This window comes from Pseudomonas sp. 3296 (assembly GCF_031456615.1).
Classification (GTDB): domain Bacteria; phylum Pseudomonadota; class Gammaproteobacteria; order Pseudomonadales; family Pseudomonadaceae; genus Aquipseudomonas; species Aquipseudomonas mucoides.
In genome coordinates this window covers 288,358-346,028 of the sequence record NZ_JAVDUY010000005.1, presented here as the reverse complement: position 1 = coordinate 346,028, position 57,671 = coordinate 288,358, and the positions used below count along the sequence as shown (strand labels likewise).

The 57,671-nt window shown below is 59.6% G+C and carries 45 protein-coding genes and 1 pseudogene (2 of these 46 only partly in view); 14 read left to right on the top strand and 32 right to left on the bottom strand.

Features of this window, described 5'->3' with window-relative positions:
* On the top strand, positions 1 to 1,148 hold the 3' portion of the coding sequence (locus J2X66_RS15615; protein ID WP_310265843.1) for a glucosyltransferase domain-containing protein. The gene continues 358 nt to the left of window position 1, outside the view; the window shows 1,148 of its 1,506 coding nt (coding positions 359-1,506); its start codon lies beyond the left edge, outside the window; it ends in the stop codon at positions 1,146 to 1,148.
* Between the two features lie 64 nt (positions 1,149 to 1,212).
* On the opposite strand, the gene J2X66_RS15610 is transcribed toward J2X66_RS15615, so the two are convergent.
* Both J2X66_RS15610 and J2X66_RS15605 read right to left on the bottom strand, forming a co-directional pair.
* Entirely contained in the window at positions 1,213 to 2,832 is a 1,620-nt protein-coding gene (locus J2X66_RS15610) for an FMN-binding glutamate synthase family protein (RefSeq protein WP_310265841.1), read from the bottom strand.
* Positions 2,833 to 2,893: 61 nt separating this feature from the next.
* Complete coding sequence (locus J2X66_RS15605; RefSeq protein WP_027922800.1) at positions 2,894 to 3,694, bottom strand: LuxR C-terminal-related transcriptional regulator; 801 nt, start codon at positions 3,692 to 3,694, stop codon at positions 2,894 to 2,896.
* Between the two features lie 129 nt (positions 3,695 to 3,823).
* Between J2X66_RS15605 and J2X66_RS15600 the strand changes: the two genes are divergently transcribed.
* Positions 3,824 to 4,645 carry a carbon-nitrogen hydrolase family protein gene (locus tag J2X66_RS15600; protein WP_310265839.1) on the top strand — a complete coding sequence of 274 codons (822 nt, stop codon included), beginning with the start codon at positions 3,824 to 3,826 and terminating at the stop codon, positions 4,643 to 4,645.
* A gap of 116 nt (positions 4,646 to 4,761) precedes the next feature.
* On the top strand, positions 4,762 to 6,087 hold the full coding sequence (locus J2X66_RS15595) for an APC family permease (RefSeq protein ID WP_310265836.1): 1,326 nt from the start codon (positions 4,762 to 4,764) through the stop codon (positions 6,085 to 6,087).
* A 94-nt stretch (positions 6,088 to 6,181) separates the two neighbouring features.
* On the opposite strand, the gene J2X66_RS30225 is transcribed toward J2X66_RS15595, so the two are convergent.
* The 6 genes and pseudogenes from J2X66_RS30225 to J2X66_RS15570 form a co-directional block, all read right to left on the bottom strand.
* Positions 6,182 to 6,850: an ATP-binding protein gene (locus J2X66_RS30225; protein ID WP_405046784.1), complete on the bottom strand. Its 669-nt coding sequence runs from the start codon at positions 6,848 to 6,850 to the stop codon at positions 6,182 to 6,184.
* A gap of 57 nt (positions 6,851 to 6,907) precedes the next feature.
* Positions 6,908 to 6,994 (bottom strand): annotated as a pseudogene (locus J2X66_RS30220) (hypothetical protein); the annotation flags it as partial.
* A 590-nt stretch (positions 6,995 to 7,584) separates the two neighbouring features.
* A complete protein-coding gene (locus tag J2X66_RS15585) occupies positions 7,585 to 9,396 on the bottom strand; it encodes a DAHL domain-containing protein (protein ID WP_310265830.1) in 1,812 nt (603 codons plus the stop codon).
* Positions 9,393 to 10,352, bottom strand: a complete 960-nt coding sequence (locus J2X66_RS15580; protein WP_310265827.1) for a cytochrome c peroxidase — start codon at positions 10,350 to 10,352, stop codon at positions 9,393 to 9,395. The genes J2X66_RS15585 and J2X66_RS15580 overlap by 4 nt, the downstream gene beginning before the upstream one ends.
* Positions 10,353 to 10,399: 47 nt before the next feature.
* Positions 10,400 to 12,271 (bottom strand): EAL domain-containing protein, encoded by a 1,872-nt coding sequence (locus J2X66_RS15575; protein ID WP_310265825.1) that lies wholly within the window; start codon positions 12,269 to 12,271, stop codon positions 10,400 to 10,402.
* Complete coding sequence (locus tag J2X66_RS15570) at positions 12,268 to 14,574, bottom strand: EAL domain-containing protein (RefSeq protein WP_310265823.1); 2,307 nt, start codon at positions 14,572 to 14,574, stop codon at positions 12,268 to 12,270. The genes J2X66_RS15575 and J2X66_RS15570 overlap by 4 nt, the downstream gene beginning before the upstream one ends.
* A 256-nt stretch (positions 14,575 to 14,830) precedes the next feature.
* Here J2X66_RS15570 and J2X66_RS15565 point away from each other — a divergent pair, with 256 nt between their 5' ends.
* The 4 genes from J2X66_RS15565 to J2X66_RS15550 all read left to right on the top strand — a co-directional run bounded on the left by J2X66_RS15565 (position 14,831) and on the right by J2X66_RS15550 (position 17,920).
* Positions 14,831 to 16,189 carry an HD domain-containing phosphohydrolase gene (locus J2X66_RS15565; protein WP_310265821.1) on the top strand — a complete coding sequence of 453 codons (1,359 nt, stop codon included), beginning with the start codon at positions 14,831 to 14,833 and terminating at the stop codon, positions 16,187 to 16,189.
* A gap of 133 nt (positions 16,190 to 16,322) precedes the next feature.
* Positions 16,323 to 16,757, top strand: coding sequence for an NUDIX domain-containing protein (locus J2X66_RS15560; protein ID WP_310265819.1), 435 nt, complete (start codon positions 16,323 to 16,325; stop codon positions 16,755 to 16,757).
* 24 nt (positions 16,758 to 16,781) lie between these two features.
* Positions 16,782 to 17,420: a LysE family translocator gene (locus tag J2X66_RS15555; protein WP_310265817.1), complete on the top strand. Its 639-nt coding sequence runs from the start codon at positions 16,782 to 16,784 to the stop codon at positions 17,418 to 17,420.
* A gap of 2 nt (positions 17,421 to 17,422) precedes the next feature.
* Positions 17,423 to 17,920 carry a GNAT family N-acetyltransferase gene (locus tag J2X66_RS15550; RefSeq protein ID WP_310265815.1) on the top strand — a complete coding sequence of 166 codons (498 nt, stop codon included), beginning with the start codon at positions 17,423 to 17,425 and terminating at the stop codon, positions 17,918 to 17,920.
* A 32-nt stretch (positions 17,921 to 17,952) separates the two neighbouring features.
* Here J2X66_RS15550 and metR read toward each other — a convergent pair whose 3' ends face one another.
* Positions 17,953 to 18,870, bottom strand: a complete 918-nt coding sequence (gene metR, locus J2X66_RS15545; RefSeq protein WP_310265812.1) for a transcriptional regulator MetR — start codon at positions 18,868 to 18,870, stop codon at positions 17,953 to 17,955.
* A gap of 107 nt (positions 18,871 to 18,977) precedes the next feature.
* Between metR and metE the strand changes: the two genes are divergently transcribed.
* Positions 18,978 to 21,290, top strand: coding sequence for a 5-methyltetrahydropteroyltriglutamate--homocysteine S-methyltransferase (gene metE, locus J2X66_RS15540; protein ID WP_310265810.1), 2,313 nt, complete (start codon positions 18,978 to 18,980; stop codon positions 21,288 to 21,290).
* Between the two features lie 43 nt (positions 21,291 to 21,333).
* Here the strand turns inward: metE and J2X66_RS15535 are convergent, their stop codons facing one another.
* Positions 21,334 to 26,562: a dermonecrotic toxin domain-containing protein gene (locus tag J2X66_RS15535; protein WP_310265807.1), complete on the bottom strand. Its 5,229-nt coding sequence runs from the start codon at positions 26,560 to 26,562 to the stop codon at positions 21,334 to 21,336.
* Between the two features lie 186 nt (positions 26,563 to 26,748).
* A complete protein-coding gene (locus tag J2X66_RS15530; protein ID WP_310265804.1) occupies positions 26,749 to 30,093 on the bottom strand; it encodes a hypothetical protein in 3,345 nt (1,114 codons plus the stop codon).
* 259 nt (positions 30,094 to 30,352) lie between these two features.
* On the opposite strand from J2X66_RS15530, the gene J2X66_RS15525 reads away from it, so the two are divergent.
* Positions 30,353 to 31,372, top strand: a complete 1,020-nt coding sequence (locus J2X66_RS15525; RefSeq protein WP_310265802.1) for an alpha/beta hydrolase — start codon at positions 30,353 to 30,355, stop codon at positions 31,370 to 31,372.
* Between the two features lie 197 nt (positions 31,373 to 31,569).
* On the opposite strand, the gene J2X66_RS15520 is transcribed toward J2X66_RS15525, so the two are convergent.
* A complete protein-coding gene (locus J2X66_RS15520) occupies positions 31,570 to 31,929 on the bottom strand; it encodes a DUF6124 family protein (protein ID WP_310265800.1) in 360 nt (119 codons plus the stop codon).
* A gap of 448 nt (positions 31,930 to 32,377) precedes the next feature.
* On the opposite strand from J2X66_RS15520, the gene J2X66_RS15515 reads away from it, so the two are divergent.
* The 3 genes from J2X66_RS15515 to J2X66_RS15505 all read left to right on the top strand — a co-directional run bounded on the left by J2X66_RS15515 (position 32,378) and on the right by J2X66_RS15505 (position 34,758).
* Positions 32,378 to 33,043: a DsbA family oxidoreductase gene (locus J2X66_RS15515; protein WP_310265798.1), complete on the top strand. Its 666-nt coding sequence runs from the start codon at positions 32,378 to 32,380 to the stop codon at positions 33,041 to 33,043.
* A 114-nt stretch (positions 33,044 to 33,157) separates the two neighbouring features.
* A complete protein-coding gene (locus tag J2X66_RS15510) occupies positions 33,158 to 33,853 on the top strand; it encodes a hypothetical protein (RefSeq protein WP_310265796.1) in 696 nt (231 codons plus the stop codon).
* Positions 33,850 to 34,758: a hypothetical protein gene (locus J2X66_RS15505; protein WP_310265795.1), complete on the top strand. Its 909-nt coding sequence runs from the start codon at positions 33,850 to 33,852 to the stop codon at positions 34,756 to 34,758. The genes J2X66_RS15510 and J2X66_RS15505 overlap by 4 nt, the downstream gene beginning before the upstream one ends.
* Positions 34,759 to 34,793: 35 nt before the next feature.
* Here J2X66_RS15505 and J2X66_RS15500 read toward each other — a convergent pair whose 3' ends face one another.
* The 5 genes from J2X66_RS15500 to J2X66_RS15480 form a co-directional block, all read right to left on the bottom strand.
* A complete protein-coding gene (locus J2X66_RS15500) occupies positions 34,794 to 36,182 on the bottom strand; it encodes a sigma-54 dependent transcriptional regulator (RefSeq protein ID WP_310265792.1) in 1,389 nt (462 codons plus the stop codon).
* Positions 36,172 to 37,944 carry an ATP-binding protein gene (locus J2X66_RS15495; protein WP_310265790.1) on the bottom strand — a complete coding sequence of 591 codons (1,773 nt, stop codon included), beginning with the start codon at positions 37,942 to 37,944 and terminating at the stop codon, positions 36,172 to 36,174. Before J2X66_RS15495 ends, J2X66_RS15500 begins: the two co-directional genes overlap by 11 nt.
* Before the next feature lie 103 nt (positions 37,945 to 38,047).
* A complete protein-coding gene (locus J2X66_RS15490) occupies positions 38,048 to 38,926 on the bottom strand; it encodes an alpha/beta fold hydrolase (RefSeq protein WP_310265788.1) in 879 nt (292 codons plus the stop codon).
* Positions 38,923 to 40,317 (bottom strand): aminotransferase class III-fold pyridoxal phosphate-dependent enzyme, encoded by a 1,395-nt coding sequence (locus J2X66_RS15485; protein ID WP_310265786.1) that lies wholly within the window; start codon positions 40,315 to 40,317, stop codon positions 38,923 to 38,925. The genes J2X66_RS15490 and J2X66_RS15485 overlap by 4 nt, the downstream gene beginning before the upstream one ends.
* Complete coding sequence (locus J2X66_RS15480) at positions 40,310 to 41,008, bottom strand: MtnX-like HAD-IB family phosphatase (RefSeq protein WP_310265784.1); 699 nt, start codon at positions 41,006 to 41,008, stop codon at positions 40,310 to 40,312. The genes J2X66_RS15485 and J2X66_RS15480 overlap by 8 nt, the downstream gene beginning before the upstream one ends.
* A 219-nt stretch (positions 41,009 to 41,227) precedes the next feature.
* Here J2X66_RS15480 and J2X66_RS15475 point away from each other — a divergent pair, with 219 nt between their 5' ends.
* A complete protein-coding gene (locus tag J2X66_RS15475; protein ID WP_310265782.1) occupies positions 41,228 to 41,980 on the top strand; it encodes a MipA/OmpV family protein in 753 nt (250 codons plus the stop codon).
* Positions 41,981 to 42,021: 41 nt separating this feature from the next.
* On the opposite strand, the gene J2X66_RS15470 is transcribed toward J2X66_RS15475, so the two are convergent.
* From J2X66_RS15470 to J2X66_RS15420, 11 genes are all read right to left on the bottom strand, one after another.
* Complete coding sequence (locus tag J2X66_RS15470) at positions 42,022 to 42,423, bottom strand: transporter (protein ID WP_310265779.1); 402 nt, start codon at positions 42,421 to 42,423, stop codon at positions 42,022 to 42,024.
* The gene (locus J2X66_RS15465) at positions 42,416 to 42,790 is read right to left on the bottom strand and encodes a transporter (protein ID WP_310266208.1); all 375 of its coding nucleotides are present in this window, start codon (positions 42,788 to 42,790) and stop codon (positions 42,416 to 42,418) included. Before J2X66_RS15465 ends, J2X66_RS15470 begins: the two co-directional genes overlap by 8 nt.
* Positions 42,791 to 42,948: 158 nt before the next feature.
* Positions 42,949 to 43,278, bottom strand: a complete 330-nt coding sequence (locus tag J2X66_RS15460) for a GlpM family protein (protein ID WP_310266206.1) — start codon at positions 43,276 to 43,278, stop codon at positions 42,949 to 42,951.
* An 8-nt stretch (positions 43,279 to 43,286) separates the two neighbouring features.
* Complete coding sequence (locus J2X66_RS15455; RefSeq protein WP_310265778.1) at positions 43,287 to 44,615, bottom strand: sigma-54 dependent transcriptional regulator; 1,329 nt, start codon at positions 44,613 to 44,615, stop codon at positions 43,287 to 43,289.
* Positions 44,612 to 46,513 carry a sensor histidine kinase gene (locus J2X66_RS15450; protein WP_310265775.1) on the bottom strand — a complete coding sequence of 634 codons (1,902 nt, stop codon included), beginning with the start codon at positions 46,511 to 46,513 and terminating at the stop codon, positions 44,612 to 44,614. The genes J2X66_RS15455 and J2X66_RS15450 overlap by 4 nt, the downstream gene beginning before the upstream one ends.
* Before the next feature lie 137 nt (positions 46,514 to 46,650).
* Positions 46,651 to 47,385, bottom strand: coding sequence for an amino acid ABC transporter ATP-binding protein (locus tag J2X66_RS15445; RefSeq protein ID WP_310265772.1), 735 nt, complete (start codon positions 47,383 to 47,385; stop codon positions 46,651 to 46,653).
* Complete coding sequence (locus J2X66_RS15440) at positions 47,382 to 48,053, bottom strand: ABC transporter permease subunit (protein WP_310265769.1); 672 nt, start codon at positions 48,051 to 48,053, stop codon at positions 47,382 to 47,384. Before J2X66_RS15440 ends, J2X66_RS15445 begins: the two co-directional genes overlap by 4 nt.
* The gene (locus J2X66_RS15435; RefSeq protein ID WP_027922827.1) at positions 48,053 to 48,799 is read right to left on the bottom strand and encodes an amino acid ABC transporter permease; all 747 of its coding nucleotides are present in this window, start codon (positions 48,797 to 48,799) and stop codon (positions 48,053 to 48,055) included. Before J2X66_RS15435 ends, J2X66_RS15440 begins: the two co-directional genes overlap by 1 nt.
* A gap of 192 nt (positions 48,800 to 48,991) precedes the next feature.
* Positions 48,992 to 49,906 carry a glutamate/aspartate ABC transporter substrate-binding protein gene (locus J2X66_RS15430; protein WP_310265767.1) on the bottom strand — a complete coding sequence of 305 codons (915 nt, stop codon included), beginning with the start codon at positions 49,904 to 49,906 and terminating at the stop codon, positions 48,992 to 48,994.
* Between the two features lie 282 nt (positions 49,907 to 50,188).
* Complete coding sequence (locus J2X66_RS15425; protein ID WP_310265765.1) at positions 50,189 to 50,614, bottom strand: DUF4440 domain-containing protein; 426 nt, start codon at positions 50,612 to 50,614, stop codon at positions 50,189 to 50,191.
* A complete protein-coding gene (locus tag J2X66_RS15420) occupies positions 50,595 to 51,962 on the bottom strand; it encodes an MFS transporter (protein WP_310265762.1) in 1,368 nt (455 codons plus the stop codon). The genes J2X66_RS15425 and J2X66_RS15420 overlap by 20 nt, the downstream gene beginning before the upstream one ends.
* Positions 51,963 to 52,067: 105 nt before the next feature.
* On the opposite strand from J2X66_RS15420, the gene J2X66_RS15415 reads away from it, so the two are divergent.
* Entirely contained in the window at positions 52,068 to 52,955 is an 888-nt protein-coding gene (locus tag J2X66_RS15415) for a LysR family transcriptional regulator (RefSeq protein ID WP_310266205.1), read from the top strand.
* Between the two features lie 65 nt (positions 52,956 to 53,020).
* Here J2X66_RS15415 and glpD read toward each other — a convergent pair whose 3' ends face one another.
* The 4 genes from glpD to J2X66_RS15395 form a co-directional block, all read right to left on the bottom strand.
* Positions 53,021 to 54,559, bottom strand: a complete 1,539-nt coding sequence (gene glpD, locus J2X66_RS15410) for a glycerol-3-phosphate dehydrogenase (RefSeq protein ID WP_310265760.1) — start codon at positions 54,557 to 54,559, stop codon at positions 53,021 to 53,023.
* A gap of 266 nt (positions 54,560 to 54,825) precedes the next feature.
* The gene (locus tag J2X66_RS15405) at positions 54,826 to 55,581 is read right to left on the bottom strand and encodes a DeoR/GlpR family transcriptional regulator (RefSeq protein ID WP_007916700.1); all 756 of its coding nucleotides are present in this window, start codon (positions 55,579 to 55,581) and stop codon (positions 54,826 to 54,828) included.
* 94 nt (positions 55,582 to 55,675) lie between these two features.
* Positions 55,676 to 57,181, bottom strand: a complete 1,506-nt coding sequence (gene glpK, locus J2X66_RS15400) for a glycerol kinase GlpK (RefSeq protein ID WP_310265758.1) — start codon at positions 57,179 to 57,181, stop codon at positions 55,676 to 55,678.
* 74 nt (positions 57,182 to 57,255) lie between these two features.
* A protein-coding gene (locus J2X66_RS15395; protein WP_027922835.1) for an MIP/aquaporin family protein crosses the window boundary here: on the bottom strand, positions 57,256 to 57,671 show its 3' portion. Its footprint extends 436 nt past the window's final position; the window shows 416 of its 852 coding nt (coding positions 437-852); its start codon lies off the right edge, out of view; its stop codon occupies positions 57,256 to 57,258.

Genomic DNA, 57,671 nt, shown 5'->3' with positions numbered 1-57,671 from the left:
TCCTGCAAAACCTGTCGTACCAATACGACGGCCCGACCATGGCGCTGAGCGTGGTGGCGGTGATCTACGCGATCACCTTCCGCAGCCTCTCACGCGTCCAGCAACTCACGGTTCCGGCACTGCTGATCGCATTGGCCATCGGCCTTTATCAGGTCAGCATCAATGTGTTTCTCGGGCTCTGTTGCCTGGAGCTGCTGCGGGGCGCCAACGATCGATTATCGTGGCCCGCGTGGTGCCGATTGCTCGGCTGGAAAGTCGCGCAGTTGGTGCTGGCAGGCTTGATCTATTACGCCACGGCGTTTGCCTGCATGAGTCAAACCCGCACCTCGATGTTGAACGGTGCGGCCGCGCCGTTGCTGCAAGTTGAAATCAATGCCGGCCGGGTCCTGGAAAAAGTCGTGTTGCTGTTTCATGGCGGGTTCGCCTGGGTGTATGGCGCGCTGTTGTTGTGCGCCATCGCCGGTGGTGTGTGCGTGGGGCGGGGTGTGCTGGCGCGGTGGGATACGGGCCTGCACAAAGCGGTGATCGGTATCGCGTGTCTTTTAATCCTGCCGGTTTTGCTGTTGCTGGTACCCGGCGCCTCCTTGTTTTTCCGCGACTTCAATGAAGGCGCCCGAACCTTGATGGGCTTTGGCGTTGTCCTGGTTTTATTGTTCTACCTGAGTCATCGGGTGCTGGCTTCATTGCATGGAAAGCTGCCCTTGCTGTTGTTGATCCCGCTGTTGGCGACGCTCTCGTTGTCCTTCGCTTATGGGCGAGTGCTGACCTTGCAAAAGACCTTCAGCACCAACGCGCTGTACGCCTTGAGTGCCGACATCGCCTCCCGCCCCGCATTGCGCAACGCCAAGCGCATTTACCTGTCGGTCAGTTATTCGGATCACTGGCTGGTGGCCGCCGCCGGGTCATTCAAGCAACTGCCGGTGTTGCACTACCTGTTGAACATCGACTTCTACATGCTCGCGGAAAACCTGCCGAAAACAGGCATCACCAACGTGGTCAGGGAAAAGGAACGGCGCAACGCCACGTGGGTGGGGTACCAGGGTTATCCACCGCTGGTGGACAGCCTGTTCTATCGCATTTATCTGCTGGGGGATTACGGCTTTATCGTCATGAAAGAACCGCCCCGGGTCACCACATTGCAGTGGTAATCGACCGTTGGTCCGGGGGTGAAAAATGCCAGCCTTGCTGCGAGGCTGGCATACGGAGCCGCTCTTACGCAGCGGCCACCTCATTAGGCTCAAAACTGTCCGCCCGCGCCATCTGCCACATCCGCGAGTAAAACTCGCCATTCACTTCACCGGTGAGCAATTCCCCCGGTTTCAGGAACACATGCAGCTGCGAGAACAACTTGATCTCGGTCGCCGACATGCGTCGTACCAGATGCTTGGCCGACAACTGCGAAGGGTGATCGAGACCGGCCGCCGCCAACATTTCAGCCAGGGCCTTGAGTGTGTTGCGATGGAAGTTGAACACCCGCTGGGCCTTGTCCGGGACCACCAGTGCGCGCTGGCGCAAGGTGTCCTGGGTGGCGACGCCGGTTGGGCATTTGTTGGTGTGGCAGCTTTGCGACTGGATGCAGCCGATGGCGAACATGAAGCCGCGTGCCGAGTTGGCCCAGTCGGCACCGATGGCCAGGACGCTGGCGATGTCGAAAGCGCTGACGATCTTGCCGCTGGCACCGAGTTTGATTTTGTCCCGCAGGTTCAGGCCGACCAGTGTGTTGTGCACGAACAACAGACCTTCGCGCATCGGTACGCCGATGTGGTCGGTGAATTCTACCGGCGCGGCGCCGGTGCCGCCTTCCTTGCCGTCGACGACGATGAAGTCCGGGAGAATGCCGGTTTCCAGCATGGCCTTGGCGATGCCCATGAATTCCCACGGGTGACCGAGGCAGAACTTGAAGCCCACCGGTTTGCCGCCGGACAGTTCTCGCAGTTGCTGGATGAAGTGCATCAGTTCGATCGGCGTGGAAAACGCGCTGTGCCGCGACGGCGAGATGCAGTCTTCGCCCATCAGGATGCCGCGGGTTTCGGCGATTTCCTTGGTGACTTTGTGCTTGGGCAGAATCCCGCCGTGGCCGGGTTTGGCGCCCTGGCTCATCTTGATTTCGATCATGCGTACTTGCGGGGTTTGCGCCTGGGCGGCGAAGCGTTCCGGGTCGAAGCGCCCGTCAGCGGTGCGGCAGCCGAAGTAGCCGCTGCCGAGTTCCCAGGTCAGGTCGCCGCCGTTTTCCCGGTGATAAGCACTGATGCTGCCTTCGCCGGTGTCATGGGCGAAGTTGCCGAGCTTGGCGCCCTGGTTCAACGCACGAATCGCGTTGGCGCTGAGCGAGCCGAAGCTCATGGCCGAGATGTTGAACACTGAGGCCGAATACGGTTGCGTGCACTGCGGGCCCCCGACGATCACGCGAAAGGCGCTTGGATCGCTCAACGGCGCTGGGCGCATCGAATGGCCGATGAACTCGAAGCCTGATTGATACACATCGATCAGTGTGCCGAAGGGCTTGTCGGCGCTTTCGTTCTTGGCGCGCGAATAGACCAGCGAGCGCTGGGCTCGGGAGAAAGGCAGGGCATCGCTGTCGGATTCGAGCAGGTACTGGCGGATTTCCGGACGAATGCCTTCCACGAGGTAACGAATGTTGCCGAGGATCGGGTAGTTGCGGCGCACCGCGTGGGGGCTTTGCAGCAGATCGAACAGGCCGATCAGGCTGAGCACGCCGGTGACGGCGGTGATCGGCCAGAGCCAGTCGTATTCGAGGAAAGGCAGGCTGGCTAGGGTGAAAATCACGCAAGCGGCAAAGAAGGCGTAGCGGCTCAGGAGTGACAGGCTCATACGGTTTCCTTGGGGTCGGACTCGGTTGTGGCCACAGAGATCTCTGTAGGAAAGCGGTGTATCAGGCATTCTGCGCTTGCAGAAAAATCGAAAACAGCTCGGACTGGGATTTGATCCCCAGCTTGCTGTACATGTGTTTCTTATGGACTTTCACGGTTTCCACGGAGATTTCCAGCTTACGGGCGATTTCTTTACTGGAGCAACCGCTGAGCATCAACCGCCCGACATCCAGTTCCCGAGCGGTCAGTTGCGCGCCTTTGAGTTGCTGCACCGACGCTTCCAGCTGTACGCGCCAGTCGGGTTGCGGTGGCGACGGCGCGAGGGCCACGACTTCGTTGATTTCATAGGGCAGGCGTTGGCGCAACAGGCCCAGCACCCACGGCTGGATCAGCGACAGCAAGGCTATCTGCTGGCCACTGAAACGTTGCTTGCTGCCCAATGACAGGCACAACGTACGGTCGCCTTCGAGCTGGCAATTGAACTGGATTTCATCAGCGACCACATTCAGACGAAAGTAGCGCTGGTAATACTCGGTCAGCTCGAAGTGTTCCGGCGCCACTTCCGACAGGCGATAGAGGCCGGTGCGCGACTGCTCGCGGCACGCGATGTAGAAAGGGTCGAGCAGGTACAAACCGCGCAGGTAATCCTGAAACAACTGATCCGGGCTGCCGTCCTCGCCCGGGCATTCGGCGAACACTTGCGGGTGCTGGTCGGCGCTGAAAAGCAGGGCCACCCAACTGTCGAAGGTCACGTACTGATCCAGCAGACGCACCAGTTGCGTCCAGAAATTGGGCTTGTCCAGGGCATCGATCAGTTGACCGACCGAGCGGTGCCAAGCGATGTCGTCCAGCGAAAGTGTCATGCCTCTACCCCTATCGGGTTACCCCAGCGGCGTGATTCCCCGGCCGCTGGCTTGCTGCGCATACTGGCGCACAGAAACCGGCCGGGCAATCTTTCTGCCGCCCGGCCTCCCCAAGAACAAGGAATACCGATGAAAGTCGAACTCGCCCAGTTGGCGGGCCGTGACAACGGCACCGCGTACAACCTCGAACGCGCCCTGGTGGCGATTGCGGCCTGCGCTGCCGACACGCAACTGATCGTCTTCCCGGAAACCCACCTGATGGGCTTTCCGACCGCCGACACCGTGGCGCAAACCGCCGAACCACTGGATGGCCCGACCGTCAGCACAGTGCTCGCCGTCGCTCGTGAGCGCAACATCGCGGTGGTGATCGGCATGGCCGAAAACGACAACGGTCGCTTCTACAACACCACGCTGCTGATCACCCCCGAAGGCATTGCGCTGAAATACCGCAAGACGCATTTGTGGGCCTCGGATCGCGGCGTGTTCGAGCCCGGCGACCGTTACGCCACCTGCGAGTGGAACGGTGTGCGGGTCGGCCTGCTGATCTGCTACGACATCGAATTCCCGGAAACCGCCCGTGCTCTCGCACAACTGGGCGCCGAATTGCTGATCGTCACCAACGGCAACATGGACCCCTATGGCCCGACGCATCGCACCGCGATCATGGCTCGCGCCCAGGAAAACCAGGCGTTTGCGCTGATGGTCAATCGTGTGGAAGCGGGCGATGACGGGTTGGTGTTCGCCGGCGGCAGTGCGCTGGTGGATCCGCTGGGCACGCTGTTGTTCGAGGCGGGGCGCGATGAAGGGCAATTTACGGTTGAGCTGGATTTCAACCGGTTGGAGGCGGCACGCAAGGACTACCGGTATCTGGATGATCAACGGCTGAAATTGCCGGGGGAGACCGTTGAGCATGCTTCCGGGGTTCGGGAGCTGCTGATTCCTTCGCGATGAGGCCCGAATAGACAACACACCTGTTTGACCGATCACCCAAAACAACAAAGTAACCCCCGAAATTTAGCGCCGAACTCGGCTCTGCCATAAATCTAATAAATTCGGAGTAGTCGCTCATGGCTCGTTTGCAACGCACCCTGTCATTGGGTTCGGTGGTGCTGTTCGGCATTGCCTACATGACGCCGATCATTGTGCTCGGCACCTTTGGCATCCTCGCTCAATCCACCGCCGGCATGGTGCCGGCCGCGTACCTCGCGGCACTGGTGGCGATGTTTTTCACCGCCATGAGCTACGGCCGAATGGCCTCGGCATTCCCCGTCGCAGGCTCGGCCTACAGCTACGTGCGCAAAGCCATCAGCCCGAAACTCGGCTTCATCGCCGGTTGGGCGGTGCTGCTCGATTACCTGTTTTTGCCGATGGCGATCTGGCTGATCGGCGCCGCCTACCTCAACTCCGCGTTCCCGGCGGTGCCGCAATGGTTGTGGGTGCTGGCGTTCATCGGCATCACCAGCGCGATCAACATCGTCGGCCTGAAGCTGGCCAACGGCATCAACGCCTTGCTGATGCTGGTGCAGGCCCTGGTGCTGATCGCCTTCGTCGTGTTGTGCATCCACTACGTCGGTGGCGATGCGAGCACGCCGTTGTGGTCGATCAAACCGTTCTTCAATGCAGACATGCAGATGCCGCTGATCATGAGCGGCGCAGCCATCGCCTGTTACTCGTTCCTCGGTTTCGACGCGGTCAGCACCCTGACCGAAGAAACCCGCGACCCGCGCCGCACCATCCCGCGGGCAATCATGCTGATTACCCTGATCGGCGGACTGATCTTCGTCAGCGTCTCCTACTTCGTACAGGTCGCACACCCGTCGTTCCAGTTCGACAACGTCGACTCGGCGGCCTATGAAATCGCCCGCAACGTCGGCGGCGACCTGTTCGTCTCGATTTTCCTGATCGGCCTGATCGTCGGCCAGTTCGCCTCGGGCTTGTCGGCGCAGGCCAGTGGTTCACGTCTGTTGTTCGCCATGGGCCGCGACGGTGTACTGCCGAAATCGTTCTTCGGCACCTTGCACGAACGCTTTGGCACGCCGGTCAACAGCATCCTGTTGTGCGCCGTCGTCGCGTTGCTGGCGCTGAAACTGGACGTCACCACCTCGACCTCGTTCATCAACTTTGGCGCATTCCTCGCCTTCAGCCTGGTCAACCTGTCGGTGATCTTTCACTACTGGATCGGTGGCGAGAAAAAAGGCCCGCGTGAACTGCTGCTGTTCCTGGTGTTCCCGTTCATCGGCCTGGTGGCGGATTTGTGGCTGATGGTCAGCCTCGATCACCTGGCCATTTACCTGGGCCTGAGCTGGCTGGCGATGGGCGTGGTGTACCTGGCGGTGTTGACTGGCGGTTTCCGTCGTCAGCCACCGGAGATGGATTTTCCGGAAGCCATCTAAGGCAGGCCGAACCCCTTGTAGGAGCCTGGAGAGTTACATTGCTCTTGAGATAGCTTTCGCTGGGCAGCCAGCTCCCACAGGAATGCGCTGGTGTTCAGGCGGCTGGTTTTGTCTGGTGAATCGGCAGTTCGACGCGAAACGTGCTGCCCACCCCGACTTCACTCACCACCGAAATCTCCCCCCGGTGTTTCTTCACGATGCCATAGGACAGGGACAACCCCAGTCCTGTCCCCTGGCCCACCGGTTTGGTGGTGAAGAACGGGTCGAAAATTTTCTGCAGGCTACCCGGCGGGATGCCGGCGCCGGTGTCGGCGACCTCGATCCACACGGTTTCATTTTCAAGCCCTGTGCGCAGGGTGAGGGTGCCGCGATCCGGCCCGATGGCCTGTGACGCGTTGACGATGAGGTTCATGATCACCTGGTTGATTTGCGAAGGCAGGCATTCGATGTCGGGCAGGTCCTGATAATCCTTCACCACATCGGCCTTGTACTTCAGTTCATTGGCAACGATGTTCAGCGTCGATTCGATGCCTTGCTGCAGATTGGCCCACTGCCATTCCTGGTTCGAGTCCACCCGCGAGAAGTCCTTCAGGTCTTTGACGATTTGCCCGACCCGGCTGATGCCTTCCTTGGATTCCTTGATCAGCAGCGGAATGTCGTCGCGCAGGAATTCCAGTTCGACCCGGTCACGCAAGTCACGCAGACGCTCAAGGAGCTCGCTGGAGCCAATCGCCTCTTCTGCTTCCCGATAGGCATCGAGCATTTCCTGCAGCTGTTTGAAATAGCCCTCGAGGGTGCCGAGGTTGGAGGAAATGAAGCCGATGGGGTTGTTGATTTCATGGGCGACGCCGGCCGCCAATTGCCCCAGTGAAGCGAGTTTTTCCGATTGCACCAATTGGGATTCAAGCTGTTTGCGCTCGTCGATTTCCCGTTGCAGCGCCTCGCTGGCCTGTTTGAATTGAGTCGTTCGCTGGTCCACCAGATGCTCCAGATGGCTCATCTGCACACAGGCCCGTTCGGTCATGTCCCATTTGGTCAGCAAGGTATTGGCCATTTGCTGGACTTCAATGTTGTCGAAAGGTTTTTTCAGAATCAGCAGCCGGTCATGCGCCTGCAAACGGTCCAGCAGTTCATCCCAGGAATAGTCAGAGTAGGCGGTACACACCACCACTTGCAGGCGCGGGTCCTCCTGCCACAAGTGTTCGATGGTCTGCGCGCCGTCCCAGCCTTCAGGCATGCGCATGTCGACGAAGGCCATGGCATAGGGCTGCTTGTCCTGCAAGGCCTGGTTGAGTTTGCCCAGCCCCTCCCGGCCGCCATACGCCGAATCCAGTTCGAACAGGACACGGGCAGATTTTGCTTCTGCGCCGAACAGCGCGGCCTCCATCACATCCAGTTCGACGTGCCGGGCCAGCGTGGGCGTGAGGATCTTGCGAAAGTCCTCGTGAATGGATGGGGTATCGTCGATCAGCAAAATGCGTCGGTTGGAAAGCTCGCTCATGCTTGCTCCATGACGGTTTTCAACGGGAGCTGCAACGTGAATTGCGCCCCCTTGCCCGGCCCGTCGCTGTGGGCGGTGAGGTGGCCATTCATCTCGATGGCGGCCAGGGCGCAGCTGTGCAGGCCAAAGCCGTGGCCCTCCTTGCGGGTGGTAAAACCGTGGGCAAAAATGCGCGTCATGTTTTCCTCGGCGATACCTTCTCCGTCGTCCTTGACGCTGATTTGCAGGGTCGTGTCGTCGACGATCTTGACCCCGAGGGTCATTTGTCGCGGACGGTCGCTGAGGCCGGACATGGCGTATTTGGCGTTGCTGATCAGGTTGATCAAAATCAGCAGCAAGCGGTGCTTGTCGCCCATGAACAGCGGCACCTCGCCGTACTCCTTGATCACCCTGACGTGATGCCGGGTGAGTGCCCCGGAGTTCATGCGCAGGGCGTCCTCCAGCAGTTCGCTGATGTGCAGCGGTTCCAGCAGGCTGTTGGCGCCCGCGTAGGATTGCTGCGTGGCCACAATGTCCTTGATGTGGTCGACGCTTTTGCTCAGTTGGGCGAGTTCGTCGGTCATGCCCTGTTGTTCCAGGGCAATGGCCTCCACCAGTTGATTGAGGTAGCCGGGCAGCAACTTGCCCTTCTGGTCCTGAGTCAGAAAGGCACCGAGGTCATCGGGGTGCTCGTTGATCAACTGCATGGCCTTGCGCAGGCCCTGCGCCTTGCTCGCGCGCAGTTTGCGGCTCACCAGGTCGGCCGAGATGTTGACGCTGTTGAGCACGTTGCCGACGTTGTGCAGCACATTGGTGGCGATCTCGGCCATGCCCGCCTGGCGCGCGGAGTCGAGCAGTTCGCTCTGTGTATCCCTGAGTTCACGGGTGCGCTCTTCAACGCGTAGCTCAAGGTCGTCATTGGCGGTGTGCAGGGCTTTATTGACGCGATTGATCACCGTGAAACTGCGCATCAGGTGAATGGCCAGATACACCAGCAACAGCACCAACAACGTTGAAAACACCAGCATATAAAAGTGATAGCGCTGGTCGACCGCGACGACTTGCTGCTGGTCGGTGTTCAGCAGTCGGGTGATGTCGTCCAGGCGTTCGGCCACGGGGATGGCCTCGATGTTTTCCAGCAAGCGATTCACCACCGGTTGTTCACGCAGGATCAACGCGATGTGGTTGCTCAGCACATCGATCGGCGTGTGGAACGGCTCCGGCAATCGCTGCTTGTTCACCCCGAGTTTGTTCAGGCCCAACAGGATATCGGCCGCCCTGTCGTCAGAAGTGAGCTGTGAAAACTCCAGACTGCTGAGTAACAAGTCGTAGGTGTCGGTGGCGATGTTTTGCAGCTGCAGTTTGTCGCCATCCACCAACTGGGCCAGTTGCTGCTGAATGTCGTCTTCGACATTTGGCAGGTAGGCCAGGGAGTTGCGCAGCACCGCGTTGTGCGACTTGAACTGTTCCACCAACCGGGTCTTTTCCTGGATGGCCGTCAGGTACGCCTCATAGCTGGCTCGCCAGACGGGTGACTCGTTGCGGCCGTGGTGCGATTCGAGGCGGGTGAACCGCTCCCACAGCTGCGTTATCTCGGTCTGGAGCGTGACCAGCGAATCGTAGTTGTATTGGGCGGCGATCCGGGCCTTGAGGATCTCGGTTTCCCATTGCGCGTTCAGCTGTTTGATGCGCCCGATCAGGTCTCGGGATTCGGCATAGCTGGTTGTCTGGTTCGAGTTGGACTTGAGGTACAGGAACAGCAGCGTCGAGGCCAGCATCAGGGCCACGACACTCAGCAGCACGAGGCTGCGGCGACGGGACATTTTCATAACGGTTTGCCTTCCCATTCACCGGTCAGGGTCTTGAGGAATTTGACGATCAGGGTCTTGTCCTCGCCCGTCGGGACACGCCCGAGCTGGAACTTGAACATCACGTCCACTGCGTCTTCGAGGGTGTTGGCCGAGCCGTCGTGAAAGTAGGGCGCGGTCACGGCGACGTTGCGCAAACTCGGAACCTTGAACACATAGCGATCCTCTTCATCCTTGGTCACCAGGTAACGTCCAAGGTCCGATTCGATCAGGTGGCCCCTGGCCTGGAAGTAGTCGCCTATCACACCGAACTTCTGGTACATGTTGCCGCCGATGTTCACCCCCTGATGGCAGGCGATGCAGCCGTACTCCTTGAAGCGCTGATATCCGTACTTTTCGTCGGTCGTGAGAATCTCGGTGTTGCCTTGCAGGTATTGGTCGAAACGCGAGTTGGCGCTGATCAGCGTGCGTTCATAGCTCGCGAGGGCGTTTTGCACGTTGCTCATGGTCACGCCGTCCGGGTAGGCGTCGCCGAATGAGGTCTGATAAGCCGGATCGGCAGACAGCGTTTGCACTACATGTTCCCAGTTGCTGCCCATCTCGCCGGGGCTCTGTACCACTTCGTGGACCTGGTTTTCCAGGGTGTCGGAGCGACCGTTCCAGAATTGCCGGAAATTCAGACTGGCGTTGAATACGCTGGGGGTGTTGACCGTCACCGGGAGGCCGGCGAAGCCGATGGAAAACGCCTTGTTGTCGGCGCCACCGTTTTCCAGTTGATGGCAACTGGCGCAGGACAGGCTGCCGTTGATCGACAAGCGGGGTTCGTTGAACAACTGGCGACCGAGCTCGACCCGCTGCGGATCTAGCGGTGGCACCGTCGGCAGCGGTTTGAGCGGTTCATCCAGCGGCGCGCCGACGGCGTTCAGACAAAGCCCGAGTAGTGGCACCAGGAGCAGGTGATGGAAGGAGAGCGACATCGGGTGATTCCTTGGCTGACGGCCTGAGTATCGTTGCGTATCGTTCACTAGACGGTGGGGGGTGGCGGGTTTAACGACCTCAGATACTGGACGAAGGCACTCGGCTCCACGGCTTTGCTGAAGTAGTAACCCTGGCCTTCCTCGCATTGATGCGCCTTGAGGAAGTCCAATTGCTCAAGGGTCTCCACCCCTTCGGCGATGATGGTCAGGTTGAGGCTGCGGCCCATACTGATGATGGTGCTGACGAGGGCGGCGTCATTGCTGTCGTTGCTCAAACCACGAATGAACGACTGATCGATCTTCAGCACATCGATGGGAAACCGGCGCAGGTAACTCAGGCTGGAGTAACCCGTGCCGAAGTCATCGATGGCCAGCCGCACCCCCAATGCCTTGAGCCGATTCAGGGAGGTGACGGTGGCATCGATGTTTTGCATTAACACGCCTTCGGTGATTTCCAGTTCCAGCAAGGCGGGCTCCAGACCGGTTTGTTCGAGGGTCTGTTCGATACCGTCGACAAAGTCCCGTTGACGGAAGTCGATGGCCGACATATTCACCGACATGCAGATTTTCGGCAGCCCGTCTGCCTGCCAGGCACAGGCTTGTCGGCAGGCCTCCGCGAGCACCCATTTGCTCAACGGCACGATCAACCCGCTGTCTTCGGCCACTCCGATGAACTCCGACGGGTAGACCAGGCCGACGCCCGGTTTTTGCCAACGGATCAAGGCCTCGGCACCCACCACCTGGCCGCTGACCAGGTCCAGCTTGGGTTGGTAATGCAGGACAAATTCCTTCCTTTCCAGCGCCAGGCGAATGCCCGTTTCAATGCTTTGCTGATCCCGTGCGCGCTGGTTCATTTCGTCGATGAAAAAACTGAAATCGTTCGGGCCGATTTCCTTGATGTTGCGCATCGCGGTTTCGGCTTTCTTGATCAGTGCGATGGCATCGAAACCGTCTTCGGGGTAAATGCTGATGCCCAGGCTGGCGGTCACGCTCAGATCGTGGCCGGCAATGTGCTGGGGCGTACGGATGGCATTCAAGAGTTTGTCAGCGATGCCCTTGGTCTGCTGCGGATGGCGGATGTCGGCGAGGATCACCACGAATTCGTCGGAACCGTAGCGAAACACCGAATCGGACTCGCGCACCGTGGCCACCAGGTTTCTCCCGACCCGTTTGAGGATTTCGTCACCGGCCGGATGGCCCAAGGCATTGTTGATGCGCTTGAAGCGATCGAGCCCCAGAAACATCACCGCCAGCTGTTTGTCATGGCGTCGGGACAGGGCCAGTGACTGATTCAACCGGTCACCGAGCAAGGTGCTGTTGGGCAGTTCGGTCAATACGTCGTACTGCAACAGGTGCGACACCTTGAGCAATTCGTGAACCCGGGCCTCGATGGTTTGCTCCAGGTTCAGCACCTTCTGCGCCGCGTCCTGCGCCATCTGCCACTTCCAGGTCAAGGCGCTGGCCATCTGGCGGATTTCCAGACTGTCGAAGGGCTTTTTCAGCACCAGCAACTGATCGCCGAACTCCAGCCGCTCGGCCATGGCCTCCCAAGAGTAATCCGAATACGCCGTGCACAGCGCAATTTGCAGGTGCGGGTCGGCCTTCCACAGTTGATCGATGGTTTCCAGCCCATCCCAGCCCGGCGGCATGCGCATGTCGGTGAACACCAGGGCGTAGGGACGTCCTTCGGCCAGTGCGAGCTTGACCAGTTCGAGGGCTTCCTGACCCTGATAGGCCGAGTCGAGCTGGAACGTCAGCCTGTCCGGTTGTTGCGTGCCGAACAGGGCTTCTTCAGTGCCGGCCAGGGTCTGTTCATCTTCGGTCTCGGGGCCGAGGATCTTGCGAAAATCATCATGAATCGAAGGCGTGTCGTCGACGATCAGAACGCGCCGGTTGGTCCGCACGAAAGGCGCTTTCATCCTTTGTCCTCCGTGGACCGTTGCGGGTTGTCCCGGATCGGCCCGATGTCGGTGCTCGGTGGTACGATGCTGCCGGCCTTCAGCAACTCGACAGCCTGTTGGCTGCTGACGGCTTTGCTGAAGTAGTAACCCTGCGCGTTCATGGGTGAGCCGGTGGCCATCAGCGAACTGCGTTGTTCCTGGGTTTCGACGCCTTCGGCGATGATGCCGATGCCGACATCCCGGGCGAAGTTGATAATGGCGCGCAGGGTGTTGGCGCTGGCCGGGTCGCGGGCGGCGGTGTCGATGAAGGCCTGAGCGAGTTTCAGGTGATTGACCTGGTAGGTCTTGAGGTAGTCGAACGATGAATATTCGGTGCCGAAATCGTCTATGGCGATCTTCACCCCCAGTTCACGCAAGCGCGGCAGCACATCGTTGTGGGTCCATTTGGTCTGGGCCAGCGTCGCTTCGGTGACGTCGAAACGCAGGTCCCAGGCGCAGAGCTCCCAGCGTGCGGTGGTGCGTAGCACGTCATAGATCAGTTCGGGACCACTCTTGAGCTGAGCCAACGACAGCTTGATCGCAATCACCGGTGGTGCGACGCCTTCATCACGCCACTGGCGCATTTGCCGGCAGGCTCGATCGAGGACCCAATGACCGAGGGCGATGATCGTGCCGGTCTTTTCGGCGGCTGGGAGGAACGCCGGGGCTTCCAGCAAACCACGTTCGGGGTGATTCCAGCTCACCATCACCTCCATGCCGAGGATCTTACCGGTCGAGAGGTCCACTTCCGGCCAGTAATGCAGTTCAAGTTCTTCGTGTTCGATGGCCGCTCTCAAGTCGCTGGCAATGGCCATACGTTCGACCACCTCCTGGTTGATCTCCTCGGAGTGGAAGTGGTACTGGTTGCGGCCCTTTTCCTTGGAGCGATAAAGCGCCATGTCCGCCTGGCTCAACAGGCTGTCGGCGCTAGTGCTGGCCGGGCTGTAACTGCTGATGCCGATGCTGACGGAGACTCGCACATCGTTGTCGGCCAGGGAGTAGGGCTGCACCAGTGCATCGCGGACCTTGGTGGCCAGGGCTGCGGAGTGGGTCGGGTCGCTGACGTCCAGTTGCAATATCGCAAACTCGTCGCCACCGAGGCGGGCGACCACATCGTTTTCGCGCACACAGGCCTTGATCCGCCGGGAGACTTCCTGCAGCAACGAGTCCCCTACCGGGTGACCCAGGGTGTCGTTGATGCGTTTGAAGTGGTCCAGGTCCAGGTAAAACATGGCGAACGGTGACGCGCCCCGACGCGCAGCAGCGAAAGCCTGGTGAAGTCGCTCGATCAGTGTCGCTCGGTTGGCCAGCCCGGTCAGCCCGTCGGTGCGCGCCAGCAGGGCGATTTTCTCCTCGGCCAGCTTGCGCTCGGTGACGTCGATGATGATGCCTTCGACTTCCAGCAGGCGGCCTTCATCGTCGCGCACCGGGATATAGCGATTTTCGACCCAGCGCCAGGCTCCGTCTGCGGTGCGCATCCGAAATTCGATGGAAGCACCTGCCGCATGGCGGTCCAGCACCCGGGCCATGGCAGTGTCGACCTTCGATTGATCGTCGGGATGAATGAGCTCCTGGGCCCAGTTGGCCGACGCCACGAGGTTTGCTGCGATGTGACCGTATTTGGTGATGTTGTGCGAGATATACATCAGCGGAAACGATGGTTCGCCCCGCAGCCGATACAGTATGGTCGGGCTGTTCTGCACAATAATGTTCGCATCGGACAGCTCACGGGTGCGTTCCTCGACCGCTTGTTCCAGCAGTGACATTTTCAGCGCCGCGTCTTCGGTCATTTGCCACTTGGCGGTCAGCGTGCTGGCCATCTGACGGATTTCGATGGCATCGAAGGGCTTCTTTAGAATCAGCAGGCGATCGCCCAGTTCCAGGCGGTCGTCGATGTCTTCCCAGGAATAGTCGGAATAGGCCGTGCAGAGAGCCACTTGCAGTTTGGGATCGACCTGCCACAGCCGTTCGATGGTCTCCAGGCCGTCCCAGCCCGGTGGCATGCGCATGTCGATGAAGGCCATCGCGTAGGGCAGGTCGTTGGCCAGCGCCGTCTCGACCTTGTCCAGGGCTTCGAGGCCCTGAAACGCCGAGTCGAGCACAAAGCTTTGCAACGATATCGCCGCAGTCGTGCCGAACAGGGCGTGTTCAGCGCTGGTCAGGCTGTCGTCATCGAACGCTGGCGGGCTGAGGATCTTGATGAAGTCCTCATGGATCGACGTCGTGTCGTCGACGATAAGAATCCGACGGTTGGCCCGCACCAACAGCGTATTCATTGACATGCGCGGGAGCCGACAGCGGTTTTGTGCGGCGTTTTCATTGGGCATCCTTTCCCTGATCAACTGGCCGAACCGGTACAGATAATGGATCCGAGTGAAGTGAGCATAGTCGCCCGACCACGACTTCGCGGCGCTGGCTGAGACGAATCATTTCGTTGAGGGACGAGAAGTCATCTAGCCTGTAGGTCAGGTCCCGGCAACAGGGGGTGTTTGCGCGGCGCTTGTCACGATGCTTTACCGTTTCACTTGAGGTCATGCCATGGAAGAGCAAATCCCCACACCGTTGATCGATAAACCCAAAGTGCTGCTGGTCGATGACGAGGAGTCGATCCTCAACAGCCTGCGCCGCCTGTTACGTGGCCAGTCCTACGACGTGCTGCTGGCCACCAGTGGTGCCCAGGCGCTGGAAATCATGGCGCAACAACCCATCGACCTGGTGATGAGCGACGCGCGCATGCCCAACATGGATGGCGCCACGCTGCTGGCGCATATCCATCAGCGCCACCCTGCAACCACCCGCATCCTGCTCACCGGTTACGCCGATCTGACGACGATTGTCAAAGCGATCAATGAAGGGCAGATCCACCGCTATATCAGCAAACCCTGGAACGACGAGGAAATGCTCCTGACCTTGCGCCAGGCTTTGGCTCATCAGCATTCCGAGCGCGAACGCCAACGCCTGTTGCAGTTGACGCGGCAGCAGAATGACCAGCTGAAATCGCTCAATATCACCCTGGAAAAACACGTCGCGGCCCGCACCGCTGAGCTCCAGCAGACCGCCGACATGCTCGACCTGTCCTACGAAGAACTCAAGCGCAGCTACGTTACCGGCACCGAGGTGTTCTCGTTGCTGGCCAACTTGCGTCTTCCGCCGGCCAAGCAGACCAACCGCCAGATCATCGAACTGGTGCGGGTGTACTGCAAACTGCATGGCCTGGATGAAGGCACCAGTCGCGACTTGAGCATGGCCGCGGCGCTCTACAACATCGGCAAGTTGAGCTGGACCGACAGCATGATGACTGCGCCTTCGGACCTGCTGCACCACAATGATCGCGAGTGCTATCGCAGTTATCCAAAGCAGAGCGAATCGCTGTTGATGACGCTCGATCCAATGAAGGATGCCGCCCGTCTGATACTTCACCATCAGGAGCGCTGGGACGGCAGCGGTTTTCCCGACAAGCTCAAAGGCGAGGCGATCCCGCTCGGTTCTCGGCTGTTGAAACTGGCGGTGGATTTCATCGAATTGCAGCGCGGGCTGATCCTGGAGCGCCAGATGAACAGCGGTGAAGCGCTGGTCTATATCCGCAGCTACGCCGGTCGACTTTACGACCCCGAGCTGGTGGAGGATTTCATTCAGGTCTGCGCCGCGTACTTGAGCGATGCCTCCCTGGCCGACCCGATGGTCAAGGTCCTGACCACACGAGAAGTGGCGGCGGGGATGATCCTGGCGCGTAACCTCAACGCCGACAATGGCATGCTGCTGCTCAATGCCGGTAAGGTGCTGAACGGACCCCTGGTGGAAAAGCTGATCGCCTTCGAAGCCATGGAAGGCGCGAAATACAGCATTTTCGTAAAAGTCCCGGAAGAAGACGCTGGCGCGATTCTCGAAGCAGGTTAGATTCTCAGGTTCATCGCCAGCAAGCTCGCTCCTGCAAGGGGCGGGCGGTGCTTTGAACGGGTTTTTCGGCGTGACGACGCACCGATACTCATGTGATCCTTGGCCCCTTTGCATTCAAGGCCATTGCTGATCCATGACCCTTCCATCTACTGACTCGCCACGCATCATCCGCATCGCCGCCGCCCTGTTGATCGGCCCCGACGGCCGTACATTGCTGGTGCGCAAGCGCGGCACCCAAGCCTTCATGCAACCGGGCGGCAAGATCGAAGCCCATGAGCAGCCGGTTCACGCCCTGGCCCGCGAGCTGGAAGAAGAGCTGGGTTTGTTCATCGATCCCGCGCACGCCAGTTACCTTGGGCAATTCTCGGCACCGGCGGCCAACGAGCCAGGGTTTGTCGTACAGGCCGAGCTGTTTTTGCTGAGCATTGATGTGGACGTCACCCCCGCTGCCGAGATCGAAGAAGTGATCTGGATCGACCCGGCCACCGACGGTGATGTCACGCTGGCGCCATTGACACGGGACCTGATCCTGCCGTTTTATCGAGCATCGCTGACCGAACCTGCCTGATCATTTCCGGACGAAGGATTGCCCATGATCCCGCCTCAAGACTTGCTGATTTTCGCCGCTGCCGCGTTGCTGATGGTGCTGACGCCGGGGCCGAACATGATCTACCTGATCTCCCGCTCGATCTGCCAGGGGCGCAAGGCGGGTGTGACGTCTTTGCTCGGCGTGGTCGCGGGGTTCTTCGTGCATTTGTTCGCGGCGGCGGCCGGTTTGACCGCGGTATTCCTGGCCGTGCCGATGGCTTATGAAGTGTTGAAGTGGGCGGGGGCGTTGTACTTGCTGTGGCTGGCCTGGCAGGCAGTCAGACCCGGTGCCCGTTCACCGTTCGAGCCGCAGCAGTTGCTACCGGATTCATCGCGCAAACTGATCACCATGGGCTTTCTCACCAGTGCGCTGAACCCGAAGATTGCGGTGTTCTACTTGTCGGTGTTTCCGCAATTCATCAACCCTGAGCACGGTTCGGTGTTCAGCCAAAGCATCATCCTCGGCCTGACCCAGATCAGCGTCAGTTTTTGCGTCAACCTGCTGATTGCGCTGTTCGCGGCGGGCATCGCCTCGTGGTTCGTCAGGAACCCGACCTGGCTGGCGCTGCAGCGTTATGTCATGGGGTTTGTGTTGGCGGCGCTGGCGGTGCGGCTGATGCTTGAGCAACGCAGGACGGCTTGACCATGTGGATCGAACGGCTGGACGCCAGTCATGCGCTGGCTTATCGAGAGTTGATGCTCGAAGCCTATGACCGGCATCCGCAAGCGTTCACGTCAAGTGTGCGCGAGCGCGCGGCCCTGTCGCTGAGCTGGTGGGAAGGGCGCCTGACCAGCAAGCTGGATGTGGTGTTCGGGGCATTCGAGGAGGGCACGTTGGCCGGCATCGTCGGTCTCGCCTTCGAGCCTCGGGAAAAGGCCCGGCACAAGGCGACACTGTTTGGCATGTACGTGTCCGGTACGGTTCGCCAGCGCGGGTTGGGGTCTCAACTGGTGCAGGCGGCATTGGCCGAGGCGCAGCAGCATCCGGGGCTGAAGGTGATTCAGCTGACCGTCACTGCCGGTAATGACGCGGCGTTCAACCTGTACCAGCGTTGCGGCTTTATCCAGTTCGGCCTGGAACCGTTGGCGGTGCGGGTGGGCGAGGAATACTTCGACAAAATCCACATGTGGCGGGAGATCTGAACCCACCGCAATTCCCCTGTAGGAGTGTTGTGTTATCTGACGGCGCTCACACCATCCAGTGTCGAGAACGACGTGTCTTTCGCCGTCAGCAAGAAGTCGCGCATGTACGGCGCATCCAGCATGTCCGCGCGTATCCCTGCGTACAACGTCGCAAACAATCCCTTTTCACCCAGCCGCTTGGCTTTCACGTAACCCCGCGAGCTGTATTCATGCAGCGCCCAATGCGGCATGCCACACACGCCGCGACCGCTGGCCACCAGTTGCATCATCATCACCGTCAGTTCCGAGGTGCGGACCTGCGCCGGTTCGATGTCGGCCGGTTCGAGGAAACGGGTGAAGATGTCCAGTCGATCTCGTTCCACCGGATAAGTGATCAGCGTCTCCGTGAGTAAATCTTCCGGCACGATGTACGCCTTGCTCGCCAAGCAGTGCTGGTTGGCCACCGCCAACATGGCTTCATAGGTGAACAACGGCACGTAGGTGATCCCGGCGATGTCCAGCGGGTCAGAGGTCACCACCAGGTCCAGATCGCCACGGGCCAGTGCCGGCAATGGCGCAAAGGAGAAGCCCGACGCCAGGTCCAGTTCGACTTCCGGCCACGCATCGCGGAACTGGTCGATGGTCGGCATCAGCCATTGAAAGCAACTGTGGCATTCGATCGCCATGTGCAAACGCCCCGCGGTGCCACCGGCCAATCGCGCGATGTCACGCTCGGCGCCGCGCAGCAGCGGCAGGGTGGCGTCGGCCAGTTGCAGCAGGCGCAGGCCGGCGCTGGTGAAGCGCACCGGTTTGGTCTTGCGCACGAACAGCGGCATGCCCATGCGCTCCTCCAGTTCCTTGAACTGGTGGGACAAGGCCGATTGCGTCAGGTGCAAACGGTCGGCGGCATCGACCAGGCTGTCGGCTTCGCGCAAGGCGTGCAAGGTCTTGAGGTGGCGGATTTCAAGCACCGGATGGCTCCATGAGTAAAACTTGTGATCAACACGAAAAGGTTGAGTTTGTCTCATGTTGACTTGGCTGTCGACAATAGCGCCATCTTTTACAGGAGCAATTCACCATGGCGCTGGCCCACACCCTCGGTTTTCCACGCATCGGCGCGGACCGCGAACTGAAAAAAGCCCTCGAATCCTACTGGAAGGGCGATCTCGATCAGGACGCGCTGAACCGTGTCGGCCGGCAACTGCGCGCCACCCATTGGCAACTGCAGAAAGACGCCGGCATCGACCTGCTGCCGGTCGGCGACTTCGCCTGGTACGACCAGGTGCTGACCCATTCCCTGACCTTCGGCGTGATCCCCGAGCGTTTCGACAGCGCCAGGGATGCCAACGGCCAGCCGACCCTCGACACCCTGTTCGCCATGGCCCGAGGTGCCAGCGCGAACTGCTGCGGCGGTGACCACGGCATCGCGCAATACGCCCAGGAACTGACCAAGTGGTTCGACACCAACTATCACTACCTGGTCCCGGAATTCAGCGCTGACCAACAATTCAAACTCAGCTGGGAACAGTTGTTCGACGAAGTGGATGAAGCCAAGGCCCTCGGTCACAACGTCAAACCGGTCATCATTGGCCCGCTGACGTACCTGTGGCTGGGCAAGGCCAAAGGCAACGACTTCGACAAGCTCGACCTGCTGGAACACCTGCTGCCGGTGTACAACGAAATCCTCGGCCGCCTTGCCGCGCAAGGCGTGGAGTGGGTGCAGATCGACGAACCGATCCTGACCCTCGACCTGCCGCAAGCCTGGAAAAATGCGTTCGAGCGCGCGTACCACATCCTTCAATATTCGCCGCTGAAAAAACTGGTGGCGACCTACTTCAGCGGTCTTGAAGACAACCTCGGCCTGGCCGTCGGCCTGCCGGTGCAAGGCCTGCACATCGACGCCGTGCGCGCCCCGGATCAACTCGGTCAGGTGCTCGATCGTCTGCCGACCTACAAGATTCTCTCGGTCGGTCTGGTCAACGGTCGCAACGTCTGGCGCTGTGAACTGGAACAAGTGTTGGCGCAACTGCAACCGGCTCAGGAGCGTTTTGGCGACAACCTGTGGGTCAGCAGTTCCTGTTCGTTGCTGCACAGCCCGGTGGATCTGGAGCGCGAAGACAAACTCGACCCGGAACTGAAAAGCTGGCTGGCCTTTGCCGTGCAGAAGTGTGGCGAAATCGCCGTGCTGCGCGACGCCCTCAACGATCCGCAATCGCCCAAAGTACACGCCGCATTGGCCGAAAGCCGAGCGATTCAAACCAGTCGCGTCGAGTCGCCGCGTATCCATAAAGCCGCCGTGCAGGCGCGCATCAACGCCATTGGTGCAGCAGACAGCCAGCGCCATTCGCCGTTTGCCCAGCGCATCGAACAGCAACGCGCTCGCCTGAAATTGCCGGCATTCCCGACCACCACCATCGGTTCGTTCCCGCAGACCGGTTCGATTCGCCTGGCGCGTCAGGCGTTCAAGCAAGGCAAGCTGTCGGCCAACGACTACACCGACGCCATGCACAGTGAAATCCGCCACGCCGTGCAAATCCAGGAGCGCCTGGGGCTGGACGTGCTGGTGCACGGCGAAGCCGAGCGCAACGACATGGTCGAGTACTTCGCCGAGCAACTGGACGGCTACCTGTTCACCCGTTTCGGCTGGGTGCAGAGCTACGGTTCGCGCTGCGTCAAACCGGCGATCATCTACGGCGACCTCAGCCGTCCGAAGGCGATGACCGTCGACTGGATCACCTATGCGCAGGGCCTGACCGACAAGGTCATGAAAGGCATGCTCACCGGTCCCGTGACCATGCTGATGTGGTCGTTTCCCCGTGAAGACGTGTCGCGCAAAATCCAGGCGCAGCAGTTGGCGCTGGCCCTGCGTGATGAAGTGGTGGACCTGGAAAACGCCGGCATCAAAATCGTCCAGATCGATGAAGCCGCGTTCCGCGAAGGCTTGCCGCTGCGCCGGGCGCAGTGGCAGGAATACCTCGATTGGGCGGTGCAAGCGTTCCGCTTGAGCGCGTCTGGCGTTCGGGATGAAACCCAGATCCATACCCACATGTGCTACAGCGAATTTAACGACGTGATCAAGGCCATCGCCGACATGGATGCTGACGTGATCACCATCGAAACCTCGCGTTCGGACATGGAGTTGCTGGAAGCTTTCGAAGCCTTCGACTACCCGAACGACATCGGGCCGGGTGTTTACGACATCCACTCGCCACGGGTGCCGGACACCGCCGAGATGGTCAAGTTGATGAGCAAAGCCGTGAAGCGTATTCCGGCCGATCGCTTGTGGGTCAACCCCGATTGCGGATTGAAAACCCGAGCGTGGCCGGAGACCGAAGCCGCGTTGGTGAATATGGTGGCGGCGGCGCGACAACTGCGTAGCCAGTTGGCATAAAAAGCCCAAAGCGGGAGCGGACTAACCGCTCCCGTTTTGCGCTCTACAGTGGCTCGAAGTGCTTTAGCGCTACTGAACCTTTGCCGATATCGGCGTAGGGAAGGGCCGCGTTGTCGGCGTGGGTCAGATACCGGTGCTCGGGCAGTTTCAAGTGAGCTTTCTCGAATTCGGCGAATGCCGGTGCGGGCTTGCTGTAGTGGAAGTGGGCGTACCACAGCACCTTGGGCGGCGTTGCCGTCAGGTCCCACACTTGGTACTCCTGCAGGTAATCGATCCGTCCGTCAGGGCGTTTGCCGAGTTTTTTCATCGGTGCCGTTTTACGGACCTGCACCGCGTTTTGGCTGATCAGGTCGTCGAGCATGCCATCGGTAGGTTTTTGCGTACGTATCGACTGGCGGGTACGCATTTGACGACCGGTCGCCGTGAGTTCAGTGGCCTTGTCGCGTAGTTGCTCAATGATGGAATTGTGCGGGGCAAGTTCTTCGATAGTGAGGGCGCGACGGTTCAGCTCGCTGGCCTCGCTGACCATCATGTGCTCCAGATCGACCCCAAGCATGTCCTGAGCCGCATAGGCTTGAACCCTGGCCTTGTAGGTTTCCTGGGACCTCAGACGGTTATTGGCATCTTCGACCAAGGCCTGAAGGTTTCTTTGTGGCGCTCCAGAAGTCTGTTTAGGCGGGTTCAGCAGGCGAGACTTGCCGTTGGCGCCCAGTTCCCAGATTTCCTCGTGTCCGCCCCGCCCCGTCAGCGTGTATCGGTGCGTCTGGGTGGTCGACTCCCAGTGCTCCACCCCGATCAGCAAATGATCATCTTCGGTGGTGAAAACTTTTTTACTGCGTTGCCCGCCGGGGGAAGGAGGGGCCGGCTGATCGATGGCCCTGCGCGCTCGTTCGGCCATTTTCTCGATACCCTCCAGCAATGGCGCCACGGCGTCCAGGTGGAAGTGCTGCGGATAGCTGGCGGTCCAGGCGTTCATGTTGCGGCGAAATTCTCTGTAAAGATCGAGGCACTCCAGCAATATCTGGTTGCGCTGGGTTCTGGTGGCGGTGACCTCGGGCAGGCTGTATTGGGTGAACAAGGCGCGATCAACTTTGGCCCGCAGACTCTCCGCCTGTCCTTGCAGATAGAACCAGGAGATATCCCGGGTGGTGTCAAAGCGCTTGACGATTTCCAGCAGGTGGCCGGTTCTCAAGTAGAGCAGGTTGGTCTCGCTGAGCCGCTTGTTCAACATCATGACTTCGCCGGTCAGTTGTGCCTTGTGACTGCTGACCGTTATGCGTTCGTACCACAGGTTGAGATTGCGCATGGCGGCATCGATTTGATCCAGCTCGTGCATGAAGTCCACACGCACCTTTCTGACGTCTTGCAGAATACGGACGCGTTCACTGAGCGCAGAGTCCGGCAGTGCGTCCAGGCGCCCGATGAGATCGTCGATCCTGTCGACCAACGGATCGGCTCGATGATTGGCAAAGAACACCCGTTGCTTGTACCGGTCAGCGATCAACAAGGCGTCATGGCTCTGCATCTCCCGGAGCACGCGTTTTTTGTTGCCGTGAGTGAGGGGCGAGAGTTCAGCCAGCGTCTGGTAGTGCCTGCTGGCCAATTCAATGTCGCCGATACACGCGGCTTCTATCGCGGGCATCAGTGTCGGGCGATGAGCTGCGGTACTGGCGTTGTACTGTTCGATCAGGGCATTGGTCCGCAGGACTTGGGTATCGAGTTTCGGGGCAAAGTCATCGGCGGCTTCGGTCAATTGGTGATGGCGGCGAAAGGCATGATCGGCCCACCAGCGTGGCAGGCGTGCGCGAATGGCCGCCGGCCAGAGTGGGTCTAGCCCGTCCGCCAGATGCCCGAGCACCCCACCGCCTCCCAGTCCGCCACCCTCGAAGGTCACTCCGTAGACACCGAAGTAAGTGTCCCAATCACCCGCTTCATCAAGGCCGATGGGTTGTTTATAGGTTTTTAGATGAGTGCCGGTCAGTCGCCAGTTACGTGAATCGGTGCTGCGTTCAACCTGAAAGATGCGCCCCTGGCGAACGATAAAGTCGCCGTCTGCGTGCCGGTAAATGTTGCGGTACATCCCGTGGGTGGCCGGTTGCAAGCCGGCAAGAGAGATTGGCTTTTGGTAATCGTAACCGGCGAAGCGATTGAAGCCATGCCGCGCTTGGCGCCTTGATCTTCCTTGCAGCGCCCCCACGCTTTTGCCCAATGCGTTGATTTGACGAAGCCGTGTCAGTGAACGGGCACCCTTGGCTGTGCGGGATCCTGCGGACGCGCCAGGAAGGACGTCCATGGCGGCATCGATCAGTGACAGCACCGCTGATTCAATCTCCGTCAGGCCGTCGCCTGCCTCACCACGCAACAGGGCCGCGACGGCGTGGTTGGCGCTGTGCCAGGCATCGTAGAGTGCGATGCCCGCGCCGACAAAGGGCACCATGCTCAAGGCCATTTTCATGTAGTTGAACGCCCTCGGACCGCTGAGCGCGTAGCGTTCCAGGTACAAGGCATTGTTGGAGCGGGAGGTTGCGCGATGCGCTTCGATCAGTCGTCCCATGTGCGCGTTGAGCAAATGGGACGACAGTGATGTGGTTTTCGGCCAGGGCAGCCCGATCCCGATCATCGCGTTGAAATGCTTGAGCACGGCCTGGTTGATGCGGCTTTCATGAGCGCTCACCGTGCCTTGCAAGGCACGTCCTGCCAGGTAGCTAACCATCTCACTGCGCAGGCACGCATTGAACAAGGCCTGGCGAGCCGTCTCAAGATTGTCGTAGCGACGCAGGCACTGGCCGTCGGGGCTGTCCGGCAGATACAGCAGGGTTATTCCGCTGACTTGCTCTTGAATGAACGTCACCCCCAGCAACGTGGTGGGGCCCTCGTTTGGCGTGTCCTTGCCACCGGCGCTCAGGTACGCCGGCAGGAGCACAATGCGCTTGCCTTCAACGTTCCACGCCTGCGGGGTGTCGGCATCAATGGCGATGTTCAAAATCTGCCATTCGTGTTGATTGATCCGCTTTTGCAGGCGTGCGCAGGTCCCCTGCAATTGCAGCATCAGGCGCCAGGGCTCGATCAGGCATTCACGCCGGTGCTCTTTTACGAACGCGGTCTCGCTGGCCGAGCCCATGAAGGCATCGCGAATCAGGTTTTCGTAGGCTTGGGGCAAGTCCAGCTCGGGCAGCATCTTGCGCAGCCAGGTCTGGGTGATACCCCTTGCCAACGCCTGGCGTTCGGTTTCATCCGTGGCCGTGACTTCAAGTCGCATAAATCCCAATCGCAGTGACAGGGGTTCCAGCTGCATCGAGGGCGTATTGTCGACGTTGAGCTGGACAAGTTCTTCGAGCGACATTTTGCTGCGGCTTGCACTGGGCACTGCGACGAGTTTCTGCGGGGTTCCCGGGGCCGCGCCATCGGATAATTGTTTTTGCAGCGTCACCGAGTCGGGCAGATCCAATTGCACGACAAAATGCCCATTGAGCGAGAAGTCTTTGCGCAGACGGGCCAGCACCTGCTGGCGGGTGAAATCATCACGGGAGGGGAGGGCGATCTCCAGCTGCTCATGACTACGGCGCATTGCCAGAATGTAGCCCTCGAACAACCCCTTGAGCTCAACGCGTTCGGCTCCCGATAACCTGGCCAGCCAGGTGGGCAGCAAAGAGAAAAGGGTCGCGCTACGGCTTTGTTCCTGCAGGTGAGAGAAGGCCAGGCTCCTGGCGGCCGGCACCGGAACTTGCAAGGCAGCCAGCGTCTTTTTGCGCAGCTTTTCCAGTTCATCTGCACGCTGTTGAGCCTGGGCTGCATCAGGAAATTGTTGGTGTATGTGCGCTGCTTGTTCTTCGAAATGGCTCGTTTGTTTGTTGAGGCAGTAGTGCAGCGGGTCGGTCTCGATTGTGTTCATTTTCAAGGCCAGAACCGTGTCCCCGTCCTGAATCTTGAACACCTGCCGTTCCAGTTCTGTGCAATTGGCGAACCGTTGCACACCGCCGCCGGCGCCGGGCCAGTACAGCAACACACTGTGCGGCGATGCGGCATCGAGCGGCGCTCGGGTAATGACAAAAGCGCCGATGATTGCTTCGGTTTTGACGCCGGTGTTTGCCTCTGTCATCGACAGCGTCAAGCTGGCGGCGGTAATGGCCGCGTCACGATCGGTCGCGAGCGGCGAGTCCAACACCGCTTCAAGCAGGCTGAATTCATCGTTGTCGATCTGTTTGAGCGCCAGTTGCAGCTGGGCCTCGGCACGCAGGCCATCCTTGTGCGCCTGATAGAGCGCACTGAACTCGCGGTTGATGGTCGCGAAGTCGAAGGTGCGCGCCCTGTAAAGCAGGGTGGACGCGGCCGTATCGGCGACGTGCTCTGCCGTCTCCAGCGTCTTCAAGGCCTCTTTGAATGTTTGTTGACGGTTGCTATCGGGTTCATCGCCCAGCAACGTCTCGAGTGCATCGCGCTGGCGGTTCAGCGAAGCCTGGCGCTGAGGCCAGGGGATATCGGCAAACAGGCTGTCGAACAGCGGCTGTTCATCCTCCCCGGCAGGGTTGTCTGGCGGCAGGGTTTCAAGGTCTGGAGGTAAAGCGAAAACGACGGCGTTCGTGTACTGCGGGTGTTGCAGTTGCTCAGTGATGCCGACCATCAGAGGCTGATCTTTCGCGCCGTATTCAAAGCGCACGTCATCATCGGGCAGGCCCTGCGGGACGAGAGATTGTTCAGACAACCAGTCTTCCATGTCACTGCGCTGGTTGAAGACCTGAATGGGAACCGCCCGGCTCGGCAAATACAGCCACTGCGCGACGGGTGGGTGTTCGCCCACGCTGATGACCCAGGCCGCCGGGAGTTTCAGGGTGCCGCTGTCGCTCAGTATCAGGGTCAACTGCTCGATGTGGATGGGTTGATCATTCAAACGCAGACCGGAATCGGGAGGGGAAGGGATCAGCACGAGCGTCTGCAACTGCTCTGCCGTCAGGGTTCTGCGCGCGAACGCCACTTGGGCACAGGCCTCGAAATGGCTGCGGTACAACTGACCCGCCCGCTCGCGTCGCGACACTGGCGTACCGGGTGCCCGGGCGTCCCAATAGGCCGTCCAGCGTTGGGTGAGCGATGAATCAGGGAGTCGGGTTCGCAACGGCGCGGCGGCAAACAACGCTTGCACGCCCTGGCTGCTGTCGCGCCAGCGTGCCGTAGCGCTGAGTAACAAGCTTTCATCGGGGTTGTGCTTCAGGGGCGGATGGGCCGCCATCGTGATTGGCGGGGAGACGGGCAGGGGGCTGAACGCACTTTCTGTCATGACAACGGGGCTCTGTGCAGGGAGCGGCGTATCCGCTCTTGAAGAGCGCCATTAAAGAAAATCTGTCCGGGTCCATGGCACTACATAGTTATCGCATTGCCAAGCGGGTAGGACCAAAGCCGCTCAACCCTCCCTGTTCAGCGGGGTTGCAGTGGCTTTGGTGACTATGCCGGGTCGATCAATCGGTTAATTCGAAAGCTGCCTGACGGTCAGTGCGTGAATGTAAAAATCATTGCCGATGTCTTGACGCTCGTGATTGGTGATGTGGAAGTTGGCGGTCGCTGCGGAGGCAGTAAAACTGCCTGCAACCGTAATCCAGCCGGTATGTTTGAAAATATTGACGACGGGGGTATTGAGCATGTTATCGACATGCAGACTTATTTTCGGGTCGACGTCGTAACCGTTCACGGCGGTGTTGTATATCTGGCAAGAGAACTCGTATCTGGCGCCAATCACCAACTGAAAGTTACGTGAGAACAGCAGGCCCGAATTGTCAATCTTGCCAGGCGTCCAGATATGGAAGAGATAGTCAGGCGCTGTGCCCAGCAAGCGCCCCGTTTGTGCGCCAACGCCGGGTGTCCAGCCATTGAAGTTGCCGTTGTAAAAGTCGGTGACGGAGTGCAAGTCTGCTTGCACAGTCACACCCCAGGGAGGGGATACCTGAAGGCCATCCTGCGTTCTCGCCGTCAAACTATGTTGACCCAGACCAACATTGATGTCTGTCGTCCAGATTCCGTTTGCGTTGACGGGCGCCGACCCTACTTGAACCGTGCCATTGAATAGAATCACGGTGCTATTGGGGGATGCCGTACCGACACACGTCGGTGTGATGTCATCACACGAGCCTCCATTTCTCACCTGCCCGGTGATAGCCCCTTGATTGTCGATCAATTGCGTGATCATCGGTTGGGCGAGCATTTCCGATTTGATCGTCAGCTCGCGCATCGGGAAGAACGTATCAACACCGCCCTTATCGCTGAAACTGGCGATCGACAATCCATAGACCTGTGTGCCGTCCTTGAACAGTTTTAGCTGTTCCCGGGAGATGACCCCGCTCAAGCCGGCGCTCACATGGTTAGCGGTGATTACCCCATCGAACAGCATGATGACGTATTCGCTACCGTCGGATTTTTGCCCACTCAAGGCCACCCGCATCCGGGTACCAATGGCGATGAACAGCCAGGCAATCAGCGTCCAGTGAGCGTCGCCCGTGAAATTGTTGAGGTTCAGGACCTTGTGATCCGGCGCCTCTGTAATGGTCATGCGCGGGTAGTTGATGTCTTCATTGGGAATCGAGGTGACTTCGTACTGGGTGCGGGCGGAGCTTTGATCATGTATGCCTTCCTGCGTCACGACATACCAGAAGGACATGAAAGTCCCCATGTTGGCAGGGACGGCGGTCAGGGGCAGGGTGAAGATCAATGTTCCGCTGGCGCTTCCTTGAAGTGTCGCAAGCACCGGACTGCCAAAGCCATCGCGCCCTTTGACGAAGAGGGTGACACGATGGGCGGGGTCCATCCCGGTGTAGGTGACTTTGACCGTGGCAAGTTTCTGAGTGTTTTGCGGATTGATAATCGTGGCAGGTGAAGCCTGCACGAGCTCGGGCGGCGGTAGCACCAAGGCCTTGGCGCCGATTCGCAACACCAGTTCGGGCGCTGTCAGCGGGAGTTCGCGCTCGCGCTCGATGTACCAGTCCACCGTGATCACTTGATTGCGCTGTGAATCGATCAGCTCGTAGGCCAGTCGGAATTCAATGTCTTTGTCGAGGTGGGCCGCTGTAATGGGCAACCTGTCTGCAAACACAAGATTGCCGTCGGGTCCCCGCACTTCCAGATGAACCGTGTCGCCGATGCGCGTGTGGGCTTTGGCTGGACACACGGCCGGGGTGCCGAAAGGAATATCCTTGGGGTCGAGTACGCCGTTTTCGTCTCTGCCGACATCGACGATGCCCAGGATATTGGTCACTTGCCCGATGCGCAGCCGACGGGTGTAGGACTCCAGAGGCGTGGTATGACCTTTGCCGGTGACGGTATAGGACAGCTGGACCGAACCATTCTGATAAGTCTCGAAATGGGTGGTTTCACAATCGAAGGGTACAACGATGCCCACCCCCGGAATCACCATGGACTGGGTAACAAACCGTTCGTAGGTTTGCAGGCGGGTGGTGCCGCCGGCGCTGGTACTCAAGCTGGTCAGTGTCACCTTGTCACCGACCTCCAGGCCTTCGATCCCAGGTCCGGCATAGACGACCGTCTCTGCCAAAGACGGCGACAGAACCGCCCCATGAGCTTGCGGCGCAGTAGGCGCTGGCGCCCGGTATTTTTCGCCGATCAGTCTTGGGCAATAGGGGTAAGACGCTGTCCGCACCTCCGAGCCCGATACCCTCCTGATCCGCTCGTAGCTCAGTCTTGTCGTAGTCGGCGCCAGTTTTTTCACGAGCTCGAAAGGGATCTCGAATGTCACCACCCCCGACTTGTAATCTAGCGGGCCAAAGCGTTCGCTGAACTCGGTAGAAGCGTCGTAAAGAGTCAGTTCCACTTTATCGCCAGCGACGGCATCTGCGCGTCGTACCAGAACGTCAACATCCATGGCCCCACCGTCGAGATCGTCGATTGCGAGGACATCGCCATTGGTGAGAGGCACTGAAGGCGCTTCAAGATAGGTCGTGTCCGGTTCCAGCGTACCGACGCCGACGTTGGAGGTCAGGCTACTGTTGTGTACCTGATCATGGAGTTTGTAACTCGCCAGCAGCGGGTCGGCAGGGCCAATCAGCTTGAGGATCGCCGAGGAGACAAACACCACGACGTCCTGACCGACGTGTTCGGCACTGATGACGAATTCGACGATCTGGTTATCGATCGTCAGTACGATCCGGTCTCCCATGGTCATGACAGGCCAGGCAGGAATGATGAAGTCAACGCCGACTTCAACCATCCCCTTATCAATCACGGCAGGGAACCGAGGGGCCTCCAGAGGCACGCGTTCGCCGGTGTTGCCGGTGGGGTCGCGGCTGTCCGGGTAGGTTGTCTTGAACCATACGCTTATCTTTTCTGAAGGGTCCAGGTTGCCACTGGTGCGTTCGACGGTGTACCACATCCGATGGATGCCGGGTTTTTCGACAGCAATCCTGGGAATGAAGCTGACGATGTCCTCGTTGTTGTGATCCCGGGGGACGATTTCGGTCTTGATCAGTGTGCCTCGATCGGTCGGGTCCGGGTCCTGACCGGGCTCAAGGCGTTTGCCCATGTACAGGCGTAGCGTGTCAAATGCCGCCATTAACGTGTAGGACGGGAAAAGCACCCACCATCCGCGGCCAGGACCGACCGTTTCGTCCGCGTTGACCCCATGGGAGGCGGTAGGGTAGTCGACCACGCGCCAACCGGGAATCAGGATGGGGAATATGACCAATGCGCCATTTTCTGCGAACAGGCCCTGCGACCTGACGTCGGCAAACAGGTCGACCCGTCGTTGCGGGCTTTCTTTTTCCAGCTTGGCAAGTTGCTCTGGGGTGTAAGTAAACAAAGCAGTCATAGCTGTTCTCCGACTCGCACGAAAGCGCGCGAGCCGGGGGCGGCAAGGCGCGTCAGAGCCTGATTGAAAGCTCAAATGTGCAGGCTGGCTACTGTCAGAAATAACAGGTACAGACTGATTTCTGACCAACGGCAGGCACCATCGCTTCACACGACCGTTCAGCACTCTTCATCAAACTGTCACGTAACTGTGGCAGCGCGCTTGATCAAACTTCATCAGACTCGCGCTCTACTGGGGTTCTGCGTTTCGGTGTTTTTTCATGCGTGCATTCATTTTTGTGGCCTTGCTGTTGTTTGGCCTGCCGTCTTTGGCGGCGTCTCGTTGCGATGTCAATGTTCCCACCCAACAGGCGGAACTGGCGCAGGTGAGCCTGGCGTACCAGAGCATCGGCCGTGCGTCCGACCCGGCGTTGCTGCTGGTGATGGGGCTGGGCGGGCAATTGATTCACTGGCCGGATGAGGTGCTGGTCGCGCTGTGTCAGCAGGGTTTTCGGGTGATCCGTTATGACAATCGCGACGTCGGCCTCTCGACTTGGCGGCAAGCGCCCGTGGACGCCAACCTGACCTTCGAAGTGCTGCGTTACAAGCTCGGTTTGCCGGTGTCGGCGCCGTACACCTTGACCGACATGGCCGACGATGCCTTTGGCCTGATGGATGCGTTGAGGATTGAGCAGTTCCACGTCCTGGGCGCGAGCATGGGGGGAATGATTGCCCAGCACATGGCGGCGATGGCGCCGCAGCGGGTCGAGAGCCTGACGCTGATCATGACCAGTTCCGGGGCCGAAGGCTTGCCGGCGCCGAGTGCGGCGCTGGTGCAATTGTTGTCGCGTCGTGGCGCGCCGAATCGTGAAGTGGCGCTGGAGCAACAGGCGGATTTGCTGGCGGCGTTGGGCAGCCCTTCGGTGACGGATGATCGTCAGGCGTTGCTGCATCAAGCGGCGCTGTCCTACGACCGGGCGTTCAACCCCGAAGGCGTGAAGCGCCAGATCATGGCGATCCTCGCCGAGCGCAGCCGTGTGGATTTGCTCAACCACTTGCGCGTGCCGACGCTGGTGGTGCACGGCACGGCTGATCCGTTGTTGCCGGTGATGCACGGCGTGCATCTGGCGGCGCATATCCGTGGCAGTCAGTTGGTGCTGATCCCGGGGTTGGCGCATCGCTTCCAGGAAGCGTTCAAGGCGCCGTTGCTGGCGGCGGTGTTGCCGTACTTGCAGACCCATCGCGAAGACACTTCGCATTGGGCGCAGATCGACCCGGCGCCAACCCCGAATCTCCTGTAATCCCCAATCCAATTTGTGGACAAAACCCTGTGGCGAGGGAGCTTGCTCCCGCTGGGCTGCGAAGCGGCCCCAATCCTGCGCATGCGGTGTATCAGGCAAACCACATTGGCCGGTTTTGCGACTGCTGCGCAGCCGAGCGGGACGGTGCGGCGTTCCGACAAGCTCCCTCGCCACAAAAGCGCCTCACTCCAGTCGAGTTATGTCGATGGAACGAGGTTATCCAGCATCCGGTTCACCGCCAGTTCACCGAGCATGACGGACTGCTGAATGCCGAGCACGGTGTTGCGCTGCGGGCCTTCCAGCAACCCGGCGAAATCACTCAGCATCACGCTCGCTGAGGCCAAGGATTCGCAGGCGTTGGCCAGCAGGGTTTCGTGATCGATGTCGGGGGCGATGGTGTAGATGGTGCTGGGTCGGCGTGGGGTGTCTTTGGGGATGACCGGTTTGAGGTAGAAATCGAGGGCGCGGTCGGCGGCTTTGTTGAGTTTTTTGGAGTCCGGGGTTTCGTAGGGGGAAACGTCGTCGGATTCCGGGGGATTTGGTGTGATCTTGAACATTGGATTGGTACTCCTGTTAATAGAGCCGCAACCTGTCTCGCTACTAAACGGAAGGGTGGCAGCTGTGCGCAAGTTAGTAGACCGGCCACCAATCCAAAACCGGCGCGTCCGAGGACGCCATGCGCACAGCTACCATTAAGTGCAGGCGAATGCCTGACTATATGTCGCATGTACGTCCGGATTGGAAAGGCCGGGCTACTAAACCCGATCACTGGGAATCAGTGACACGAACCAAGTTACCGACGGCCACCCAGGCGCACAAGCCAGCGGATTCTGACGTTGTTGTAGGCGACGGCGCAAGGCGCTGTAGCTTTCAGGAAGTAACCTTAAACAGAACTAAACACACTCCCAAAAACACCACTAACTCCCTGTGGGATGGCTGCCACCTCGGCCCTGTCAGGTGTATCGTTCAAACTTTCCGGCGCGACCCAAGCCTGCGAGGTGAATGATGAGTACCCCCCTGAAAATCGATTTCGTCAGCGACGTGTCCTGCCCGTGGTGCGTGGTCGGCCTGTACGGGCTGACCCGCGCGCTGGAAGTGCTGCGTGATGAGGTCCAGGCCGAGATCCGTTTCCAGCCGTTCGAACTGAACCCGAAAATGGGGCCAGAGGGGCAGAACATCACCGAACACATCACCGAAAAATACGGCTCGACCCCGGAGCAATCCCAAAAGAATCGCGAGATGATCCGCGCCCGTGGCGCCGAGGTCGGGTTTGCGTTTCGCACCGACGGCAACAGTCGCATCTACAACACCTTTGATGCTCATCGGTTGTTGTATTGGGCAGGGCTGGAAGGCTTGCAGTTCAATCTGAAAGAGGCGCTGTTCAAGGCGTATTTCACCGACTGCGGCAACCCGTCCGATCACGGGCAGTTGGCGCAGATTGCTGAAAGTGTGGGGCTCAATCGGCAACGGGCCGAGGCGATTCTGGCGTCGGATGAATACGCCAAAGAGGTGGTTGAGGAAGAGCAATTGTGGCTGACCCGTGGCGTGAGTTCAGTGCCGACGGTGGTGTTCAACGGGCAGTATGCCGTCACTGGCGGGCAGCCGGTCGAGACGTTTGTCGGGGCGATCCGGCAGATCATGAGCGAGTCCAAGGGCGGGCACGTGAACTGAGGCCAGCACGCCGGCCAGAGCGTTGCGCGTGAAGAAAATATCAATGTGCCACTACAGTTGAAACAAAGGCTGCCGACACAGGGAGCATCGTTATCAATCATAGGGACTTGATCCATGACCTTTTACGCGTTTCGTACCTGGGCTGCCATCACGTTGCTGGCCTGTCTGACCCTCACGGGCTGTGCTCACGTGCAACCTCCAGTACCGCTGGACCATCAATTCTGGGATGCCAAAGAGCCGACCATCGGCGTGGCAATCACGGTGCTGCCGGCGCCGGTGCTGGCATTGACCGGTAACCAGGGCCTTATCGATTATGCGATCAACCGTGGCGTCAACAGCAAACTCAGTGACAACGTCGAGCACTGGCAGACCCGTGACCTCAACACGTTGCCGGATGTGATCGTCGCCAAGTTGCAGGCCAAGGGCTACAAGGCCAAGCGGATCGACGAGCCGCTGGACCTGCAGAAATTCAAGGAAAACAGTTTCCGTGAAGGCTACACGGCACGCGACTTGACCCCCATCAAAACGACTCACGGTGTCGATCGCCTGTTGTTGGTCAATGTGTTCGCCACCGGCGCCACTCGCAGCTACTACAGCGTCGTGCCCACCAGCGCACCGATGGCCCAGGTGACCGGGCAGGGCATGGTGGTCGATCTGGCCGACAACAAACTGTTGTGGTTCCAGCCTTTTGCCACGGTGCAAGCCGCCCAAGGCGAGTGGGATGAGCCAAACTACGCCAACTTGTCCAATGCCTTCTACCAGGCCATGGACACTAGCCGTCAGCAAATGATCACTCCGTTCGCACAATGAAACGCTCAGGCGCGGCCGCTGCGGCGCTGATGTGGCTGATGTTGGGCGGCTGTGCGCAGAAACCGGGCCCCGAGGCCGGTTTCAAGGACCAGGGCGCATTGCCCTATGTCCAGGCCCACGGCCTCAAAGTCGATGTGCAACTGCCGCCAACGTTTGTCGGTGCCAGCACGGTAATCGATACCAAGGTTGCCCAGGACGCCGCGACGTCGAGTTACAACAGGGTGGCGAGTTCGGGCATCAGTGCCGGGCTTGCTGGCGTGTTGGTCGCCAGCCTGATCAACACCCAAATGGGCAGTGGTACGTTGCAGTGCGATGCCGAAAAAGCGGCGCACGATGAGGCGCGACCCATGGCCGACTTGCTCGCCGGCATGCCGTTGCAGGAGCGTCTGCAACAGCGTTATCAGCAGGCCTCGAAGGTGGCCGGGCTCAAGCAGGGCGAGGGGGCCGTCACCGCGCGTTTGGTGATCGAGCCCAAGTTGATGCTCGGTCCTGATCGCGGCAGTTTTGTGCTGATTAATCAGGTGCAGGTTCAGGACATCGCCGGTTCGGCGCTGTATCGCATGCGCATCGAAGTGGTCAGCCAACCGATTCGGCGCTGCGGCAGTCAATGCATCGACGACGGCGGTCTTGACCTGGCAAAGGTCACGGCCGTGCTCGACGAGTGCATCGACGAGTCCATGCGGGTGCTGGCCACCGACCTGATGCAGCCGACGCCACCACCGGCGGCCCAGGAAACCTTGCGTTATGTACTCGATGGTCAGCGGGTGGTCGAGCGCGGTTATCAACTGGCCAACAACGGCAGTTACTGGCGTTATCGCAATCTCTACGGGGCGGTAAAATCGGTGCCGGTGCCGTTTGAGGATGCGTTGACCCAAGCGCAGTTGCAGAAGGTGTATGCGCACTGATGCGATCGTTGCCACGCGGCGCGTGGGAACGATCATTACCTGACAATTTTGTCGACGTGGATGCCGAGCTTTTTCAACCGATACCAAAAGCTGCGCTCGGAGATCCCGATCAACTGTGCCGCCGCAGCCTGTACGCCATTGCTCTGCGCCAATGCCGCCAGAATGTAGGACTTCTCCACTTGCGCCAGCGCCGCTTCCAGGTCCGCCGGCACGCTGCCCTCCGCGACCAGAACACCACTGTCAGCGGATCGTGACGCAAACAAATACGCCGGCAGATCATCTTCTTCAATCACCGCCGCCGACGCCACGATGGTCGCGCGCTCCACGCAGTTTTGCAGCTCACGGATATTCCCCGGCCACGAATAATTGGCCATTGCCTGCAACGCCTCGGCGCTGAAACCGGTGATGCGTTTGCCCGCCGTGGCCCCCAGCGTGTGGGCGAAATGCCGGGCCAGCGGCGCGATGTCTTCGACCCGCTCGCGCAGCGCCGGCAACGGGATCGGGAACACATTTAGGCGGTAGTAGAGGTCTTCGCGAAACTCCTTGTTGGCCACCGCCTCCAGCAAGTTCTTGTTCGTCGCCGCAATCACCCGAACGTCCACCTTGCGCTCACGCGGATCGCCCACCGGTTCGATCACCCGCTCCTGCAACGCCCGCAGGATCTTTGCCTGCAAGGCCAGCGGCATCTCACCGATTTCATCGAGAAACAATGTGCCCTTGTCCGCCTGCATAAAACGCCCGACGCGATCCGCCACCGCGCCGGTAAACGCGCCTTTGCGGTGGCCGAACATTTCGCTTTCCAGCAAGCCTTCAGGGATTGCCGCACAGTTCACCGCAATAAACGGTTTGTCAGCGCGGTTGCCGTGTTTGTGGATGGCCCGGGCGACCATTTCCTTGCCGGTGCCGCTCTCGCCGGTCAGCAGGATCGTAGCGTTGCTTTCACGCACCGAGTCGATGGCGTGCAGCACCCGGCGAAAGCTCGGGCTGTCACCGATCAGGCTGTCGATTTGCTGGTGTTCGTCGAGTTCGGCGCGCATGCGCTGGTTGTCTTTGAGGATGTCGCGGAACTGCAGGGCCTTGCTGACAGTGATGTCCAGTTCGTCGATGTCGAACGGCTTGGCGATGTAGTCGAAGGCGCCGTTGCGCATCGACTGCACGGCGTTTTTCACCGTGCTGTAGGCGGTCATGACGATCACCGGCAAGTGCGGATAACGGCTTTTGATTTCCGCGAGCAATTGCGGGCCGTCCATGCCGGGCATGCGCCAGTCGCTGATCACCAGGTCGATGTCCTCGGCCTCCAGTACCTTGAGCGCGTGCAGGCCGTTGCCGGCGGTGAATACCTGAATGCCGCTCTGACTCAAGGCCGATGCCAGCAGGTCGCACAGCTTGGGTTCGTCGTCGACCACCAGTACGTTATGTGTCATCACTGCCCCTGTCGAACGGTTCGCCGTTGGCCGGAATGTACAAGGTGAAGGTGGCCCCGGCTTCTTTTTCACTGACGCATTCGATGCGTCCGTCGTGACTTTCCATGATCGAGAAGACCTTGGCCAGACCCAGCCCGGTGCCGGACGCCTTGGTGGTGACGAACGGCGTGAAGATCCGTTCGAGCATGTCCGGTGCGATGCCCTGGCCGGTGTCTGTGATGCGGATAACGGTGTAGTGCTGTTCGCTACTGATCCCGACGGTCAGGCGACCGCCCTCGGGCATGGCGTCGATGGCATTGACGATCAGGTTCAGCCCGGCCTGCTTGAGTTGCCGCGCATCGGCGTATAGGGTCGCGGCCGGCGCCCGGTCCTCGATGACCACTTCGATGTGGTGGCTGGCCAGTTCCGGGGCGCAGAAGCCGATCAGCTCATCCACCAGCGGACGCGCCAATTGTGTCGAGCGCATCGGTGCGCTGGGCTTGGCGAAGTCGAGAAAGTCAGTGATCAGGTCATTGATCCGGCTGACTTCGCTGACCACGTATTCCAGGTGACGCTTGTCGGTCTCGGGTAAGTCGGCGCGCCGGTGCAGCAACTGCGTGGCGGTTTTGATGATGCCCAGCGGGTTGCGGATTTCATGGGCCAGGCCCATCGCCACTTCGCCCAGCGCGTGCAGACGGTCGCGACGGCGCAGCTGCGATTCCAGGTGCTGCAATTCGCCGAGGCGTTCGCTCATATGGTTGAAGGTACTGCTCAGTTCCGCCAGTTCGTCGCCGCCGGTGACGGTCAAACGCTGGCGGTAATCGCCGGCGATCACCGCTTGAACGCCTTTTGAGAGCCCGCGCAACGGCTTGGTCAGTCGCTGCGACACCAGCCAGCCGACCGCCAGGGACGCCGCCGAGCTGAGCAGAAAAATCAGGATGAACAGGTTGCTCTGGTTCACCAGCCCGACCAGGCTGGTGTGTCGCAGCAGGCCACTGAAAATCACGCCTTGCAACTGGCCGTTTTCGTTGAATATCGGCTGATAGATACCGCTGTAGCGGTTGGTGAATTGTTCGATGGGTTGCTTGGTGGTGCGCAGGATCTGTTCGATGTTCTCCGGCACAGTCGCCGGGTGATCTTCGAAGCGCTGTGTCGAGAAGACTTCCGAAAAGTCATTGGCCTTGGCCAGGTACAAGCGCAAATCAAGGGAATGCACATCGGCCACACTGGTGAGGAAACTGCTGTCCAGGTAAGTGGCGACCACCAGTTTGTAGTCGATGCCTTGCTGTTCGGTCTCGAAGGTCGAGACCACCGTGCCGGTTGCCACGCCGCCGACTTGCAGGGTCTGCAACACCGCTTTGGGGGCGGTGCTGATCTGGCGGGTGATGTCGTCGGAGACGGTGCTGAAGAGCACTTTGTGATCGCTGTTACGCACCAGTGCCACCACGTCGATGCCCATCGAGTCAGCGATGTCGGCGGTCAGTTGATCGTGTCGGGTCGATAGTCGATCCGTGGGTGGGCGGGTATAACGCAGGAACAACTGCGCCGCTCGGGCGTTTTCGTGGAGAATTTCGCTGATTTCGTCTTCGACAATCTTGGTCGATTCCTGCAGCCAGATGCGCACGTTGCTGTCGAAAATCTGCGACAGCGTGGTGGCCGCCAGTTCGGCGGCAATCATGGTCGGGATCACGCTGACCAACCAGAAGGCGAGCACCAGTTTGCGTTGCAGGCTCCAGCCGGAGAGGGCGAACGGTCGGGCGGTGACGGGTGATTCTTGGGTCATTGGGTTTCGCTTATCGCAGCAGGTCCGATTGGATAAACCGTTTCAATACAGTAGCCGACTTCGCCCTGTAGCAGCAGGCTTCGACAGTTGCTACAGGTCGTGTTCAGGCCAGTTGGCGGTAATCCTGGCGCACGGGTTGCGGGGTGTAGCCCTGTTGCATGAAACGGTGCTGGATGAAATCGGCGCTCAGCTCCACCACGCGGCGGTATTGCAGGTCGACGGTGATCATGTGATAGCAATCGTCGAGCAGGACTTTCACCACCGGCCCCCCGAGTTTTCGTTCCACGTAATCGGCGTTCCAGGCGCTGGTGATGTCGTCTTCCTTCGAGTGCAGCACCAATGCCTGAGTGGTGATCTGCGGCATGCGTTTTTTCACCGCCGCCACCAGCCGATGCAGTTCGCGAACGCTGACCCCGGACATGGTCAGCAGCCCGGCATTGCTGCTTTCACCGGCCTTCATCTGCCGCTCGACAATCGCGCGCAAGCGTTCGTCCTTGATGCCGAACGGTGATTTTTCGTTGAAGCGACACAGGTGCACGCCGTACGGAATCGACATCACCAGACTGCTCAATTTCGCCACCCAGGGCATGTTCCAGCCGTCGTAGCGCAGGGTCGTCGAATACAGCAACAACCCTTCGATCTGCCCCGGATGCTCGGCGGCCAGGTACATCGACAACACCGCGCCCATGGACAAACCGCCGACGAACACGTGCTTGTGTTTGCGCCGCACGCCCACGAACGTGTTGCGCGCGCTCTCGTACCAGTCGCGCCAACCGGTGGCTTGCAGGTCGGCGTTGTTCCCGCAATGGCCGGCCAGGGTCGGCACATACACCGTGCACCCGGCCTTGGCCAGACCCATGGCCACCCGACGCAACTCGGTCGGGGTGCCGGTGAGGCCGTGGATCAACAACACCGCGACCTCCCCAGAGCCGAGAACGAAACCGGCGCTGCCTTCGCCCATGTCGATCTCTGCGGCATTCATCGTTTCATGGCCCGATCAAGCAAGCGGTCGAGCAAGGCGATGCCGAGGTCGATTTCCTGATAGCTGATTTCCAGCGAAGGCGCGAGGGTGATCACGTTTTTGTAGTAACCGCCCACATCGAGGATCAAGCCGAGGCGTTTGCCGTTGATTTCGATGTCGCCCTTCATGCCTTCATCGACCATGAAATCCAGGGTCGCCTTGTCCGGCGTGAAGCCGTCCGGGCCACAGATTTCGCAACGCAGGGCCAGGCCCAGACCGTCGACGTCACCAATGATCGGGTAGCGCTTCTGCAAGTCTTTCAGGCCTTCGAGGAAGTATTTGCCCTTGTTCATCACCATGGCGCCGTAGTCGAACTCGCTGGTCATCTTGAACATTTCCAGGCCCACCGCCGTGCCCAGCGGGTTGGAGGCGAAGGTCGAATGGGTTGAACCCGGCGGGAAGATTTTCGGGTTGATCAACTCTTCCTTGGCCCAGATGCCGCCCAGCGGATTGAGGCCGTTGGTCAAGGCTTTGCCGAAGACGATGACGTCCGGTTTGACGTCGAAGTGCTCGATCGACCACAGCTTGCCGGTGCGGTAGAAACCCATCTGGATTTCGTCGACCACCATCAGGATGCCGTGCTGATCCAGCACATGCTTGAGTTCGCTGTAGAAGTTCATCGGCGGTATCACGTAGCCGCCGGTGCCCTGGATCGGCTCGACGTAGAAGGCTGCGTATTCACTCTGGCCGACTTTCGGGTCCCAGACGCCGTTGTATTCGGTCTCGAACAACCGGGCGAAATTCCGTACACATTGGCTGCCGTATTCTTCCTTGGTCATGCCTTTCGGGCCACGGAAGTGGTACGGGAACGGGATGAACTGCGCCCGCTCGCCGAAGTGGCCGTAGCGGCGACGATAGCGGTAACTGGAGGTGATCGACGAGGCACCGAGGGTTCGACCGTGGTAACCGCCCTCGAAGGCGAACATCAGGCTTTTGCCGTTGGTGGCGTTGCGCACGACCTTCAGCGAGTCCTCGATGGACTGCGAACCACCGACGTTGAAGTGTACCCGACCGTCGACGCCGAACTTCTTCTTGGCGTCGACCGCGATCATTTCCGAAAGCTCGATCTTGCCTTTGTGCAGGTACTGGCTGGCGATTTGCGGCAGGGTGTCGATCTGTTGTTTCAGCGCGTTGTTCAGGCGTGGATTGGCGTAGCCGAAGTTGACGGCCGAGTACCACATTTGCAGGTCGAGGTAGGCCTGGTCTTCGGTGTCCCAGACGTAGGAGCCTTTGCAGCGGCTGAAAATACGCGGCGGGTCGATGTAGTGAACGGTGTCGCCGTACGAGCAGTATTTGGCTTCTTTATCCAGGAGGATCTGGTCTTCAGGGGTCGCGATTCGAATATCAGACATGGTGGAAGAGTTCCTGTGCTTCTGCGTTGAAAGTGGTGGCATTGGCAGCGCTGGCGTTTGGCAGCAGGGCCAACAGGGCCGGGAGTTCGGCGAAGCTGTCAAAGCGCGCATGGGCGATGCCGTTGCGCTCGCAGTGCTCGGCCAGGCGATCCTTGGCGAACACGAAATCGGCGGTGGCGGCCACGCACATGTCGGACTGGCCATCACCGATCACCAGCACGCGTTTAGTGCTGGGGGTGGATTTGCATTTGCAGTTGCCGGAGGCGGCGCGGCAGGCGTCGCTGGCATGCGGGAAGTCAATGCGCCAGCTGTCGTGGTCGAGCTGGCGCAAGCGGTTGGCGAGAATCGGCAACAGGCTGACGTAGTGGCGCGCCAGGATCCGGGCGATGCCTTGTTCGATGCCGTCGCTGACCACTTCAAACGAAGCGCCGAGGCCGATGGCGTGGTCGACGAAGTCGGGGAAGTCCGGGTCGATCTCGATGGAGTCGAAGAACCCGAGCAGTTCATTGGGTGTGGCCTTGACCAGCGCGAGCTGGCGGCTGAGGCATTCACGGGAACCGATGCTACCGGCCTGCCACTCGTTTTCGATCGCTTCCCAACTCGGCTCGGCGAAGCGTTGGAGGATGCTGTCGATCACGTCGGTGCGGGTGATGGTCCCGTCGAAATCACACACGATATGCCAGTCAATCATCTGCAGTACCTATTGGGCGTTGCGCGCTGTCAGCGCTTGCCAAGGGGATAGAGCAGGGACTGTGCCAACCGGGTTTGGCCCAGCAGAGCGGGGGCTTTGGCAGGAATTGGTGGTGGCGAAGCTACAATTTTTGTAGGTCGCTACAAACAACATGAGTGCTTGCGTGGGGGAGTTGAATCGGGGATTGATGCGCGCCTATCCCGTACAAGGAATGGCCTCATGTCGAGGATCACTGTTGTTCTATGCGCCGCGCTGACGAGTCTGTCGGCCAGTGTTTCAGCGGCCGGCATTACCGGAGAGGCCGGGGCGGGCCTCAGCTATCAGCCACACGATCCGAGCGGCAGTCGCTACGAAGTCCGGCCGGTGCCGTACCTCGATCTGGACTGGGGCGATGTCAGCCTGAGCACGGATGATGGCCTGACCTGGAACGCGCTGAAGGCCAACGGTTTCAGCGCCGGACCGTTCGTGAATTACCTGCCGGGACGGACTGCCAACGGTAATCTGCAAGGCTTGCACGACGTGCCGGACATGGGCGAAGTGGGTGGGTTTGTGCAGTACGCGCCGGCTGACTTCTGGCGGGTGTTTGCCTCGGTCGGGCAAGCCGTCGGCGCGCGTGGCGGGGTGTTGGGCCGGGTCGGCGGGGAAGTGGGGTATCCCGTGGGGGGCGGGGTGATTGGCAGCTCCAATGTGACGGCGCACGTTGCCAATGCCCGGCAGAGTCAGGCGTTTTTTGGTGTCAGTGGGAATGAGTCCTTGGCTTCCGGGATTCGGCCGTACAACGCAGGGGGCGGATTGCAGAATGTGGCGTTGATCCAGAGTTTTGAGTTTCCGTTGGCGCCGCACTGGTCGTTGCTGACCAGCGCGAGCTGGATTCGCCTGACGGGTTCGGCGGCGGACAGCAGCATTGTCAAAGCAGTCGGGAATAGCAATCAGGGGGAAGTGCAGGCAGCTATTGCATACAAGTTCGACTGAAGGATTGATCGTTCCCACGCGGAACGTGGGAACGATCCGGGTCAGGTTTCTTCACCTTCGGCCAGCAACGCAATCCCGCCAATAATCACCGCCACCCCCACCCAGTGCAGCCCGCTGATCTGCTCCCCCAACCCCAGCCACGACCCAAGCAGAACCCCGACAAACACCAATGAGCTCAACGGAAACGCCAACGACAAACTGCTGCGCCGTAAAATCAGCATCCACACAAAAAACGCGCCGATGCCGCAGCCCACGGCACTCAGTACACCGGGGTCGACCACCACGGCCTGGAGCCATTGCAGGGTGAACGTCATCTGCCCCAACTGATCGCCACCGACCTTGGTCGCAATCTGCCCGGCACTTTCCAGAACAATCAGCAGCGCCCACAGCACCACGGTACCGAGCCGCCCGTGCAGCCAATCCATCGGTCTGGAATCAGGCATGGCCGGCACACACGAGCATCACGCCCACCGTAATCACCCAAGTTGCCAGCCAGCGTCGGCGGCTGACGGTTTCGCCCAGCACCACGTTGCCCGCCAGCACCACGCCGCAATAGGCCAGCGCCCCGGCCGGGAACAACAGGCTCAGCGGGGCGCGGGACAAGGCTTCAAGCCAGACGAAAAACTCCAGCGTATAAGCGCCGATTCCGCACCACAGCAGCGGCGCGTTGAACACCTGGCCCCAGAAGGCGTTCAGCCGAAAACCGCCTTCGAGTTCTGGCAAACGGTCCAGGCCGAGCTTGAAACAGAGCTGGCCGATGACGTCCAGCACGATGGAAAAGGCGACCAGCAGGATGACGGTGAAGGTCAGGTAGGGATCTAGGATAGGCACGGTCAGGATTCACCCTTGGCGGACGCTCCCGGACACCGGGTTCATCAAACATGAAGGCCGGCCGAGAGGGCTGTGCGGGGTAAATGCAAGGGCCGGGCCAGTGAGCCTGATGGAGATCCCCTGTAGGAGGCGGGGTGTCAGGTGTGGAGGCGGACCCACACGGTGACGAGGATTGTTGCCGCGATCAGCCAACCCACCGCCGCCACGGCCAACGAAGCCTCCAATCGCATCCGGTCCACCATCACATACAACGTCGCGAGGTAGACGAAATACGGAATGATCGACCACATGCCAAACACGATGGTGGTCTTCAAGTCTTCCACCGAGCGCCCTTTGCCAACAATGAAATGCGCAATCAGGGCAAAGGTCGGAAACAACGGCACCAGCCCGGCGATGTAATAGTTTTTGGTCTTGGCCAGCGCCGCCAGAATCAGCACCACTGCCGCGCCCAACGCCGCTTTGAGCATCAAATCCATCAGTGGCTCAGCCCGTACTTTTTGACTTTGTCGAACAGCGTGGTCTTGGCCATGCCCAGTTCCAGGCTGGCCTGGGTCAGGTTGCCGCCGCTGCGTTGCAAGGCGTCGCCGAGCAAGGTGCGTTCGAAGGCTTCCACCGCTTCGGCGAACGCCAGGCCCTGATTGCTGCCACTGGCGCCGGTTTTCTTGAAGGCCGGCAGGCCGAGGGCGAAGCGTTCGGCGACGTTGCGCAGTTCCCGCACGTTGCCCGGCCAGTCGTGGCTCATCAGGTTCGACAGGGTCTGGTTGTCCAGTTCCGGCACGGCGCGATCAAAGCGCAGGGAGGACTGCTGCAGAAAGTGCTCGAACAATTGCAGGATGTCTTCGCGCCGTTCGCGCAACGGTGGCAGTTCCAGGGTCACCACGTTCAAGCGGTAATACAGGTCGCTGCGGAATTCGCCGGTCTTGCTGGTTTCGGCGAGGTCGGATTTGGTGGCTGCGATCACCCGGCAATCCACCGCCACGCTCTGGTTCGAGCCGAGGCGTTCGAGGGTGCGTTCCTGCAACACCCGCAGCAATTTGATTTGCAACGGCAGGGGCATGCTTTCGACTTCGTCGAGGAACAGCGTGCCGCCATCGGCGTGTTCGATCTTGCCGATTCGCCGCTTGCCGGCGCCGGTGAAGGCGTTGGCCTCGTGACCGAAAATTTCGCTTTCGAACAGGTTCTCCGGCAAGCCGCCGCAGTTCAGCGCGACGAATTGTTTGGTGTGGCGGCGACTGAAGTCATGCAGACAACGCGCGACCAGTTCTTTACCGGTGCCGGTCTCGCCTTCGATCAACACGTTGGCCGAGGTGTCGGCGACATTGGCGATCAACTCGCGCAAGTTCTGCATGGCCGGCGAACGGCCAATGATCCTGCCCTCCAGCGAGTCGCGCTCGGCCAATTGCCGGCGCAACGAAGACACTTCGCGGGCGAGGCTGCGTTGTTCCAATGCACGGCGTGCAACGTCCACCAGACGTTCCGGGGAGAAGGGTTTCTCCATGAAGTCATAGGCGCCTTTTTGCATCGCACCGACCGCCATGGAGATGTCGCCGTGACCGGTAATCAGCACCACCGGCAGGCTGCGATCACGGGCCTTGAGCCGGTTCAGCAGTTCCAGGCCATCGATGCCGGGCAGGCGAATGTCGCTGATGACAATACCGGCGAAGTTGTCGCCGACACGTTCCAGTGCTTCCTCGGCGCTGCCGACTCCAACGCAGGGAATGTCTTCCAGGGTCAGCGCTTGTTGGCAGCCGAGGAGCACATGAGGGTCGTCTTCGACGATCAGCACACTAAGGTCGTTGTTCATATTGGCTCGGCAGGAGTGGGGCTTACCAACGGTAAACTGAGGACGAAGGTGGTACCACCGCTGGCCGGGTGTTCGACACCCAAATGTCCGCCCGTGGCGGCGGCCAGGCTGGCGGACAGGGTCAGGCCGAGGCCCAGCCCCTGTTCGCCGGGTTTGGTGGTGAAGAACGGTTCGAACAGGTGCTTGCGTGCTTCGGCGTCAATGCCGTGGCCGTTGTCGCGCACGCGCAGGCGATATTTGCCATCGAATTCGTCGCCTTCCAGCCACAGTTCCGGCAACGGCTGGGCCTGCATGGCGTCGAGGGCATTGCCGATCAGGTTGACCAGAATCTGTTCGAGGCGGGTCTGGTCGATCTGCACCTGCACATCGGCAAACTCCCGATGCAGTTGCAGGTGAACACTTTCCACCCGACTGCCGAGCAGTTGCAAGGCCGCGTCCACGGCTTTGCCGAGGCAGGCCTGGCCTTTGTCGTCACCACGACGGGCGAAGGAGCGCAGGCTGGCGGTAATGCGGCCCATGCGGTCGATCAATTCGTTGATGGTCTTCAGGTTGGTGCTGGCGACATCCAGCTGACCGCGCTCCAGAAAACGCACGGTATTGCCGGACAAGGTGCGCAGCGCTGCCAATGGCTGGTTCAATTCGTGGGCAATGCTGGTCGACATCTGGCCGATGGCCGCGAGTTTGCCGGCCTGCACCAGCTCATCCTGGGCGCGGCGCAGCGTCTCTTCAGCCTGTCGGCGCTCGCGGATCTGACCTTTGAGCCGCTCGTTGCTGGCGCGCAGGTCGGTGGTGCGTTCGGTAATCCGACGCTCCAGTTGATTGTTGGCTTCCTGCAAGGCTTCCCGGGCGGCGAGGCGGGTGGCGATGACCTTGCGCCGCTCGTTCCAGGCAATCAACAGGAACGCCACCAGAGCGAAGGCCACCGCTACCAGAATCCCTTGATTGATCGCCTCGCGGCGCAAATCCTGCAGCGGCGTGAGCAGGGTGAAATTCCACGGCGTGTCGCTCAGGGGCCGGGTCTGGGCCAGGTAGCTGATGTCCTCTTCGTCGGACTCCACTTCGCTGTTGGCCGGGAAGGTCAGTTTTTCCACGCCTTCGGCCAGGGTTTCACGGGCCAGCGGTTGCAGTTCGTTCAATGGGAACCAGTAGTACTGAAGGCTGCGGGCGAGTTTTTCCTTGGTCTCGTCGCTCAGCGGCACGACCGACTTCAGGCGTCGCGCCGGATCGCTGGAGAGGATGATGATGCCGTTTTCGTCGCTGACGAACGCTTCGAGGCGCGCCCGCTGCCAGCGCTCTTCCATGGCTTCGAGACGCACTTTGACCACCGCGACGCCGATGATCTTGCCGTGTTCTTCCAAGCCGTGGGCGAGGTAGTAACCGGGCTCGCCGTTGGTACTGCCGATACCGTAGAAACGTCCCGGCTGGCCGCGAATGGCGTTCTGGAAATAGGCGCGGAAGGACAGGTCTTCACCGAGGTAACTGTCGACATCGCGCCAGTTGCTGGTGGCCATGACGCGACCGGTAGTGTCCATCACATAGATAGCCCGACTGCGGCTGCGCCGGTTCAGGCCTTCAAGGTAATCATTGACCGTTTGCCGGTGTTCCGGCGATGGGTCGGCCAGCAGTTTCGACACACTGGATTCGAGTTCCAGCAGGCTGGGCAGGTAGGTGTATTTGCTGATCTCACTCTCGACGGCGCGGGCGTGCAGTTCGAGCTGGCGCTGGCCGTTCTCGCTGAGGCTGCGAATGCCATAGTGTTCACTGATCCAGAAGCCGGCGTAACCCAGTCCGACCATCAGGGTGATGATCAGCGGCGGCAGGAACAAATGGCGAATCAGACGGGGTTTCACGGCGAGTGATGGCGGCGCTGCGCGATGGAGAGAGGGGTCGCATTTCATCACAGATGCCTTGGGTCAACCACAACACAAATCTTTGGATCATCACCAGCCCCCTGTAGGAGCACGGCTTGCCGGCGATGACATCCGCCAGGACGCCATCGCCGGCAAGCCGTGCTCCTACAGGGAGCGGTGTTTTCCTAGTGCTGCAGAATCTTGTTGAGGAAATGCTGTGTACGTTCGGCACGGGCGGTGATATCGCCGAAGAACTCTTCTTTCTGGCAGTCCTCGATGATTTTGCCCGCGTCCATGAAGATCACACGGTCCGCCACTTTACGGGCGAAGCCCATTTCGTGGGTCACGCACATCATGGTCATGCCTTCGTGGGCCAGTTGCACCATGACGTCGAGCACTTCGTTGACCATTTCCGGGTCGAGCGCCGAGGTCGGTTCGTCGAACAGCATGACGATCGGGTCCATCGCCAGCGCACGGGCAATCGCCACACGCTGTTGCTGACCACCGGACAGCTGGCCCGGATGCTTGTGCGCATGGGCGGACAGCCCGACGCGCTCAAGCAGTTGCAGGCCTTTCTGGGTCGCTTCTTCCTTGCTGCGGCCCAACACCTTGATCTGCGCGATAGTCAGGTTTTCGGTGATGGTCAGGTGCGGGAACAGTTCGAAATGCTGGAACACCATGCCCACGCGCGAACGCAGTTTCGGCAGGTTGGTCTTCGGGTCGGCGATGGACGTGCCATCGACCACGATGTCGCCTTTCTGGAACGGTTCCAATGCGTTGACGCATTTGATCAGCGTGGATTTGCCGGAACCGGACGGCCCGCACACCACGATCACTTCGCCTTTTTTGACCTCGGTGCTGCAATCAGTCAGTACCTGGAAGTCGCCATACCACTTGTTGATGTTCTTGATAGAGATCATACGGCAAACCTTTTTTGCAGACGCTTGACCAGCAGCGAGGCGGCAAAGCTGATTGTGAAGTACACGAGACCTGCGAAGATCAGGAACTCATTGGAGCGGCCAATGATGTCGCCGCTGGCACGCGAGGCGTTGAGGAAGTCCACCAGGCCGACCGCGTAAACCAGCGAGGTGTCCTGGAACAGGATGATGCTCTGTTGCAGCAACAGCGGGGTCATCTTGCGGAACGCTTGCGGCAGGATGATCAGACGCATCATCTGGCCGTACGTCATGCCCAGCGCCTGGGCTGCGCCCATCTGGCCCTTGGGAATCGACTGCACACCGGCCCGGACGATTTCGCAGAAGTACGCGGCTTCGAACATCATGAAGGCCACGATGCACGAGGCGAATGCGCCGATCGGGGTGTCTTCGCCGGTGATCCAGCGCAGCACAAACGGCACTGCCAGGTAGAACCAGGTGATCACCAGCAGCAACGGAATCGAACGGAAGTAGTTGACGTAAGCGCCGGCCAGGTTCGACAGCAGTTTGCTGTGGGACAGGCGGCACAGTGCCAGGATGGTACCGAGGATGATCCCGCCGATCACGCCCATGGCCATCAGCTGCAGGGTCATGACCATGCCGTTCCACAAACCCGGCAGGGAAGGGATGATGCCCGAGAAGTCGAATTCCATCATTTACCCCCTACGGAGATCAGGCCCGGTACGGCGACTTTCTTCTCGACCAGACGCATCAGCAGCATCAGGCTCATGTTCAGGGTGAAGTAGATCAGGGTCGCCAGGGTGAACGCCTCGAACAGGTTGGCAGAGAACTCGGCGGTCTGTTTGGTTTGCGCAAGCAACTCCATCAGGCCGATCAGCGAGGCCACGGACGTGTTCTTGAACACGTTCAGGAATTCCGAGGTGAGCGGCGGAATGATGATCCGGTAGGCTTGCGGCAGCAGCACATTCCAGTAGATCTGCGGCAGCTTGAACCCCATGGCGCGGGCCGCGGCTTCCTGACCTTTGGGCAGGGCCTGAATGCCGGTGCGCACTTGTTCGCAAACGCGAGCAGTGGTGAACAGGCCCAGGCAGACGACGACGCTGAGGAAAGCCGAGGTGGTCGGATTGAGGTCCTGTTTGTACCAGTCCTGCAGGTTTTGCGGTAGCAGATCGGGCACCAGGAAGTACCAGATGAACAGCTGAACCAGCAGCGGCACGTTACGGAAGAGTTCGACGTAGCAGGTCGCGATGCCCGATACGATGCGATTCGGCACGGTGCGCATGACACCCAGAATCGAGCCCAGTGTCAGGGCAATGATCCAGGCCACGATGGCGATGGCAATGGTCCAGCCCAAGCCGGCGATGTACCAGTCGAGATAGGTCTCGCTGCCAACGCCGGTGGACTTGAAGAACACGCCCCAGTCCCAGTTGTAATTCATTAGGGTCTCCCCTCAGATCGATCGATGTACAAGTGCCCGCCTGGGGAAGCTCCGTTCCCACCCGACTTGAAAGTCGGGCACACGCGACCGGCTCGACAGCCAACGGTTCGAGTGTTTCCAGAAATGCCAGCAGGGAGTGACAAACTCCTGGGAGGGCAGTGGCCCTCTCAGGAGATAAGGTTAGTCAGAAAATCAGGACTTCTTGTCGTCAGCCGCTTTATCGGTCGGATTGGCGATCAGGGCCTTGAGCTCGTCGCTCATCGGGAAGTTCAGGTTCAGGCCTTTAGGTGGGATCGGTGCCATGAACCATTTGTCGTAGATCTTGTTGATCTCGCCCGACTTGTAGGTGGCGATGATGGCGTCATCCACAGCCTTTTTGAACGGCTCGTCGCCCTTGCGGACCATGCAACCGTAGATTTCGTAGGACTGTGGAGTACCGGTGACGGCCCAGTCATCTGCTTTCTTGGCTTTGGCGGCTTCGCCTGCCAGCAGGGCGTCGTCCATCATGAAGGCAACAGCGCGGCCCGATTCCAGCATCTGGAAGGACTCGCCGTGGTCTTTGGCGGAGATGACGTTCATGCCCATTTGCTTGTCGGCGTTCATCGATTTAAGGATGCGCTCGGACGTGGTGCCGGCGGTGGTCACGACGTTCTTGCCTTTCAGGTCGGTGAAGTCTTTGTACGGCGAATCTTTCTTGGACAGCAGACGGGTGCCGATCTCGAAGATGCCGACAGAGAAGTCCACTTGCTGCTGACGCTCGACGTTGTTGGTGGTGGAGCCGCACTCGACGTCCACGGTGCCGTTCTGCACCAGCGGGATACGGGTCTGCGAGGTCACCAGGTTGTATTTGACCTGGAGGTTGGGCATGTCCAGGTCTTTCTTGATGGCTTCAACGATTTTCAGCTGGATATCGTGGGAGTAGCCAACCGGTTTACCGGAAGCATCCGCGATGTAGGAAAACGGAATGGACGCGTCACGATGCCCGAGGGTGATGACACCGGACTCTTTGATCTTTTTCAGGGTGCCGGTGAGTTCGGCGGCGAAAACCGGAGTGCTGATCAGAGCGGCAGCAATGGCTGCGCCCAGGATATGGGGAACGATGCGCATCAAATTTTCCTCGACATTGTTTTTTTTATGGAGCCAGTTCGTCGGCCCTTTTGTGCTTCGAATGCTGGCTGGCTCCTGAAGAGGCGCAACAGGCATTCGTCGAAGAAGTGTAGAGCATGACTCGTGCCAGGCCAGGCGAGATAGATCAACGTATTGATTTATAAGAGGATTAAATATTTATGGCGCTATTTTTCGCAAGGAATAGTCCGGTTAACCGAATCGACTGACGGGGCGCGTTCGGAAAACCGAACATCTTAAACTCCGTGCCAGACCGGCAAGCAATCAAATACGAATAACAGGTGCGACGGGGCGCACATCCGTTTCGTGCAGATACACCCATTGGACGTGGTCGTGCTGAACACGCAGGATCGCGAGCGAGATGCGCGCCGTTTCGACGTCATTCAGACGATGGGTTTCTTTGTAGCGCAGCGCCACGGTCACGCCTTCGTGCCAGACCGTGTGCAGATCGCTGATCATGATCTCCAGGCCTTTTCGGGCGCCCACCGCGCCTTTGAACAGCTGCTCGACCTGAACGCGTCCGATCACTGCGGCTGAAGTGGTGATCATGCTGAAGTGCTCGGCAAAGACCTCCATCAGAGGTGTAAGGCTCGCTTCACCGGCACCGTCTTCATCGGTAAACACGCGATGAATCAGTTCATGGACGTGATGAATACTGTGGTGTGCTTGTTCAACCAGGTTGTTGTTCATGGCATTCCTTTGGAGGGTTCAATTGGCTCATCTGAAACAGAGGGAACAACCCGATCAGCGCCGCAATAGCAAACGTCGCGTGGTAGGCCGCCGTGATGTCGAGCTGCTTGAGCAGAAGGTTGAAGATCATCAGAAACAGCGCGGCACCGAAGCTGAAGGACATCTGTCGGTTGATGTTCCAGATCACACTGGCCTTGTGTGTATCGCCCCCGGCAAAGTCCATCAGTGAAGTGGTCTGCGCGGTGTTGGCGCCGATGCCGCCGCCGATCCCCATCAGGCTGTACGCGATGAAGATTATCCAGAGATCCGATGGCGCATTCACCAGCATCAGCGTGGCGATGCCAGCGCTGTGCAGCAGCATGCCGAGGGTGAACAAGCGTTTGGCGCCGATCCGGTTGTAGACTCGACCGCAAATGGTCATCGCGATGAACGCGCCGATGGCGTAGAGAATCATGAACATTCCTGTCAGCCTGGCGCTGAACTGCAGGGTGTTCTGCAGGAAGAAAATGCTCATCAGGTTGACCCCGGTGAACACACCGGGAATCGCGTAATAGATGAAGATCGAGGTACTGAGCTTTTTACTTTTGAGCAGGCTCAGTTCGATGATCGCGTTGCCGCAACGGCGGTCGTGCCGCAAGTACAAAGCGATGAACATCAGGCCTGCCATTACACAGGCCAGCGCCGCCAGCGCCGGGTAGTCGCCGCCGTACAGTGACATGCCCATCAACAGGCTGGCGAGTGCAGCGCTGACCAGAAACAGACCTTTGATATCCGGACGTGGCAAGCTGCTCGGTTTGGTCTCCTTGATCCAGAACCACGACAGCCCGGCGGCGATCAGCGAAAACGGAATGTTGCTGTAGAACACCCAGCGCCAGGAGCTGCTGTCGACGATGATCCCGCCCACGGTCGGCGAAATCGCCGGCGCGATCAGTGCGACAGCCATCACCAGCGTGGAAATCTTCGCCCGCTGCTCGCCCTGAAACAGGTTGAATGTCAGCGCCTGGCCGACCGGGATCAACAAGCCACCGCCAACCCCTTGCACGAAACGCCAGATAACCAGTTCGTGGAAGCTGTCGGCCAATCCACACATCCATACCGATCCTGTGAACACGAGCATCGATGCGGTGAGCATTTCCCGGCTGCCAAAACGTCCGGCCAGCCAGGTGCTCACCGGAATGATCAACGTCAAACCGAGAATGTAAGCATTGGCGACCCACGCCACGGAAGCAGTACTGACTTGTAAAGTTGCCGATATACTTGGCAATGCCACGGCGGACATGAATATATTGATGCAGTCAATAAAGAAGCCGATCAGAAAAATGAGCGCGATTTTATAGCGATAGTTCATGTTGTATCCCCTTTGCCGTGCAGCATAGGGGCGATAGACTTGAAGTGTCGATATGACGATGCTTAAAACAGTGTTTGACAGGATTTAACAGTGAGCCATATCACCATGCACTCTCATCTTAATCGGGTTCAGACATTTCTCGTGGTGGTCGATTTTGGTTCTTTTACCAAGGCTGCGAATTACCTGGGTATCAGCAAGGCCATGGCCAGCCTGCATGTCAAGGCGCTGGAGGAGGTGCTGTCAGCGACCTTGTTGATCCGCAATACGCGCACTATATCTCTGACTGAAATAGGTCAGGATTTTTATGAAGAGTTCAAGAGGATTGTCGCGGATATCGATAATGCCTTTGATCATGTATTGGAAGGCAATAATCGGGTGTCCGGAAAGTTGCGTATAAGTTCAACCAGTGAGTACGGTGAGAAGTTTATTCTCCCGCTGATATCGTTGTTCTCTGAGCATTATCCGGAAATCCGATTGTGTTATAACTTCAACTCTTCCCTGAATGATCTGGTCGCCGAAAAGCTCGATCTGGTTATCCGGCTGGGCAACTTGGCAGACTCGGCATTCAAGAGTCGCAAGCTGGCGGACTATGAAATTGTACTGGTGGCCACGGAAACGTTTCTCGCTCGTTATCCTGTGCGTGAACCACAGGACCTGAGCGCTGTGCCGTGGATCGCCAACAGCAATCTGCAGGGGCCAACGCAGTGGGTTTTTCGCGACGGCGAAGGGCTGAATGTCGAGATTGGAGGGACCAGCCATTTTGAATCGAACTCCTCTACGGCAATTCGCTCGATGACATTGTCGTCGCTGGGCGTGTCGGTCTTGCCGGCGTGGGTGGTCGAAGAGGACATCGCCGACGGGCGTCTGGTGCGGTTGTTGCCGGCGTATTCGCTGCCTTCGCAATCGATCAACGTGGTGTTCCCCAATACCCCGCATCTGCCGCACAAATCACGGGCCTTTATTGATTTTCTACTGTTGCACCTGGCGAGCTGAACACCCTCAGCAAAAAAGCCCCCGAATCTCAGGATTCAGGGGCTTTCGTTTAAGCCGCCAAAAAATCAGGCCGCTTCAATCTTGCTGCGGTTCTGTTCGACCTTGCTCAGGTAGTCCGCCAGCTTCTGCTGTTCGGCAGCGGTGGTAAACAACCCGAGTTTGCTGCGACGCCACAGGATGTCATGCGCGATGGTGGCCCACTCGTCGCTGCACAGGTAATCGACTTCGCGGGTATACAGGCCACCGCCGATGTGTTCACCCATGTCACTGAGGTTCTGTACGCCTTCGAGCATGCGCCAGGTGCGGCTGCCGTAAGTCGTGGCCCAGCGGCGGGCGATCTCGGTCGGTACCCAGTCATACTTGTCGCGGATCAAGGCGCACAGGGCTTGCGGGGTGGTCATGTCTTCGCCGCCCGGCAGCGTGGCGTTGGCGGTCCAGCTTGGCTTGATGTGGGTGAAGTACGGCGCCAGTTGTGCCAGTGCCGATTCGGCCAGTTTGCGGTAGGTGGTCAGCTTGCCGCCGAATACCGACAGCAATGGTGCTTCTTCGCCAGTGCCCGACAGCGCCAGGGTGTAGTCGCGGGTGACAGCCGACGGGTTGTCGGATTCGTCGTTGCACAGTGGGCGCACACCGGAATAGCTGTGGAGGATATCGTCGCGGCTGATCTGCTTCTTGAAGTGGGCGTTGACCACTTTGAGCAGGTAATCGGTTTCGCCTTCGGTGATTGCCACTTTGGCGGGATCGCCGGTGTACTCACGGTCGGTGGTGCCGATCAGGGTGAAGTGGTTCAGGTACGGAATGGTGAAGACGATGCGCTGATCTTCGTTTTGCAGAATGTGCGCGTGTTCGCCTTCGTACAGCTTCGGCACGATCAGGTGGCTGCCCTGGATCAGGCGGATGCCGTACGGCGACTCCATCTTCAGGTCGTCACGAATGAACTTGGCCACCCATGGGCCGGCCGCATTCACCAGGGCCTTGGCGCGGATCGAAAACAGGCTGCCATCGGCGCGCTCCAGGTGCAGGTGCCACAGGCCTTTGGTGCGGCGAGCGCTGACACAGCGGGTCTGGGTGTGAACGTGGGCGCCTTTTTCGCGGGCGGCCATGGCGTTCAGCACAACGAGGCGCGCGTCATCGACCCAGCAATCAGAGTATTCGAAGCCTTTGGTGATTTCGCTTTTCAGTGCGCTGTCCGCACCGAACTTGAGGCTTTTCGAGCCTGCCAGTTTTTCCCGTTTGCCGAGGTGGTCATACAGAAACAGGCCGGCGCGAATCATCCATGCCGGACGCAGGTGCGGGCGATGTGGCAACACGAAGCGCATCTGCTTGACGATGTGCGGCGCCTTGGCCAGCAGCACTTCGCGTTCGGCAAGGGCTTCGCGCACCAGGCGGAATTCGTAATGTTCGAGGTAGCGCAGGCCGCCATGGATCAGCTTGCTGCTGGCTGAGGACGTGTGGCTGGCCAGGTCGTCCTTTTCGCAAAGGAACACCGAAAGACCGCGGCCGGCGGCATCCGCTGCAATCCCTACGCCATTGATCCCGCCACCGATGACGGCGATGTCGTAGACCTCAGCGAGAGGGGGCGTAGGCAAGGTGGAAGTGGGCATCGGCTGGCCTCGGTGCTTGTATTATGTATTTGAATTCGAACATTAATGTTCATTTGCGAAAATGGTAGCCCATAAAGACGCCCACAGCCAGCTAACTTCGATTGAAAAAACTGATCGAAGGGCGGTTAAAGGAAAATTTTCGAACATTCGCGCACAAATCATTCCCACGCTCTGCGTGGGAATGCATCAATAGACGCTCTGCGTCGGCTTAGAGATGAGGCGGGCATTCCCACGCGGAGCGTGGGAATGATCTGTTGCGCAGAGGGTTAAACGACTTCGAGTCGAATCTTGTGCTGACTCAACAATTGCGCCAACGCCGGCACTGGCTGCTGATCGGTGACCAGGCAATCGATCAGGCTGATCGGCCCTAGGCGAATCATGGCGTTGCGCCCGAATTTGCTGGAGTCCGCCGCCAGAATCACTTGCCGCGCATTGGCGATGATCGCCTGCGACACCCGCACTTCCTGGTAGTCGAAGTCCAGCAGGCTGCCGTCTTCGTCGATGCCGCTGATGCCCACCAGCGCGAAGTCGACTTTGAACTGATTGATAAAGTCGACACTCGCCTGGCCGACCACACCGCCGTCGCGTCGCACGTTGCCACCGGTCAGCAGAACGTCAAAGTCGTCCTTGGCGCTGAGCATCGAGGCCACGTGCAGGTTGTTGGTAATGATTTTCAGGTGATTGTGGTTGAGCAGCGCCCGGGCAATCGATTCGGTGGTGGTGCCGATATTGATGAACAGCGAGGCGTGATCCGGGATCTGGGCGGCAATGGCTTCGCCGATGCGCTGTTTTTCATCGCGCATCTGATCGGCGCGCATGGCGTAGGCAGTGTTTTCAACACTGGAATCGTAGGCCGCGCCGCCATGGTAGCGACGCAACAGATTGGCTTCCGCCAGCTGATTGATATCGCGGCGGATGGTTTGCGGTGTGACGACGAACAGCGTGGCCATTTCCTCGATACTGACGTAGCCGCGTTCGCGAACCAGCTCGAGGATTTGCTGCTGACGGGGAGGCAGATTCATGGGGCTTCCTTTGGGCTGCCGTGCAAAATTTGCCCATGATGCCGCAGGAATCCGCTCCCGACCAGTTACAACCTACTGCGAACCTGTTGTTGGCTTATTCAGCGCCTTCATGGGGTTCCCAATCGCGGGTGCGGCTGACGGCTTTTTTCCAGCCGGCGTAAAGTTTTTCCTTCGTGGCTTCGTCCAGGGTCGGTTCGAATTCGCGCTCGATCACGGCCTTGCCGCGCAGTTCTTCCAGGCTGCCCCAGAAGCCACACGCCAGACCGGCCAGGTAAGCGGCGCCGAGTGCGGTAGTTTCACGCATTTGCGGACGCTCGACCTGAGTGCCGAGGATGTCGGCCTGGAATTGCATCAGGAAGTTGTTCGCAACCGCACCACCATCCACGCGCAGGGCTTTGAGGCGTTCACCGGAATCCTGTTGCATGGCGTCGAGCACGTCGCGGGTCTGGTAGGCAATCGACTCCAGCGCGGCACGAATGATGTGATCCACGCGTACACCGCGGGTCAGGCCAAACAAGGCACCACGGGCATACGGGTCCCAATACGGCGCGCCCAGGCCGGTGAAGGCCGGCACCAGGTATACGCCGTTGCTGTCCTTGACCTTGTTGGCGAAGTATTCGGTGTCATGGGCGTCATTGATGATCTTCAGTTCATCACGCAGCCATTGAACCGTGGAGCCACCGTTGAATACCGCGCCTTCCAGCGCATACGCCACTTCGCCGCGAGGGCCGCAGGCGATGGTGGTCAACATGCCGTGCTTGGATTTCACCGCTTTGTCGCCGGTGTTCATCAGCAGGAAGCAACCGGTGCCGTAGGTGTTTTTCGCCTGGCCGGGCTCGACGCACATCTGGCCGAACAGGGCAGCTTGCTGGTCACCAGCGATACCGCCAATGGCGATGCCGCTTTTGGTGTGGCCATAGATTTCGGACGAGGATTTAACTTCCGGCAGCATTTCGCGCGGAATATCCAGCACCTCCAGCATCTTCGCGTCCCACTCCAGGGTGTGGATATTGAAGAGCAGGGTGCGCGAGGCGTTGGTGTAGTCGGTGACGTGGACTTTGCCGCCGGTAAATTTCCAGATCAGCCAGCTGTCGACGGTGCCGAACAGCAGTTCGCCGTTGCGTGCACGCTCGCGGCTGCCTTCGACGTTGTCAAGAATCCACTTGAGCTTGGTGCCGGAGAAGTACGGGTCGGTGACCAGGCCCGTGGTGTCGCTGATGTATTGCTCGTGACCGTCGCGCTTGAGTTGCTGGCAGATCTCGGTGCTGCGGCGACACTGCCAGACGATCGCGTTGTAGATCGGGCGGCCGGTGGTCTTGTCCCAGACCACGGTGGTTTCGCGCTGGTTGGTGATGCCGATGGCCGCAACCTGGTCGTGATGCAGGCCGGCTTGTGCCAGGGCCTCGACCATCACGGCGCTTTGGGTGGCGAAGATTTCCATCGGGTCATGTTCGACCCAACCGGCTTGCGGGTAATGCTGGGCGAATTCGCGCTGTGCGGTGCAGACCACGTTCGCATCGCGATCGAAAATGATCGCGCGTGAGCTGGTCGTACCCTGATCGAGGGCAATGATGTAGTTCTTATTCTGAGTGTCGGTCATGTCGATTGCCTTGGACGAAAAAAGGGAGTGAGGTCAGGCGCGCGCCACAGGGGCAGGGTCACGCGCCTACGGTATCAAGAAGTTCTTGGTTTGCCGTCAATGGCCGGTGTTGCTTCCTTTGTAGCAGGTGTGGCGCTGGGCAGATGGCGGGCAATCAGCCCGCGATAGGCTGCAGCGCCGAGGCAGGCACCGACAATCGGTGCAAAAACAGGAATCAGGAAGTACGGGATATCACGCCCGCCGGTGAAGGAAATTTCACCCCAGCCCGCGAAGAAAGTCATCAGCTTCGGACCGAAATCACGCGCCGGGTTCATCGCGAAGCCGGTCAACGGGCCCATCGAGCTGCCAATCACCGCAATCAGCAGGCCGATCAGCAGCGGCGCCATCGGACCGTTGGGCAGGCCGTTGTTGTCATCGGTCAGGGACATGATCACGCCCATCAGGATCGCGGTGATGATCACTTCCACCAGGAACGCCTGGGCCGTGGTCA

Excerpts from the sequence above, each read along its gene's own strand:
- J2X66_RS15610 (WP_310265841.1), bottom strand. The coding sequence starts at position 2,832 with ATGAGCCTGTCACTCCTGAGCCGCTACGCCTTCTTTGCCGCTTGCGTG.
- J2X66_RS15605 (WP_027922800.1), bottom strand. The coding sequence starts at position 3,694 with ATGACACTTTCGCTGGACGACATCGCTTGGCACCGCTCGGTCGGTCAA.
- J2X66_RS15600 (WP_310265839.1), top strand. The coding sequence starts at position 3,824 with ATGAAAGTCGAACTCGCCCAGTTGGCGGGCCGTGACAACGGCACCGCG.
- J2X66_RS15595 (WP_310265836.1), top strand. The coding sequence starts at position 4,762 with ATGGCTCGTTTGCAACGCACCCTGTCATTGGGTTCGGTGGTGCTGTTC.
- J2X66_RS30225 (WP_405046784.1), bottom strand. The coding sequence starts at position 6,850 with ATGCTCGATGCCTATCGGGAAGCAGAAGAGGCGATTGGCTCCAGCGAG.
- J2X66_RS15585 (WP_310265830.1), bottom strand. The coding sequence starts at position 9,396 with ATGAAAATGTCCCGTCGCCGCAGCCTCGTGCTGCTGAGTGTCGTGGCC.
- J2X66_RS15580 (WP_310265827.1), bottom strand. The coding sequence starts at position 10,352 with ATGTCGCTCTCCTTCCATCACCTGCTCCTGGTGCCACTACTCGGGCTT.
- J2X66_RS15575 (WP_310265825.1), bottom strand. The coding sequence starts at position 12,271 with ATGAAAGCGCCTTTCGTGCGGACCAACCGGCGCGTTCTGATCGTCGAC.
- J2X66_RS15570 (WP_310265823.1), bottom strand. The coding sequence starts at position 14,574 with ATGTCAATGAATACGCTGTTGGTGCGGGCCAACCGTCGGATTCTTATC.
- J2X66_RS15565 (WP_310265821.1), top strand. The coding sequence starts at position 14,831 with ATGGAAGAGCAAATCCCCACACCGTTGATCGATAAACCCAAAGTGCTG.
- J2X66_RS15560 (WP_310265819.1), top strand. The coding sequence starts at position 16,323 with ATGACCCTTCCATCTACTGACTCGCCACGCATCATCCGCATCGCCGCC.
- J2X66_RS15555 (WP_310265817.1), top strand. The coding sequence starts at position 16,782 with ATGATCCCGCCTCAAGACTTGCTGATTTTCGCCGCTGCCGCGTTGCTG.
- J2X66_RS15550 (WP_310265815.1), top strand. The coding sequence starts at position 17,423 with ATGTGGATCGAACGGCTGGACGCCAGTCATGCGCTGGCTTATCGAGAG.
- metE (WP_310265810.1), top strand. The coding sequence starts at position 18,978 with ATGGCGCTGGCCCACACCCTCGGTTTTCCACGCATCGGCGCGGACCGC.
- J2X66_RS15535 (WP_310265807.1), bottom strand. The coding sequence starts at position 26,562 with ATGACAGAAAGTGCGTTCAGCCCCCTGCCCGTCTCCCCGCCAATCACG.
- J2X66_RS15530 (WP_310265804.1), bottom strand. The coding sequence starts at position 30,093 with ATGACTGCTTTGTTTACTTACACCCCAGAGCAACTTGCCAAGCTGGAA.
- J2X66_RS15525 (WP_310265802.1), top strand. The coding sequence starts at position 30,353 with ATGCGTGCATTCATTTTTGTGGCCTTGCTGTTGTTTGGCCTGCCGTCT.
- J2X66_RS15520 (WP_310265800.1), bottom strand. The coding sequence starts at position 31,929 with ATGTTCAAGATCACACCAAATCCCCCGGAATCCGACGACGTTTCCCCC.
- J2X66_RS15515 (WP_310265798.1), top strand. The coding sequence starts at position 32,378 with ATGAGTACCCCCCTGAAAATCGATTTCGTCAGCGACGTGTCCTGCCCG.
- J2X66_RS15510 (WP_310265796.1), top strand. The coding sequence starts at position 33,158 with ATGACCTTTTACGCGTTTCGTACCTGGGCTGCCATCACGTTGCTGGCC.
- J2X66_RS15505 (WP_310265795.1), top strand. The coding sequence starts at position 33,850 with ATGAAACGCTCAGGCGCGGCCGCTGCGGCGCTGATGTGGCTGATGTTG.
- J2X66_RS15500 (WP_310265792.1), bottom strand. The coding sequence starts at position 36,182 with ATGACACATAACGTACTGGTGGTCGACGACGAACCCAAGCTGTGCGAC.
- J2X66_RS15495 (WP_310265790.1), bottom strand. The coding sequence starts at position 37,944 with ATGACCCAAGAATCACCCGTCACCGCCCGACCGTTCGCCCTCTCCGGC.
- J2X66_RS15490 (WP_310265788.1), bottom strand. The coding sequence starts at position 38,926 with ATGAATGCCGCAGAGATCGACATGGGCGAAGGCAGCGCCGGTTTCGTT.
- J2X66_RS15485 (WP_310265786.1), bottom strand. The coding sequence starts at position 40,317 with ATGTCTGATATTCGAATCGCGACCCCTGAAGACCAGATCCTCCTGGAT.
- J2X66_RS15480 (WP_310265784.1), bottom strand. The coding sequence starts at position 41,008 with ATGATTGACTGGCATATCGTGTGTGATTTCGACGGGACCATCACCCGC.
- J2X66_RS15475 (WP_310265782.1), top strand. The coding sequence starts at position 41,228 with ATGTCGAGGATCACTGTTGTTCTATGCGCCGCGCTGACGAGTCTGTCG.
- J2X66_RS15470 (WP_310265779.1), bottom strand. The coding sequence starts at position 42,423 with ATGCCTGATTCCAGACCGATGGATTGGCTGCACGGGCGGCTCGGTACC.
- J2X66_RS15460 (WP_310266206.1), bottom strand. The coding sequence starts at position 43,278 with ATGCTCAAAGCGGCGTTGGGCGCGGCAGTGGTGCTGATTCTGGCGGCG.
- J2X66_RS15455 (WP_310265778.1), bottom strand. The coding sequence starts at position 44,615 with ATGAACAACGACCTTAGTGTGCTGATCGTCGAAGACGACCCTCATGTG.
- J2X66_RS15450 (WP_310265775.1), bottom strand. The coding sequence starts at position 46,513 with ATGAAATGCGACCCCTCTCTCCATCGCGCAGCGCCGCCATCACTCGCC.
- J2X66_RS15445 (WP_310265772.1), bottom strand. The coding sequence starts at position 47,385 with ATGATCTCTATCAAGAACATCAACAAGTGGTATGGCGACTTCCAGGTA.
- J2X66_RS15440 (WP_310265769.1), bottom strand. The coding sequence starts at position 48,053 with ATGGAATTCGACTTCTCGGGCATCATCCCTTCCCTGCCGGGTTTGTGG.
- J2X66_RS15435 (WP_027922827.1), bottom strand. The coding sequence starts at position 48,799 with ATGAATTACAACTGGGACTGGGGCGTGTTCTTCAAGTCCACCGGCGTT.
- J2X66_RS15430 (WP_310265767.1), bottom strand. The coding sequence starts at position 49,906 with ATGCGCATCGTTCCCCATATCCTGGGCGCAGCCATTGCTGCCGCTCTG.
- J2X66_RS15425 (WP_310265765.1), bottom strand. The coding sequence starts at position 50,614 with ATGAACAACAACCTGGTTGAACAAGCACACCACAGTATTCATCACGTC.
- J2X66_RS15420 (WP_310265762.1), bottom strand. The coding sequence starts at position 51,962 with ATGAACTATCGCTATAAAATCGCGCTCATTTTTCTGATCGGCTTCTTT.
- J2X66_RS15415 (WP_310266205.1), top strand. The coding sequence starts at position 52,068 with ATGCACTCTCATCTTAATCGGGTTCAGACATTTCTCGTGGTGGTCGAT.
- glpD (WP_310265760.1), bottom strand. The coding sequence starts at position 54,559 with ATGCCCACTTCCACCTTGCCTACGCCCCCTCTCGCTGAGGTCTACGAC.
- J2X66_RS15405 (WP_007916700.1), bottom strand. The coding sequence starts at position 55,581 with ATGAATCTGCCTCCCCGTCAGCAGCAAATCCTCGAGCTGGTTCGCGAA.
- glpK (WP_310265758.1), bottom strand. The coding sequence starts at position 57,181 with ATGACCGACACTCAGAATAAGAACTACATCATTGCCCTCGATCAGGGT.